This is a genomic window from Limnohabitans sp. TEGF003, from assembly GCF_055395455.1.
The window spans coordinates 717,993-775,663 of the sequence record NZ_AP029225.1; the positions used below are offsets into that span (position 1 = coordinate 717,993).

Genomic DNA, 57,671 nt, shown 5'->3' on the forward strand with positions numbered 1-57,671 from the left:
CCGGTGCCCTTGTCCTTGGCGCCCACGTGCAAGATGCCGTTGGCGTCGATGTCGAACGACACTTCGATCTGAGGCGTGCCGCGGGGTGCGGGTGGGATGCCTTCGAGGTTGAACTCGCCCAGCAATTTATTGCCAGAAGCGATGTCGCGCTCGCCCTGGAACACCTTGATCGTCACCGCAGGCTGGTTGTCTTCGGCGGTCGAGAAAGTCTGTGCAAACTTGGTCGGGATGGTGGTGTTCTTGGTGATCATCTTGGTCATCACACCGCCCATGGTTTCGATGCCCAAAGACAAAGGCGTCACGTCGAGCAGCAGCACGTCGGTGCGGTCGCCGGACAAGACCTGGCCCTGGATCGCAGCGCCCACGGCCACGGCTTCGTCGGGGTTCACGTCCTTGCGGGGCTCTTTGCCGAAGAACTCCTTGACCTTCTCCTGCACCTTGGGCATGCGGCTCATGCCGCCCACCAGGATCACGTCGTGGATGTCGCTCACCGACACGCCAGCGTCCTTGATGGCCATCCGGCAAGGGGCGATGGTGCGCTCGATCAGCTCTTCCACCAGCTGTTCCAGCTTGGCACGGGTCAGCTTGACGTTCAGGTGTTTGGGGCCTGTGGCATCGGCGGTGATGTAGGGCAGGTTGACGTCGGTCGAGGCCGAGCTGGACAGCTCGATCTTGGCCTTTTCAGCGGCTTCTTTCAGGCGTTGCAGGGCCAGCACGTCCTTGGTCAGGTCCACGCCGGATTCTTTCTTGAACTCGGCAATGATGAAGTCGATGATGCGCTGGTCGAAGTCTTCGCCGCCCAGGAACGTGTCACCGTTGGTGGACAGCACTTCGAACTGCTTTTCGCCATCGACATCGGCGATCTCGATGATGGACACGTCGAAGGTGCCGCCACCCAGGTCATACACCGCGATTTTGCGGTCGCCTTTTTCCTGCTTGTCCAGGCCAAAGGCCAGGGCCGCAGCGGTGGGCTCGTTGATGATGCGCTTGACGTCCAGACCGGCGATGCGGCCAGCGTCCTTGGTGGCCTGGCGCTGGGCGTCGTTGAAGTAGGCGGGCACCGTGATGACGGCCTCGGTCACTTCTTCGCCGAGGTAGTCTTCGGCGGTTTTCTTCATCTTGCGCAGGATTTCAGCGCTGATCTGGGGGGGGGCCAGCTTGTTGCCGCGCACCTCCACCCAGGCGTCGCCATTGTCGGCTTTGGTGATGGTGTAGGGCATCAGGTCGATGTCCTTTTGGACTTCCTTCTCGGCAAATTTGCGACCGATCAGGCGCTTGACCGCGTAGAGCGTGTTTTTGGGGTTGGTCACCGCCTGGCGCTTGGCCGAGGCACCGACCAGGATTTCGCCGTCTTCCTGGTACGCAATGATCGACGGGGTGGTGCGAGCGCCTTCGGCGTTCTCGATCACTTTGGTCGTGTTGCCTTCCATGATGGCCACGCACGAGTTGGTGGTGCCCAGGTCAATACCGATGATTCTTCCCATTTTGATGCTCCGAAATTGGTTAAAAGTACAGATGTTTTGCAGTTGGGGCGGGGTGAACGCTTTTCAAGTCCCCTTACGCCCAAAAAGGTCATATTGGCTGTCATCCCGGCCCCCGAGCCGGGATCCATCCATTTGAAGTCATGGACCCCGGATCAAGTCGGGGGTGACAGTTTGGGTAGGAAGTGGGTTTTATTTTGACGCCGTGACCGTGACCAGAGCTGGGCGCAACACCCGGTCGGCGATCTGGTAGCCCTTTTGCAGCACCGTGACCACAGTGTTGGGCTCCTGCTCGGCAGGGACCACGCTGATGGCTTGGTGGTGGTGTGGATCGAACTTGGTGCCCGCTGCGGGTGCAATTTCAACCACTTTGTTGCGTTCCAGCGCGCTTTTGAGCTGGCGCAGGGTGGCTTCCGAGCCTTCGCGGATCTGCTCGATCGTCACGTTGGGGATGGCCAGACCCGCTTCCAGGCTGTCCAGCACGGGCAGCAGGCTGTCGGCAAAACTCTCCACGGCGAATTTGCGGGCTTTGGTGATTTCGTCGTCGGCACGGCGGCGGGCGTTTTGCACATCGGCCTGGGCGCGCAGGTACTGGTCGGCCAGATCGGCGTTTTGGGCCTTCAGGTTCGCCAGCTCGGCCTGGGCATCGGCCAACGGGTCGGCCGGGGTGGTGGCTGCGGCGGCCAGTTCTTCGTCGCTCAGGGGCTTGGGGTTGGGGTTTTGTGTGGCTTCTGACATGAGCAATCTGCGCAAAAAAATGAATACCCCTTTTAAATAGGGGCGTTGTTCAGGGCTTCAAGAGGGCAAGAAAAACCCGCCGAACGGCGGGTCAGGTGGGTGCCAGTCTGGCGCAGGCTCAGTCCAGGGCCAGCAGTTCCACATCGAATTTCAGGGTGGCATTGGGCGGAATCACACCACCCGCGCCGCGGGCACCATAGCCCAGCTCAGGGGGGATGATCAGGGTGCGCTGGCCGCCCACTTTCATGCCGGCCACGCCTTCGTCCCAGCCCTTGATGACCATGCCGGCACCTAGACCGAACACAAAGGGGTCGCGGCGGTCGCGACTCGAATCGAACTTGGCGCCTTGCTCGCCGTCCTTGTAGAGCCAGCCGGTGTAGTGCACGGTGACGTCCTGGCCTGCAGTGGCTGTGGCGCCTTCGCCCACGACGGTGTCTTCGTATTGCAGGCCGGAGGGGGTGGTGTTCATGGGAAGGTCCTGTCAGTCAGTGTCCGGAGCCATCGGTCGGCTTTCCGGGATGTGGAAAACACAAAATTATGCCAGCCCTCAGCGGAGCTGGTCGGTTTCCTGAAGCAAGCGCACCAACTCAGGGGTCCCGGCGATGCCCAGTTTTTCCATGGCCCGTTGACGGTGAAACTTCACAGTACGCAGCGTGATGTTCAGCTCCAGAGAAACGCCCAGGTTGGTCATACCCCGAGCCACCATGCGCGCCACACTCAATTCCCGCTCACTCAGGGTGTTGAGCAATGCGTTCACCTGCTGCTGGCGACGCGCCTGCTCCAGCTGTTGGCGGTTCATGTGCAGCGCTTTATGTAAGGTGCTCATCAGTTGATCGGCTTCAATGGGCTTGATCAAAAAGTCCATCGCACCCGCTCTAAAACCCGCCACCGCATCTTTGGTGCTGCTGCCTCCGCTCATCAACACAAGAGGCACATGGCCTTGTTGCACCAGGCGGGCCTGTAACTGCAAGCCGTCCATATCGGGCATCTTCACATCGCAGAGCACACACACCGGACCCGGGTGCAACGGGCGATTGAACTCCAGTACCTGCAGGTAGGCGCGCGCTGAACTGTAGGTCTCGCAAGCATAGCCATCGAGCTCGATCAGGTTACGAAAAGCTTCCAAAATGCCCTGGTCGTCGTCAATCACCACCACACGGCCGAGCGCGCAGCGCTCAGCCAACTCGGGGTCCAAAGCGTTCTGTTCAAGAGAGGCGGGTGGCTGGTTCATCCGGGGCGACGAGGGGGTGATGGCACGGTAAAACCAGTGTGACCACCGCGCCGCAAGAGCCAGGATTATCTAGCAAAAGAGAGCCATGGTGCTGACGGGCAATGCTTTCGACAACGAAAAGCCCTATACCCTGCAGGCTGTGCGCGTGCTGCGCAGTCTGTGCGAACTCGCGCAGCAGCACCTCCTTGGGCAGCCCCGGGCCACTGTCGCTTACATACAGACGCACCTGCTCAAGCTTGGACTCCAGCGTTACAGACACCCGTCGCTCCGCTGCCCCTTGGACCGCCTCAATGGCGTTGCGCACTAACTGAAGCAGTGCCTGCGACAGCTGCAGCTCATCGCCCAGCACCCATACCGGCGGCATGCGCGCGGGAAACTGCAGTACCGTCCGGCGGTTGATGGCTTCTTGGCGCAGCAGTAAATCCACCTGGCGCAGTACGGCGGTCATATCCACCGGCTTGCCCTGCGTGGGCGTTGACCGCAACAAGTGGCGAATGCGCTCGATTGTCTCGCCCGTCCGGCGCAGCTCGGATACCAGATACTCCAAACCATTTTGAAGCCGAGCCACGTTCAGAGGGGCCTGTCTAAGGGCCCACAACTGCGTCTCGACCTGCAACAAAGCTGCAGTCAAGGGCTGTGTCATGGCATGTCCCAGTGAATCGGTCAACATGCTCAGCAGACGTTCGCGATCCAGGTGCACCAAGGCCCGCCGGCGTTCTTGCCACTGTTGGGTGCGCGCTGCCTGGCGGGCCACACTCAGTTGGCTGCGCTCGACGCGGTCAAGCGCCAAGCCCAGATAGGCCATGCTGGCCACCAGCGCCACAATCAGCGTCAGTAGATTCACCACCACACCAACAGGGCCGCTGGCGGCGATGAGAATGTCCGAAGAGCCCATGGATGCCGAGATCAAATTGGACAGCACACCGCATGCTTGCAGCCCATAAACTACCGCGATCGTGAGGGCATTGCGGCTTTTTTCAGATTGACCCACCTGCCAAGCGGCCCAGATCAAAAGCACCAAAACCCCCAAATTGACCAAACGAATCACCACCCCAATCGTGGGCGCTGAGGCGTACGGCAGCAAAAGCGCTAAGACCGCTGCATAAGCCAATGTTCCCAACCCAATCAACCACCAAGACCAAGCGCGCCCTGTGTCCATGCGCAAGCTTTGCGCTGCCAGCCAAGCTCCTAGCGCCAGCAGGGGGTGACCCACTGCGTAACTCAGCAGGTCGTGGATCTGCCCGCGTGCACCCATCAGCAACAAACCCATGCCTCCCAGCATGCCGCCAACGCACCATATCAGTGGTGCCCGCTCGCGCGGCATGCGCAAGATCAGCCAGATACTCAGTGGCAGCAGCAGGTACAGAGTGCCCGCCACCAGCAGCAAGGTGCGGTTGTCCAAACTCAGGCTCATCCTGCACCTCTGATATCGCACGGCAAACTCAGCCGCGCCTCGGCCCCACCGCCAGGGTGGTTTTGCAAGGTCAAATCGCCATGGTGTTGGCGCATGATGTCGCACGAAATTGCCAGTCCCATGCCCAAACCATGCTCGCGCGTGCTCACAAAGGGCTCGCCCCAACGCGCCAGAACCTGCGCGGCCACCCCTGGGCCGTGGTCGCGAATCAGCACCCGAATTTGCGTCTCGTCGGCTTGCGTAGACACTTGCAACCAGCGCGGAGGGTTTGATTCCATGGCTTGCGCGGCATTGCGAAACAGATTCACCAGCACCTGTGACAGCGCTACTTCATCAGCTTGGCACCAAAGCGGTACATCGCCTAAAGCGCGGTCCACCCGCACGCCTAGACGATGCCATTCCCCATCCAGCAAATCCAAAGCTTCGTCGACTACCTTGCGCACATCGACACGTCGCAGCGTCACACTGTTCTGCAACTTGGCCCGTCGGATGCGACCCAAAATGAGGCTGGCCCGTTCAATGCCGTTCACCACTTTTTGCAGCAAATCCACCAACACCGGCACTTCGGTGCGGCCTGCCACCAGTCGCCGTTGCGCCACCTGGGCCTGTGTCAAGGCGGCCGTCAAAGGCTGGTTCAGTTCGTGCGCCAGTGCGCCCGACACCAGCACCATGCGTTCTTGCCGGTCCAGCTGGCGCAGCTGCGTGTCCAGTCTGGCGGTCTCTTCGGCCGCAGCTTGCGTGGTCGCATCGCGTGCTCGCATTTGCATGGCCTGGTCTAGCACCATGCCGGTATAACAAAAGTGGCCTATTGCCGAGGTCAGCAGCGCCAAGAATGCGATCAGGCTCGCATCCCATGTGTTGCTGAACGGGCTGGGTTGTGTGCCGATGCCAATGCCCATGAGGGCCTGTGCCCACAGTCCCAACCCCAGCAACAAATAGCTCACCCCAATGGCTGCTGCATTGTGGCTGCGCCAACGCAGCGCCAAAGGCCAGGCCAGGCCGGCGGTGTAAATGGCCAATCCTCCCAACGCCCAACGCATGCCCATGCCCCGCACCTGAGGGTCAAAGGCCCGCAGCAACACGCTGTAATAGATGAGGGCGAGTACCGCCCACAGCACCAATTGCAACGCTGACCAAGGCCGCCCGCGTAACACCCGCAAAGACTGCGACCAGCCCACAAAGCTGAGCAGCAAAAGGGTGTTGCCGCCCTGAAAACTCAGCCAAGGTGCGATCCAGGGCCGCAACCCCATCAAGGTAATACCTAATCCCGCCAGCACACTGCCCACACACCACCAAGCCACCGCCTGAGCGTGACGGCGCCCAGTGGTCCACCAGACCAGCAGCGGCAGCATCCAGAACAGCAAAGCTGCCAGGATCAGTGTGGTTTGGCTGTCGAGCATGGAAAAAGATTTTGGTGAATTTAATGGGTTGCGATGGATTTTGGAGGATCTGTAGCCTTTGTGAACTGCCCTCAAGGACAGTGCCGCCCTGACTGCGCCAGGGCATCGGCAATTTCCAAGGACCCACCATGGATCGCTACGTTCCTCGCGATGACCCGAACCCGTCACTGCGAGGAGCGAAGCGACGCGGCAGTCTACCTACTGACGGAAGCGACACGGCAGTCCACCAATTGTGGTTATGCCACTGAAAGTTTTATTGAAGTAATTGTTAAATTTAATATTTAGTAATTCAAATTATTCAAACCAAGGTGCTCCGCCTGTACTTTGGGGCAGTTCACTGAATTTGTTAGTTCTCATAACCTCAGTGCTCGAATTTTAAAAGTGCGACTTGATATGCGCCCAGAAGGGCGTCTCAGTCAGACGTCACCTCAGTCATTTTCTTGGGAGCCCCATTCATGAAGACAGATTTCATCCGCATGCCTCGTTTCGCTGCCCTTATTCAGCCTGAGTGGGGCAACAGTCTGCGTACGTCCTGTCTGGCCGCCTCCTTACTCGTGGCTCAGACCTTGCAAGCCCAAACGTTGGGCGCCGCAGCCCAGCAAGTGCTGCAGGATTACCCCTCCATCAAGGCTGCCCGCGCGGGCGTGAGCGCTGCTCAGGCTGAGCTCGATCGTGCCCGCGGTGGTTACAGTCCGACGCTCTCGCTCAATGCCTCTGCCAACAAAATCCGTGACAGCGACGCGGACCAGGACCTGATGGCCACGCCCATGCTCAACTGGAGCTTGCCGATCAACGGTCGCGTGGCCGCAGAAAACACCCGTGCCAGCCGCGCTCTCGAAGTTGCTCATCACAAAGTGGCCGTGACCGAGCAGGACTTGGCGCTGCAGTTGTCCGAGAGCTGGCTTGCCGTGGTGCGCGGCCATCGCATGTTGCAGCTGGCTCAAGAAAACGTGCAGTCGCACCAGAGCCTTCTGGGTGACATCCGCCGCATGGTTGAAATTGATGCTGGCCGGGCGCTGGACCTCACGCAAGCCCAGGTCCGATTGGACGCTGCCAGCACCAACTTGGCCCAGCGCCAGGCCGAGCTGGACCAGGCCCAGGAAAAGTTGGCCCGTTTCACCCCAGCGCAGCAAGCCGCACATTTTGCTCAGTACCCAAGCCTGCGCAAAGCCGTGCCGACTAATCTGGCTCAGGCCCAAGAACAGCTCAGCAACCCCGCGGTGGCCCAGGCGCGTGCGCAAGTGGCCGAGATGCAGGCCCGTATCGACGCCGCCAAGCGTCTGCATTACCCCACGCTTGACGTCTCGCTCGGTCGTCAGCACTTGGGTGCGGTCACCGGCAACCGCTTGGTCGCGCAGGCCAATTTCAGCCTGCCATTGTGGAGCGGCGGCCAGACCGATGCAGGCATCCGCTCTGCCGCAGCGCAAGCCCTGGCCGCGCAAGACACCCTGACCGAAGTTGACCTGACCGTACAGGAACGCCTGCGTCAGGCCTATGTGGAGCTGGCTGCTGCTCAGACCCGCTTGCAACTGGCCGAGCAGCAACGCGCCAGCGGCGCCAAGCTGGTGCAGGGCTACCGTGAGCAGTTCAAGATGGCCCGACGCACTTTGCTGGACCTGCTCAATATCCAAAGTGAATATGCCGGTTACCAGCAGGCCCACGCACAGGCCGAACACGACATCACCGCAGCCCAATTCCGCATCAGCGCCGTGCTGGGCCAGCTGGCACAGAACTTCACACAACCGTGATAGCGATGAGGCAGTCCATGGATGGCTTCGTGCTTCGCCATGACGGTGCCTTTGTCACTGCGAGGAGCGCAGCGATGCGGCAGTCCATGACAGCCACCACGACCCAATCTGAACAAAACCCCGGCAGCCGTTGAGGCTGCCATCGCATTTCCAGTCACGAACAACATGTCCAAGTACACACTCATCCAGATCCAGGGCAACCAGCAGACCGAAACCGCACTGCCAGGCACTCAGAGCGTTCAGGTGCAGGCCCGCACGGTTTATCGCCTGAAAGACGAACTGGGTGCACAGCCGCACAAACTGGCGCTTTGGCGTCGTGGTCAAGACCTGGTGCTGGAAGTGCAGGGCGTCAAGGTGCTGACGCTGCAGGGCTTTTATGCGCAGGCGCAAGACGCCGCGCAGGGCCCGCACTTCCTGCTCGACACGGGCGTGCCGGGTGACCCGTGGGTGGTGCAGGGCCGCACGCCGCAGCAAAAAATATCGGCCACTGAAGACCTGGTGTGGCGCTTGGACGACGACGTGGTCAACACGACACTTTCGCCAGAGCAGCTGCGTAGCGTATGGGCGCAGTCCGAGCTGACGCAACAACACCTGGGCGACAAGCGCTACATCGGCGATGAAGGCGCACGCCGTGAAATCCAAGACCTGCTCGATCGCTGGAAGCCAGCCAACGCCGCGCAGGACAAAGCTGCAGCCGTGACCATGACCGTCTCGAGAGTCGCTGCCGATGAAATTGGCGACTTGCTTATCACCGGCAGCGTCTCGGCCGGTCCTGTTTTTGCGGGCATCAAGCTGTTGGCCTACGACAGCACCGGTCAACTGTTGGGCAGCACCACCATCAAAGCTGACGGCACCTACAGCATCAGCGTGCCGCAAAAGGGCAACTACCGCGGCAGTGTGCTGCTCAAGGTGGTGGACGACAACGCCAGCGAGGTCAACTACGCCGACGAAGTCACCGCTGCCAGCAAAAGCCTCAACACCGTGCTGCGCGCGCTCGGTGTGGCCCAGGAAGGCCAGACCCTGTTTGAAGTCACCGGCCTGGACAGCCACATCATCATCCACATCACACCGCTCACTGAGCTGGCCGTGCGCCAGGCCGGCGTGAACGGCGATGTGGCTGCCCCCGTGGCCGACGCGCTGGCCGCCAACGCCAACGTGGCCCAAGCCTTTGGCCTGACGGGCATCGAATTGACCGGTCCAGTCACCACCACCAACAGCGGCAACTTTGATGGCCGTGACGGCCTCTCCGACGAAGAAAAATACGGTCTGGCGCTGGCCAAGCTCTCGGGTTTAGACGCTCTCAATGGCGGCAGCGTTGGTACCACGCTCGACATCCTGACTGCCAACCTCAGTGGCAACGCCCTCACAGCCACCGGTGCACGCGTCCTCGACCAAGGCCGTGCCCAGGCGCTCGCTGCCCTCAAGGTCAGCGACAGCACCTTCAACGCCGGCAACGGCGACACCGACCACGACACCCTGCTCAACCGCCAATTGCTGGGCGACATTGTGGTCACCAGCCAAAGCCTGAACAGCGACGGCAAACTCGTCATCACCGGCACCGCTTTGGCTGGCAGCATCGTCACCGTCACGTTGCCCAACGGCGACACACAAACCGTCTCAGTGGACGCCAGCGGTCAGTTCAGCCTGACCTCGGCCAACGCCCAGCCCGCGCTCGACAAGCCGCTGCAGCTTGCCGGCAGCGACGCACTGGCTGCGCCGGTGCAGAGCGCCGCGCCCAAGGCGCCCCTCATCGAACAAAGCAATGGCCGCCTCATCAGCGGCGTGGGCGAACCCGGCACCACCGTCGAAGTCTTTGGCGCAGACGGCACTTCGCTGGGCACCGCCCAAGTCGATGAACTGGGCAACTGGACACTGATTCCTGCCACCGCCGTGCCCGTGGGCACCGCCCTGCGCGCCACCGCCACAGACGCCAACGGCAACGCCTCCGGCCCCGGAGCCGGCACCTCGGCCGACGCACTGATCACCACCATCCCCGAAGCCAGCGACGCCTACATCAACGCCGCAGAAAAAACCTCCGACGGTGGGGTGCCCGTGCTCGTCAGCCTGCCTGCCAGCGCCGCAGATGGCGATACCATTACCACGGTGCTCAAGCGCCCTGATGGCAGCAGCGTCACCCTCAGCGCTGTGCTCAGCGCCGCTGACATCGCGGCTGGCGCCATCACCCAACTCGTGCCAGCCGCCAACCTCAGTGCCGACGGCCTCTACCAAACCAGCACCACGCTCAGCAACACCAGCGGCATCAGTGCGCCCAGCGTGCGTCAGTTCCTGCTCGACGCTACAGCTCCCGCTGCGCCGGTCATCGCGCCTTGCAACGGTCAGGTCATCAACGGCACCGCAGAACCTGGCACCCTGGTTGAGGTGCGTGACGGCAACGGCAGTCTGATCGGCATTGCAGGTCCTGTAGGTCCTGACGGCAATTGGACTCTCGTGCCTGCCCGCCCGCTGGCCGACAACACCCCCCTCACCGCCACTGCCACCGACTTGGCCGGCAACACCAGCGGCCCCGGCAATGGCAGCGTCGACATCGAGGCACTCATCATCACCGGCGCAGTTGACAACGTTGGCCCCAACACTGGCCTGATCTTCGACGGTGCCATCACCAACGACGCAAGCCCCCAACTGGCGGGCAGCCTGGGCACCCCGCTGGCCGATGGCCAGAGTCTGGCCATCTACCGCAAGCTGGGCAATGGCAGCTACGAACTGGTGGGCAGCGCCAGCGTCAATGGCACCAGCTGGACCTTGCAAGACAGTGGCCTGCAAGATGGCAGCTACACCTATGAAGCGCGCGTCATGAACGGCAGCAAGCTAGTGCAAAGTTCGGGCGAGTTCAACCTCACCGTCATCACAGCCGCGCCTGCAGCCCCCAACACCACCGTCCCCGAGGCATCGGGCAACCAGCTGGTCAATGCAGCCGAAAAAGCCTCCGACGGTGGCGTGCCCGTGGTCACCCAATTGCCTGCAACAGCCGGCGTGGGCGACGTGATCACCACCACCGTCACACTGCGTGACGGCAGCACACTCACACTGAGCACCACGGTCAAAGTGGCCGACATCCAGGCCGGTCAGATCAGCCAGCTGATTCCTTCAGACCAGCTCGCCACCGACGGCCTCTATCCCGTCAGCACCACCTACACCTCGTCCGTCACTGGCTTGACCAGCGCGCCCACCGACAGCAGCTTCACGCTCGACACCGTCGGGGGCGGCTCGCTGCCGGGCCTGAACATCCCCGACGCCCCCAAAGGCGTCAATGCCACCGAAGCGGCCAACGGCGTCGAACTCGTCATTGCGCTGCCGTCCGACGCCGCAGCGGGCGACGTGGTCACCACCGTGGTCACCGACCCCAATGGCCGCGTCATCACCCTTTACACCAAACTCACCGACGCGGAAATCAACGCCGGTACCGGTACCATCACCCAGACCGTGCCGCAAACCGACCTGCAATCGGCAGGCGCCTGGCTGGATGGCCGCTGGGCCACCGCCACCACCGTGGGCGACGAAGCCGGCAACGTCAGCCCGGCACAAGCGGGCAGCTTCCAGCTCGCCGCCACCCCGCCAACGCTCAGCCTCAACACCGTGGCCGGCGACGACATCGTCAACGCCGTTGAACAGCAGGGCGACGTGGCCCTGACCGGCACCACCAACGCCGAACCCGGCCAGAGCGTCACCATCACCCTGACCGGCCCCGGCAACACCAGCCTCACCTACTACGCCACCGTCCAGCCCGACGGCTCATTCAGCACCAACGTGCCGGCGTCCGCCATGGCCAGCCTGACCGATGGCAGCTACACCCTCACGGCCAACGTCAGCAACGCCGCTGGCACACCCGCAGTACCCGCCAAAAAAACGCTCGCTGTCGACACCGTCGCGCCCACAGTCACCATCACGGCTGTTGCGGGTGCCGACAATGTCTTCGACGCCGCCGAACGCGGCTTTGACACCAGAAACTACACCCTGAGCGACACGGTCCCCACGCCGCCCACCATCAGCGGCACCACCAACGCCGAAGCGGGCCAGACCGTCACCGTCCTCATCGACGGCCAAAGCTACAACGCCACCGTCATCGCCGGCCCTGGCGGCCCTGGCGGCTTGAACACCTGGTCGGTGCAAGTGAGCCAAGAGACGGCCAAAGCCCTGATCCACGGCACCACCTACCCGGTGAGCGCCAGCGTCAAGGACCTGGCCGGCAACCCCTCGGCCCCCGACACCGAAACCCTGAGCGTCAACATCGCCCCGCCCGACGTGCCCACCGTGGTGCAAAACCTCTCGGGCACCGACACACCCACTGTCACCGGCACCGCGCAAAAGCTGGACGGCAGCAACAACCCGATTGCGCTGTCCAACGGTGATGTCCTCACCTTCACCCTCAATGGGGTGACCGTCACCGCCACCATCGACAGCACCTCCGGTAACGGCACCAGCAACCCCGGTGTCAGCTACGACCCCGTCACCAAAGCCTGGGCACTGAACACCACCACTGCGACCGAAAGCGACGGCGACGTCATCGACTTCGCCCTGCAAGACGGCACTTACAACGTCGGCGTCAGCGTCGCCACCGGTGGCAGCACCAGCGGCCGCAGCGACATCAGCACGGGCGAACTCGTCATCAACACCGTGCCGCCCACCCTCACGCTCAACGCCGTCTCGCCCGATGCAGACGGCGACAGCGTCATCAATGTGTCCGAGCAAAACCAGACCGTCGCCCTGACCGGCACCACCAACGCCGAACCCGGCCAGACCGTCACCCTCACGCTCAATGGCCAGACCTACACCGCCACCGTCGAAGCCGGTGCCAGCGGCGCCGCCAACACCTTCAGCGTGCAAGTGCCAGGCAGCGCCATCGGCCAACTCGCCGACGGCACCGCCATCCTGCAAGCCAGCGTCACCAACCGCTTTGGCCTGACCGGCAACGACACCGAAGCCATCACCGTCGACACCACTGCCCCCAGCGCCCCCGCCGTGGCGTTGCCCGAGGCCCCTGCTGGCGTCAACGTAGCCGAAGCCGCCAGCAGCGGCGGCACCCCCATCGTGCTCACCCTGCCTGCCGACGCGCAGGTGGGTGATGTGGTCACCACCACCGTCACCAAGCCTGACGGCAGCACCCTCACGCTCACCCACACCATCTTGGCCAGCGAACTGCCGGCAGGGCAGGGCGGCACCGCCACCGGCACAGGCCCTTTCACCGTCACACAAACCATCCCCACGGCCGAGCTCAATGTGGACGGCCCCTGGACCACCAGCACCACCCTCACCGACGCAGCGGGCAACACCGGCGCGCCCGGCACCGGCGCCTTCACGCTCGACACCACCGCCCCCGGCCAGCCCGGTGTGGCCCTGCCCGAGGCGAGCGACGGCGTCGTCAACGCCGCAGAGGCCGCCAGCCTGGGCGGCACGCCCGTGGTCACCACCTTGCCCGTCAACGCTGCTGTGGGCGACACCGTTACCACCGTCGTCACTGCGCCCGACGGCACAAAACTCACACTGACCAGCGTGCTCACGGCTGCCGACCTCAGCGCCGGCACCATCAGCCAGCTCATTCCCAGCAGCGCCCTCACCACAGACGGCGACTGGACCACTCGTACCACCGTCACCGACGTGGCCGGCAACACCAGCCCGGCGCGTGCAGGCACCTTCGCGCTCGACACCACCGCACCCGCCGCACCTGCTGCCACTCTGGCTGACGCCAGCGACAGCGGCACCAAGGGCGACAACACCACCAACGACACCACACCCGGCATCAGCGGCAGCGGCGCCACACCAGGCGATACCATCACCGTCACCTTCCCTGGTGGCGAAGTCGAAACCGCCGTTGTTGACGCAGACGGCAACTGGAGCGTCACCCCCGACAACGCCCTGAGCGAAGGCCTCAACAACATCCAGGTCACCGCCACCGATCCGGCCGGCAACGTCAGCGCACCCACCACAGTGCCGGTGCGCATCGACACCACAGGTCCGTCCACGCCCGCCGCCCCCGACCTGCTGGCCAGCAGTGACACCGGCCGCAGCAGCACCGACAACGCCACTGCCGACAACACCCCCACCTTCAGCGGGACCGGCACGCCGGGCGACACCATCACCGTCTACAACGGCAACACCGCCCTGGGCACCGCCGTCGTGGATGGCAACGGCAACTGGAGCCTCACCGCCCCCACCATGGCCGACGGCGTGCACAACATCAGCACCACCGCCACCGACCCGGCTGGCAACACCAGCGCCCGCAGCCCGGCCCTGGCGGTCACTGTCGACACGCAAGCCCCCGCCGCCCCAGCCGCCGACGTGGCCGCTGCCAGCGACACAGGCACCAGCAACACCGACAACATCACCAGCGACAACACGCCCACCATCACCGGCGGCAGCGCCACCCCGGGTGACACCATCACCCTCAAAGATGCTGCGGGCAACACCCTCGGCTCGGCCGTTGTTGCGGCAGACGGCACCTGGGCCATCACCCCCACCAGCCCACTGGCCGACGGCACGCAAAACCTCAGCGTCACTGCCACCGACCCGGCCGGCAACGTCAGCGCACCCGGCACGGTGCCCGTCACCATCGACACCACACCGCCCGCCGCGCCTGCGGCTGCGCTGGCGGTTGGCAGCAACAGCGGCCTGACCACCGACAACGTCACCAACGACAACACGCCCACCATCACTGGCAGCGGCGCCACGCCCGGCGACACCATCACCCTGTACGCGCCCGACGGCACCACCGAGCTTGGCACCGCCGTGGTGGCCAGCAACGGCACCTGGAGCATCACACCCACCACCGCCCTGGCCGACGGCCCGCAAGCCCTGAGCGTCAAGGCCACCGACCCGGCTGGTAACGTCAGCCCCTCCACGCCGCTGCCTCTGGTCATCGACACAGCCGTGGCCGCCCCGGTCATCAGCCCCACCAACGGCGCCGTCATCAGCGGCACCGGCGAGCCCGGCGCTACTGTCACCGTCAAGGACGCAGCAGGCACCACCATCGGCACCGCCACCGTCGCCGCCGACGGCAGCTGGAGCCTCACGCCCACCACGCCGCTGGCCGACGGCACCGCGCTCAGCGCCACCCAGACCGATGTGGCCGGCAACCTCAGCCCCGCTGACAGCGAGACGGTTGACACCTCCATGCCGCAGATCAACCCGACCAACGGCAGCACGATCACTGGCACCGGCGCACCCGGGCACCAGATTGAGCTGAAAGACAACAGCGGTAATGCCATCCTGGGTACCGACGGACAGCCTCTTGTCGTGACCGTCGCACCAGACGGCACCTGGACAGCCACCCCGCAAACGCAGCTGGCCAATGGCACCGTTGTGGTTGCCACAGACCTGACCAGCAACAAGACTGACAGTGAAACCGTTGACCGCACCCCGCCCGCCGTGCCCACGCTCGACCTGGTCGCCAGCAGCGACACCGGCACCAGCAGCACCGACAACCTCACCAGCGACAACACGCCCACCGTCTCGGGCACCGGCACGCCTGGCAGCACCGTCAAGGTTTATGACGGCACCACCTTGGTGGGCACTGCCATCGTGGCTGCTGACGGCACCTGGACGGCCACGCTGTCTACCTTGACGAATGGCACGCACAACCTGACTGCCACCGCCACCGACAAAGCGGGCAACACCAGCGCGGCCAGCAGCGCTCTCCCCGTTGAGATCGACACCACCGCCCCCGCAGCCCCCGCCGCCGACGTGGCCACGCTCAGCGACACCGGCGCAGACAGCGACGACAACATCACCAGCGACAACACACCCACCATCACTGGGGCAGGGGCCACGCCCGGTGACACCATCACCCTCCAGGACGCCAACGGCAAAGTGCTCGGCACCGCCGTGGTCGACAGCAACGGCGACTGGGCCATCACGCCCACCGCCGCGCTGCCCGATGGCGAGCAAGACCTCCGCGTCACCGCCACCGACCCTGCTGGCAACACCAGCGCCCCCACCACCGTGCCCGTGACCATTGACACTCAGGCACCTGCTGCACCGGCTGCCATCCTCGACCCGGCCAGCGACAGCGGCATTGCCGGTGACAGCATCACCCGAGTCACCCGTCCCGTCATCAGCGGCAGCGGCGCCACCCCTGGCGACACCATGACCCTGTACGCGCCCGATGGCACCACCGTGCGGGGTACCGCCCAAGTCGACGAAGAGGGCAACTGGGCCATCACGCCCAATGCCGCCCTGGTAGAGGGCCCGAACGCGCTCAAAGTCACCGCCACCGACCCGGCTGGCAACGAAAGCGCGCCCACCACTGTGCCGGTGACTGTCGACACCACCGTGCCTGCCGCCCCGGCCGCCGACGTGGCCGCCGTCAGCGACACCGGCACCAGCAACACCGACAACAACACCAGCGACAACACCCCCACCATCACCGGTGGTGGCGCCATGCCCGGTGACACCATCACCCTCAAGGACGCGGCTGGCGTCACCCTCGGCACCGCCGTGGTCGCCGCCGACGGCAGCTGGAGCATCACGCCCACCACATCGCTGCCCGACGGCACGCAGAACCTCGCCGTCACCGCCACCGACCCGCAAGGCAACACTGGCCCGGCCACCAGCGTGCCCGTGACCATCGACACCACGGCTGGCACCCCCACTGGCGCCCTGGCCACAGCCAGCGACACCGGCACTTTGGGCGACAACCTGACCCGGGACAACACCCCCGAGATCAGCGGCACGGCCGACGCCAACGCCGCCATCAGCGTCCTCATCAACGGCCTGACCTACACCACCACCGCCGACGCCGACGGAGACTGGTCCATCGACCTGGCCACCGCCATCCCAACAGGCGCCAGCGCAGCCGCACCGGCCCTGGCCGACGGCAGTTACACCCCCGTCATCACCGCCACCGACCCCGCCGGCAACAGCATCACCGCCAACGGCACCGCCTTCACGGTCGATGCCACGCCGCCCGCAGCGCCCGCCATTGCCCCCACCAACGGCACCCTCATCACCGGCAGCGGCGAGCCTGGCGCGGTGGTCACCGTCAAAGACGCGGCCAACAACGTCATCGGCACCGCCACCGTGGCCGCCGACGGCACCTGGAGCCTGGACCCCGCCACCGACGTGCCCAACGACACCGAGCTGACCGCCACCCAGGCCGACCCGGCCGGCAATGTCAGCGCCCCCGGCACCGAAACGGTCGACACCACGCTGCCCGACGCCCCGGTCATCGCGCAGGCCAACGGCTCTGCCGTCAACGGCACCGGCGAGCCCGGCGCCACCATCGCGCTCACCCTGGCCGACGGCACCGTGCTGCGCGACGCCGGCGGCGCACCGCTCACCGTCACCGTGCAACCCGACGGCACCTGGAGCGCCACCCCTGGCGCCGCCCTGGCCGACGGCGCTGTGGTCAAAGCCACGCAAACCGTTACACACAACGGCAACCTCTACACGGCCTACGACACCGAAACCGTCGACGCCATGCCCCCGGCAGCGCCTGCGGCCGACGTGGCCGCAGCCAGCGACACCGGCAGCAGCAACACCGACAACATCACCAGCGACACCACCCCCGAAATCAGCGGGGCAGGGGCCACGCCCGGCGACACCATCACCCTCAAGGCACCCAATGGCGACGTGCTCGGCACCGTCACCGTCGCGCCTGACGGCAGCTGGAGCATCACGCCCAGCCTGCCGCTGGCCGAAGGCCCGCAAAACCTGACCGTCACCGCCACCGACCCGGCCGGCAACGTCAGCGCACCCACCACCGTGCCCGTCACCATCGACACCGGTATCGTCAACCCCACCGGGGGCCTGGCCAGCGCCAGCGACACAGGCACCCTGGGCGACAACAAAACCAAGGACACCACCCCCGCACTCAGCGGCACGGCCGAGCCCGGTGCAGCGGTTGAAGTGACTGTGGGCGGCGTCACTTACGCCACCACAGCAGGCAGCGACGGTGCCTGGAGCATTCCGGCCACCAACACCCTGGCCGACGGCAGCTACACCCCCAGCATCAAGGTCACCGACGCGGCAGGCAACACCGTCACCACCAACGGCACGCCCTTCACGGTAGACGCCACAGCACCGAGCACGCCAACGCTCACCAGTGCCTACGACAACGTCAGCGGCGGCGCTTACAACGCCGCGTTGACCAACAACCTCACCAACGGCGGCGTCACCAACGACGCCCAGCCCACGCTCACCTTCACGGCCGAGGCGGGCAGCACCGTCAAGGTCTACGACGGCACCCAACTGCTGGGCACCGCCACCGAAGGCCCCGCAGGCACCTTCAGCTTCACGCCCACCACGGCACTGAGCCAAGGCGCGCACAGCTTCACCGCCACCGCCACCGACGCGGCAGGCAACACCAGCGGCGCGACCGCGCCCTTCACCACCACCATCGACACGCAGGCCCCCGCCGCCCCCGGCGCGCTGGCCGTGCCTGAAGACAGCAACGGCGGCGTCAACGCAGCCGAAGTCGTCTCAGGCGGCGGCGTGCCGGTCTCTGTGCCGCTCACCACCACCGGCGCCAACGCCGTGCAAGCCGGCGACGTCATCACCCTCACGGTGGACGACCCGAGCACCAACGCGCCCATCGCCATCAGCTACACCGTCACCGCTGCCGACATCACCGCCGGCACCGCCAGCGTGCTCGTGCCCACGGCCAGCATACCGGTGGACGGCACCTACAACCTCAGCGCCACCATCACCGACCCGGCCGGCAACACCAGCCCGGCCAGCACCGGCAGCTTCACGGTCGACATGACCGCGCCGGCTGCTGGCACCGGTGCGCTGGCCAGCGTCAGCGACACCGGCACCGTGGGTGACAACACCACCAACGACAGCACACCCGTGCTCTCGGGCACAGCCGAGGCCGGCAGCACGGTCGAAGTCACCGTCAACGGCAACGCCTACGCCGTCACGCCCGATGGCAGCGGCAACTGGACGCTCGACCTGCAAACCGCCATCCCGGTGGGCGCCACGGCCCCGGCCACAGCGCTGCCCGACGGCAACCACACCCCCACCATCAAGGTCACCGATGCCGCTGGCAACAGCACCACCAGCACCGGCACGGCTTTCACGGTCGATGCCTCTGCGCCGGCCGTGTTGGGCGACCTGGCCACCGCCAGCGACAGCAGCGGTACGCTGGCTGGCGTGACTGTGGGTAACAGCACCGACAACATCACCAACGACACCACGCCCGCCTTCACCGGCACGGGCGAGGCCGGCAACGTCATCACCCTGGTACTGGCCAACGGCACCTACCAAACCACGGTGCAAAGCAACGGCAGCTGGACCATCGACACCGGTAACGTTACCGCCGGTGCATTCACAGCCGGCAACGCCAACACCTACGCCACCTTCACCACCGGTGAAACCGGCCTGACCAACGCGCTCGACCTGCACCTCACCAGCGCCAATGCCTTCACGGACAACGCCAAAGCCTTCAATGTCAGCGTTACCGCCACCGATGCCGCCGGCAACAGCGCCAGCGTCACTATCCCGGTCACCATCGACACCATCGTCACCGACCCCACCATCAACATCACCAATGGCATCAGCCCGGTGACGGGCACGGGCGAGGCGGGCGCGAGCGTGGTGCTCTACCAGAGCGTGCAGTTGGCCACCAGCAGCAGCGGCATCACGTTCGATCTGGCCAACGGCACCTGGACCGCGATCGTGGACCCGCTTACCAGCGGCCACGTCTTCACCACCAGCAAGCCGCGCGACTACGTCATCACCAGTGAAACTGCGGGCACTGGAGCCGACGAGGGCAAGGTAATCGTCAGCGGGACGATCAGCAGTGCAGGAATCACCGCCCTCAGTGATGGCCAAAGCTTCGCGCTGTACGACAGCGTACAGACCGGAAACGTCGTGACGGTGGACGCCAACGGCAACTGGAGCGTGAGCTTCTCCGACCCGCTGCCCGACGGCACCTTCCTCACCGTCAACTCGGTGGACCTGGCCGGCAACATCGACCCGCCGGGCGTCGCTATTGTTCAGACCAACAACAGCATTCCGTTGATCAACCCGACCAACGGCCAGTTGATCACCGGCACGGGCAAACCGGGTGACGAAATCGAAGTCAGCTTCCAGCTGGACGGGCAAACCATCACCCTGGGTCCCGTTACCGTCATGGATGACGGTACCTGGACCATTGACCCGCCGGCAGGCCAGGAGCCGCCGCACGGCACCGTGCTCACCGCCAAAGACCTCGACACCAACGGCACCAGCAACGCCACGGTGGACGCACTGCCGCCTGCCAAGCCCACCATCGACCTGGCCCCGGCCAGCGACAGCGGCGTCAGCAACAGCGATGACCTGACCAACGACACCACGCCCACGCTCACTGGCACTGGCGAGGCGGGCAGCACCATCACGATTTTCGACGGCGCCACCCCGGTGGGCACCGCCATCGTTGACGCTAACGGCAAATGGACAGCCACGCTGACCACGCCCTTGACCGAAGTCCTGCACAACCTCACGGCCACGGCCACCGACAAGGCCGGTAATGAAAGCGCTCCGGCAGAGCTGCCCATCACCATCGACACCACAGGTCCGTCTGCACCGGCCACCGCGCCCGACATGACCGCTGGCACCGACACCGGCAGCAGCAACACCGACAACAACACCGCCAACCCCAAACCCGCGTTCACCATCGGTGCCTTGCCCGAAGGCACGGTGTCGGCCGTGCTGTTTGTGGGCGGCGTGCAAGTGCCCGCCACCTACGACCCGGCCACCGGCACCCTCACGCCCAACACCCCGCTGGCGGATGGCCCGCACGCCATCACCTACGCCTTTACCGATGCTGCCGGCAACCCTGGGGCGCAAAGCACGTCGCTGCCCATCACCATCGACACCACAGCCCCGGCCAAACCCGCCACGCCCGACCTGCAAGCCGCCAGCGATACCGGATCAAGCCCGACGGACGACACCACCAGCGACACGACGCCCACATTCACCGTGCCCACCGGGCAGGCCAACGTCATCCTGCTGGTCAATGGCGCACCCGTTGCCGCCACCTACGACCCGGCCACGGGCGCCATCACGCCCAACGCACCGCTGCCCGAAGGCGAGCACGACATCGCCATCCAGGTGGTCGATGTGGCGGGCAACACCAGCCCGGCCAGCGACCCGCTGCCGGTGACCATCGACACCACCGCTCCGGCCGCGCCCACCAGCGCGCCCGACATGACGGCGGGCACCGACAAGGGCAATAGCCCCACCGACAACCTGACCAGCGACGCCACGCCCGACTTCAACATCGGCATCGTGCCCACAGGCAGCACCCCGGTACTGCTGGTCGACGGCGTGCAAGTGCCCGCCACCGTCACCACCGACGCCAACGGCAACACCATCCTCACGCCCACCGCAACGCTGGCCGACGGCCCGCACAGCATCACTTACGCCTACACCGACCTGGCAGGCAACACCAGCGCCGCCAGCCCGGCGCTGGCCGTCAACATCGACGCCGCCGCTCCTGCTGCGCCTGCCGCCGTGCTGGCCGACGCCAGCAACAGCGGCTCGCTGGCCGACAACATCACCAGCGACAACACGCCCACCATTCAAGGAAGCGGCGCCACGCCCGGCGACACCATCACCCTGTACGCCGCCAACGGCACCACCTTGCTGGGCACCGCCGTCGTGGCAAGTAATGGCAGCTGGAGCATCACGCCGACCAGTACCCTGGCCGACGGCACCCAAGCCCTCAGTGTTACCGCCACCGACCCGGCCGGTAACGAAAGCACCAAGACCCCCGTGCCTGTCGTCATCGACACCACGGCCCCCAGTGCCCCCACCGTCGCCAGCCTCCTGACGGACGACGAAACCCCCACCCTCACCGGCACCGCCACTCTGGCCGCCGGAGAAAAACTCACGGTCACCGTAAACGGCGCTACCTACACCATCGACCCGGCCGCCACCACTCAGCCCGCTGGCATCAGCTACAACAGCGGCACCGGCGCCTGGAGCGTGGACACCGCCACCGCCGTGCCCACCAGCGGCACGCTCGGCACCTTCCCGGACGGCCGTTACCCAGTCACCGCCACCACCACCGACGCGGCGGGCAACGCCACCAGTGACGCCAGCACCAACGAACTGCGCATCGACACCACCAGCCTGACCGTGGCGCTGACCAGCCCCAACGGCACCACCTACACCAACGACACCACCCCGGTCATCACCGGGCAGGTGGCCGGTGTGGGCGACCTGGCCAACACGCCGGTCACCGTCACCGTGGGCGGCGCCACCTACAAGGTGCTGCCCGACAGCAGCGGCAACTTCAGCATCGACACCGCCACGGCCGTGCCCACCAGCGGCACCTTCGGCAGCTCTGGCGCACTGCCCGACGGCAGCTACACCGTCACCGCCAGCGTCACCACCCCGGCGGGCGTGGTCAACTCCGACACCGACACCCTGGCCGTCGACACCACCCCGCCCGTTATCACCATCACCAGCGTGGCGGGCAACAGCGTGGGCGCAACGGGCAACGGCATTTTTGACCTGACCGAACGCGGTTTTGACAACGCCACCTATCTGCCTGCCAGCTCGGTGACCACATTGCCCGTCATCAGCGGCACCACCGACGCGGCCGATGGCCGCACCGTCACCGTCACCCTCAACGGTGCGACCTACACCACCACCGCCAGCGGCGGCACCTGGTCGGTCACCGCCACCGAGGCCGATGCCAAACTGCTCAACCACGGCAGCACCTACAACCTCACCGCCAGCGTCTCTGACCTGGCCAGCAACACCGGCACCGACGTGAACAACGGCCTCACCGTCAACATCGCACCGCCCGACGTGCCTACTGTGGTCAGCCAGACCACCGGCAGCGTCACGCCCACCATCACCGGTGTGGCTGAAAAGAAGGTAGTGTTGAGTGCTATCGAAGCCACTGCCGGTTCAGATGAAACCTCACCGGGTGCAAATGACGCTGTGGCCGAAATCCAATCGCTCACGCCCGTCTTGGTCGCCAACCGTGCTGTGACTTTAAAAGTGGGTAGCACAGTCATCACCACAGCTGCGCTTGACGCCACGCCCACAGTGGCTGAATTGGTCGCCCTGATCACGGCTGACGGACTTTATGCCGCAGCACCGTTTACCGTGGCTGTGGACGGCACAGACTCGACCAAGCTGAACATTACTTGGAAAACCGCAGGTGCTGTTACCGATGCCGCTACCCTCACTCAATACAGCCCACTCGCCACGGGTGATCAACTTGAAGTGACCCTCAAAGACGACACAACCGCGCTCACGGGTGGCACCTACACTCTTACAGTGGGTGGCACCAGCAGCCCGACGGGCCTGACTTACAACACCACCACCGGTGCCTGGAGCCTGGTCGTGCCCGCCGGCTCTGGCCTGGCAGCGCCCACCAACGGCATCCCCAAGGTCTACAACGTCGACGTCAGCAGCACCGCCGGCAGCTTGACCCGCAGCGACATCAGCAGCGGCGAACTCGTCATCGTCGCGCCGCCATCCATTGTCACCGCCCCCACGGGCCAAAGCTGGACCAACGAAGTCTGGGGAAGCACCAGCTCCGGTGGTGCCGTGCTCAACGTGGGCGAGGCCAGCGACGGCACCACCGTGCGGGTCAACATTAACGGCACCGGCGCTCAGGCCGGGCAAGTGGTCAGCTTGCAGTGGGATACCCAAACCGCCATCCAGTCGCCGTTGCTGACAGCCGCCCACATCGCGGCCGGCTACATCGACATCGTGGTGCCCAAAGCCACCTTGCAGGCGGCCACCGCCGCTGGCACGCGCGAGACGCTCAACGTCACGCCCAAGCTGCTCAGCGGGCCTGGCGGCAGCACCATCTCGACCGGCACCGCCGTGGCGGCCACGGTGGACTTCATCGTGCCCGCTGCGCCGGCCATTAACGCCGCCACCGGTGCCACCACCAGCGCCATCAACGGCATTCCCGAGGCCGTGTTCGACAAGAACACCTCCACCTTCATCACCACAGCGCCTGCCAACGACAACGTGCTGTACTACTCCGAGTTCTGGAACGGTGGCACCGGCACCACGCCCGGCACGGTAGTGCGCATTCAGCTGCCCACCCAGAGCACGGTGCCCGTGGCCGAACGCGCCAAGGCCGGGGACAAGCTCACCGTCAACTGGGGCAGTCAAGACTATGTCGTGCCAGGCACCCTCACAGCGGCCCACATCACTGCGGGCTACATCGACGTCACGGTGCCTTTCGAGACGATTGCCGCTGCCAAATACGGCAACATTTCGGTCAGCGCCGAAATCACCAGCGCCATCAGCGGCAACACCTCCAGCGTCAAGCCGGTCACGGTCAACGTGGTTTACGACCTGCCGCTCTACAACATCAACGCGCAGTCCGACGGCTTCCAGATCAACGGCCGCAGTGCCGGCGAAAACACCGGCACCCGGCTTGTGGCGCTGGGTGACGTCAACGGCGACGGCTACGACGACATCGGCGTCATGGGGCAGCTCGAAGCGGGCACCCAGGCCGCCTACGTGGTCTTTGGCAAGGCCGGCGTGGGCGTGGTGGACCTGAGCAACTTCACCAACGCCGCCAACGGCCAGGGCTTCATGATCACGGCCCCCGGTACGGTCTGGGCCACCTACCAAAAACTGCAAAACTACTACGGCTACTACTTCTCCGAGCCCTACATGAACGTCGGCGTGCAGATCGACGGCGGTGGCGACATCAATGGTGACGGCCTGGACGACTTCGTGGTCTCCAGCCCCGACAGCCTGCAGTCGCAGACCTTTGTGGTCTTTGGCCGCACCGACAGCGCACCTCTGAACCTCACGGCCATTGCCGCCGCCGGCGCCACCAGCCAGGGCTTCACCATTGCCCGTGGCAAGCAACAGGCCGAGGCCATCTACATCGTGGGTGATCAGAACGGCGATGGCATCGACGACATCGTCATCGACAACCTCGAGCCCTATTGGTACGACACCAACCAAAGCACGACCAACCCCGACTTCTTCAACGGGGGGGCCGTGCTGCCCATCGCCGGTGGCGCCTGGAACACCGGCACGCCCAGCGTGCTGGTGTACGGCCGCACCAACTGGAGCACGGTGGACACGGTGCAGCTGACCGCTTTGGCCACATCGGATGGCCGAGTGGCCAACAGCATTGTTCAGTCCACGGGCGACGTCAACGGTGACGGCATTGAAGACCAGGTGTACCTGACGGTTGCCCCCGGCTACGCCAAAGCGTCCAACTGGTGGCTCAACGACGCCTATGTGGTCTATGGCAGCAGCACCGGCCTGGTCAGTCTGGCCAGCGTGCAGGCCAGCCTGGATGCCGGCGATCAGACCAAAGGCATCCACATCCGTCCCAACGAAAACGCCGCTGGCGAAAACGGCGCCTTGAGCAGCATCTCGATTGCGGGCGACATCAACGGCGACGGCTATGACGATATCCTGGTGTCCATCACCAGTGGCACAGGCACCTCGATCGACGGCGTGCAGCGCGGAGAAACCTATCTCATCTATGGCCGCCCCGCCGGTCAATACCAGTACGCTCCGCAGGTCATCGGCCCGGCGCCTTATTTCCAGCTGATCAAAGCCTACGCCCCCAGCGAAGGCTTCCGCATCAATGGCGCCTGCAGTGGCGACGCCTCGGGCGCCTCGGTCACCGCCGCTGGCGACATCAACGGCGACGGCTTTGACGACCTGCTGATCTCCTCGACCGGTGCCGACCCCTACGGCGTCAGTGGCGCCGGCATCAGCTACGTGGTCTATGGTGGCCGCGATGACTACACCGTGCCCATCGTCTTCCAGGCCAGCAACGGCGATGTGATTGGCGGCACGGGCAACGACGTCCTCACCGGCACCAGCGGCAGCAACCAGCTGGTGGCTGGCGATGGTGATGACGTCCTGATTGGCAACGGTGGCGCCGACGTCATGTACGGTGGCCGGGGCGACGACGCATTTGTCATCAACGCCGACAACATCGTCAAACTCGCGCGCAACACCGGCAACACGCTGCAAAACATTGCCCGCATCGATGGCGGTCACGGCATAGACACCATCAAGCTCGACGGTGCCGGCCTGACGCTCGACATGAGCACCATTGGCAATCTGTCGCTCGAGAAAATCGAAGTCTTCGACCTCTCGGGCACCGGCTCCAACACCTTCAAGGTCAAACTCGAAGACGTGCTGGGCCTGGACGAGCTCAACAACTTCAGCACGGCCAACGGCTATGTGCCGGTCACGGGCGCTGCGCCACCGCAATGGTCGGACAACAACCACTTCCACCAGATCAAGGTGGACGGCGACGGCGACGATTTCATCCAAATCCTCGACGGCCAGTTCAGCGTGGTGGGCAAAGTCACCGACACCGCCACCGGCACGGTTTACCGCGTTTACCAAAGTGCGATTGCACAGGCGCAGATTCTGGTTTCTGCCAAAGTGGGCGAGCCCCCGGTGGTCAGCGCGACCGCTTGGGAGGCCAGTAACGGCCTCACCCTCACCGAGGCGCAAGACATCGACTCGCCCTCCACGGTGGGTGGCACCTACATCCGCGTTAGCACTGCTAACTCGCTGCCCGCTCTGGGCGACACTCTCCGCCTCAACTACGGTGGTCAGACCCTCACGGCCACCATCGGTCAGTACGCCCTCAACGTGGGCTATGTGGATGTCTTCATCCCCACCGCCACGCTGACCGCCGAGACGCCGCTGGGCACGGCCGAAACCGTGGCCATCACCGCCAGCATCGTGCGCGGCGGCACCACGGTGACCACCTCGCCCACGGCCAACCTGGCGGTCAACTTCATCGTTCCCACAGCGCCCACCATCAACAACACGGCTTGGGCGGCCACGGGCGCTGGCAACACCAGCGCTGTCTCGGGCGTGGGCGAGGCGGTCTACGCCACCAACAGCACCACCCACGCCACCACCGGCACCGCCGACAACGCGCTGTATGTGTCTGAAACGTGGGACAACGGCACCGTGGTGCGTGTGCAGCTGCCGGCCACCGGCAGTGTGCCGCCCGCAGCGGGCGATACAGTGTTGGTCAACTGGGGCAGCGCCACTGGTGCGGCCAACAAGATACTCACTGCCGCCGACATCACCAACCGGTATGTGGACATCACCGTCCCCTACAGCAAGCTCGAAACCCAGGCCTTTGGCAACGTCACCGTCACCGCGCAAATCAAAAACGCGGCGGGTAACCTGTCGGCCACGTCCCCCGTGGCCACGGTCAACTGGGCCTACGACGTGGCCGCGGGCCAGCTGGCCGCCAGCCCGGAATACGGCTTTGCCATCAACGGCCAGTTGGCCAGTGACTCTTCCGGGTGGGACATCTCCGAAGCCGGTGATGTCAACGGCGACGGCTACGAAGACTTGGTCATTGGTGCAATGCAGAACGACGCTTCGGGCAGCAACGCCGGCCGCGCCTACGTGCTGTTTGGCAACTCCACCGGGGCTTACAGCAACTTTGACCTGTCCAGCCTCACGGTCGCGGGCAACAGCAACGGCTTTGTCATCAACGCACCGGCCATTGCCAACGCCTGGTATGGCTGGTCGGTCTCGGGTGGTGGCGACATCAACGGCGACGGCCTGGCCGATGTGGTGATCGGCAACAACACCAACTACGCATCCACCGCCACATCGATCCGTCCTCTGGATGTGAACGCTTCAGGAGCCGGTGGCCCCAGCTATGTGGTGTTTGGCCGCTCGGCCACCACCACGGTCCAGCTCAGCAGCCTGAGCGTGGCCAGCAACACCGACGGCTTCATGGTCTCGTCTCCGTTCGCCAACGGTTATTCGGTCACCGATGCCGGTGACGTGAACGGCGACGGCCTGAGTGACCTGGCCGTCACCGCCCCCAGCTACAACGGCCGCGCCGGCGTGGCCTATGTGGTCTACGGCAAAACCTCGGGTGCGCCGGTGGTCACCGCCTCGTCCAACTTCGTCAACAGCACCGAAGGCTTCGTCATCAACGGCGGCACGGTGGACGGCACCGTGGCCGCGCTCACCAGCGTCAGCAGTGGCGACATCAACGGCGACGGCCTGAGCGACCTGGTACTGGGCGGCTGGTACACCGGCACCTCCACGGGCAGTGTGTACGTGGTGTACGGCAGCTCTGCCATCGGGGCACGACCCATGGTGGACCTGAGCAGCCTGACCAGCGCCTCCAACACCCTGGGCTTCCGCATCATTGGCGAGAGCTCCACCGGTGTCAGTGTGGCCGGTGCAGCTGACATCAACGGCGACGGCCTGGACGACGTGCTGCTGCAAAGCACCGCCGGTTACGCCGGCACCAACACCAACCAAGGCGTGGCCTGGGTGGCCTTTGGCAAGAAAGATGGCGCAGCCGTCAACGTCTCGGCCATCGAGGCGGGCAGCAACGGTTTTGCCATCAACCTGGGCATCACCTCGGGCGTCCACGGCGCCTTCTGGGTCGACAGCGCCGGTGACATCAACGGCGACGGCCTGGGCGACATCATCGTCAGCCATGCCTATGGCAACCTGAGCCCCACCGCCGCAGGCGCTGCCTACGTGGTGTTTGGCAAAACCGGCACCGGCATGGTCAACGTGGCCAGCCTGGCCGCGTCAGACGGCTTCCGCATTCTGGGTGCGTGCGCCAACGATTACCTGGGCATGCGCGTGACCGGGGCGGGCGACGTCAACGGCGACGGCTTTGACGACATCGCCGTCAGCGCCCCCTATGCCGACCCGGCGGGCCGCACCGATGCCGGCATGACCTACATCGTCTATGGTGGTGCCAGCGCTTACCGCAGCAGCGTGTTCCAGGCCAGCAATGGCGACATGATCGGCACCAGCGGCAACGACACCCTGACCGGCACCAGCGGCAACAACCAGCTGGTGGGCGGTGACGGCAACGACACCCTCACCGGGGCAGGCGGTGCCGACGTGATGTACGGCGGCCGGGGTGACGACGTGTTCGTCCTCGACAGCGACAACCTGGCCAAGCTGGCACTGACTGGCACATCGCAGAACATCTTGCGGGTTGATGGTGGCACCGGCATCGATACGCTGAAGTTGTCTGGTTCAGGAATTACTACCAACTTGGCGACTATGCCAGCTGGCTTCCAGGCCCCGGACCCGAGCGTTGTCAATGTCGCTCTGCCCACTTCTGCTGCGAATGTCTCGCCCAGCGTTATGACACCGATTCGAGGTTATCAGTGGAGCACAACCAACCCATCAGGCGTCACTGAATTCAATACGCTCGGGGTATTTGCATCTGTAATTGGTCGAACGGTTCCTGCGCAATATCAGAACGTCATGGCATTGGAACTTGCCGCTTTACCGGGTGATAACAACGTCTACATTACTTTCCCAAAGCGCGCAAATGAAAAGATTCAAGTTTCGTTCATGGGCTTCCCAAGGGTGGCAACCAATGACAATGTGATGCTTTACTGGGGGGATGATCTGATTCAGACGTTCTATGGTTCTCAGTATTGGGGTGGGTTCGTCAATGTCACGATTGATTTGCCTGTCAGCAACTCCTTGGAGTTGAGAGATCTGAAGTTTGTGTCGCAGCTTAGTGCGGGGGGCAGCTTTGTTCTTGGTGGTTTCAAGATTGCTTCCAACATGATCGATTTACCGCCGATCACTACGGCCGTTGGGGCAACGGTGGTACTCGATAACCTACCCGAAGGTGCCTCACTGACCGATGGCGTGAACAGTGTCTTTATCGGTAAAACAAGCATTAGCGGTGTTGCTTCAACTGGTTTGGTGTCTGAGCAGGTGCAGACTAATGCACAAGGCCAAGCACTGTATAGGGACTCTGACGGCAACCAGTACACAAGTGTTTCGGCTGTGATGATCCAAAAGAGTGTCTCGGGTCAGTTGTATTACCTGAACGCACAAGCTCAGGAGGTTTCGGCTCCCACGACTGTGATCAACAACACAGTGGCGACCGATGGCAGTGGAAATGCTCTTTTCGATACTGACGGCACAACGCCTCTGTATTGGACGGACAGTACCCATACGACCACTACAACCAGTGCCACGACGACGATTAGTAATACACCCGTTATGGTGCAAAAAGTTAATGCAAGCGGTAAGCTCGTCTTCAGCACCGGTACGGTAGAAGTGACTGCCGTGGACTTCTTCGACACCATTGATGTGACCAATTGGGATCAGAAGAAATTGGCGCTCATGGTGGCCACAGTCGGTGACACGCCCAACTACATTAACGGTAGCAAATCGGTTGTTTACCAAGTGACCGATGTGCTGGCAGACGGCAGCACTGTGACCAATAACGTCAACTACACCGTTGGTAGTACAACGGTGCCAGGACTGCCTTCCGTAGGTGTGCCGCTGGACCTGATCACCGATGTGGAACGCATCGACTTAGGCAACCACAATTCGGGCACCGGGAATACCTTGTCGATCGGCCTGAAGAACGTGCTGCAGATGAGCAACGACGATGTGTTCAACACCAGCAACGGCTGGACCCAGTCCAGCACTGGCTGGACGCAGGTGAGCGCCACTGCTCCTGCCGCTTGGGGTGCTGTTAACCGTGGCAATCAGGTGGTGGTGGATGGCGGCAGCGCCGACAGCGTGGTGGTGGACGGCGCCTTCATCCAGGCCGGCACCGTCACCAACGGCGGCAACACCTACAAGGTGCTGCAAAGCACGTCTGCCCAGGCGCAGATCCTGGTGAACAGCGATATCCAGCTCAAACTGCAGCCCACCATTTACGCCGGGCGGGGCGAGTTGGCCGGCAACCTCACCGAGGGCGAGGCCATCAGCGGCGGCGGCACCGTGGTGCGCGTGGCCATCGCCGACATTGGCGCCGCAGCGGGCAACAAAATCCAGCTGGCCTTTGGCAAGTCCAATGTGTTCAGTGCCGCGCTGACCAGCACCGACTTGTCCAACGGGTATGTGGAGATTCTGGTCCCGACCAATGTTTTGTACGTCAACGTGCAGGACCAGGTGGCGGGCGCCCCAGTGCCCATATACGCCTCGCTGGTCTCGTTCAACGGCAATGGCGCCATGTCGGTCTTAAACGAAGGTCCTACCGAGCAGCAGTTGGTGGACTTCGTGAGCCCGACAGCGCCAATCATCGACGCCACAGCCTGGGCGACCACCAACATCAGCAGCGACACCACGGGCATTCCCGAGGCCATGTATGAAACCAACTGGGCCATGGCAACCAGCGCCACCGGCACACCGCCCACCACGGGATCTGCTGACGGCGGCATCTATGTGAGTGAAGCGCTTTCAGGTGGCTCGACGGTACATGTGAAGCTGCCTAACGGCACGACACCGAGTTCGCTGCGTCCGCCGGTTGCGGGTGACAAGGTGCTGGTGGCCTGGGGGAATGCGACGCCCATCGAAGTAGCGCTGTCTGCCACGGACATCAGCAACAAGTACCTCAACGTGAACGTGCCTTTCAGCACCATCGACGCGCAAGGTTTTGGCAGCGTCACCGTCACAGCGCAAATCGTGTCGGCCGCGACGGGCAACCTGAGCGACGCCGCCAAGGTGGGTGTGAACTACCTGTACGAATTGCCGTTGGCCTTGATCTCGGGCGGCACGCAGGGCTTTGTCATCAACGGCAGCACCAGCGCTGGAGAGACCGGCTTCTCGGTGGCCAGTGCCGGCGACGTGAACGGCGACGGGCTGGAGGATGTGATCATCGGCGCGCGCCGGGAGGACAACAACAAAGGCCGCGCTTATGTGGTCTTTGGCAAGACCGACACCACGGCGATCGATTTGACGGCTGTATTGGCCGGCTCGGGTGGTTTTGTCATCAGCAGCTTGAGCAAAAGCGACTCCTACACGGGCTACGACGTGTATGGCGCGGGCGACATCAACGGCGATGGCTTGGCCGACTTGCTGGTGAGCGTGCCCGATTTCAACTCGTCGGCTTCTGGCCCGGGCGATGTGTTTGTGGTGTACGGTAAGGCCGACACGGCTGCGGTGCAGCTGAGCACCATCACAGGCGGCCAGAGCACTGGTTTCCGCATTTCGGGCGTGAGTGCTGGCAACCAGGGTCAACTGGGCCAGTCTCTGGCGACAGCGGGCGACATGAACGGTGACGGTATTGGCGACTTCATCATCGGACAGCCTGGCCAGGGCAAGGCTTATGTGGTGTACGGTCGTCAGGACAATGCCACCATCAACATCACGGCTGTGGCCAATGGCGACGGTGGTTATGCCATCACGGGGCTGACTGGCGGCTCGAACTACTGGGATGCCAACGTAGGCGCCGGTGGCGATGTCAACGGCGACGGCCTGGCCGATGTGGTGATTGGCGACGGCAACACCAACAACAGCAACAACCGCGCTTTTGTGGTGTTTGGCAGCACCAACAACCCGGGCAGCTTTGTCGGCACCGCCGTGGGTTCACGCGGGTTCATCATCCAGGGGGCCACCGCCACCGGCAGCAAGCTGGGCGACCACGTCACCATCGTTGACGACTTCAACGGCGACGGCCTGGCCGATGTGGTCGTCTCGGACGAGGCACGCCGCGTGTATGTGGTGTATGGCAAGGCCAGCAACACGACGGTGGCACTGGGCGCCACCAGCGTGGATGCCACGGGTGCCGCAGGCTTCACCATCCTCACCAACGATGCGGCCGACACGGTGGGTTCGCTCATGGCTAAGAACGTGCTGGTGTCTTCTGCCGGCGACTTCAACGGCGACGGTTTGACCGACTTGCTGATTGGCGTGCCCACGGGCGACCCGTATGGCCGCGCCGATGCGGGCCGCAGCTATCTGGTCTATGGCCGCACCGGCGGTGTGTCGGTCAGCACCGGAAGCATGGCCTTCAGCGATGGCTTCCGCATCATTGGCGAGAGCGCCGGCGACTACAGTGGCTTTGCCATCTCGGCGGCAGGTGACGTCAACGGCGACGGCTTTGCCGACCTGGTGATGGGCGCTTATGGCACCGACTATGGCAGCCAGACCTTTGCCGGCAAGAGCTATGTGATCTTTGGTGGCATTGACCGCGTGACCAAGACGGCGGCGATCGACTTTTTGGGCGACGCCACTGCCAACGCGTTGTCTGGCACAACGGCCAACGAGCAGTTCATTGCCGGTGCGGGCAACGACACCCTCACGGGTGGCGGTGGCGCCGACGTGATGTACGGCGGCGCGGGCAATGACACCTTGGTGCTCAACGCCAGCAACGTGGCCGCCTTGGCGCGCAACACCGGCAACGACAGCCAGAACGTGGCCCGCATCGACGGCGGCACGGGGCTGGACAAGATCGTGCTGAGCGGCAGCGGCATGTCGCTGGACCTGACGGCCATCCGCTCCGAGGTGATCCACAACGTGGAATGGCTGGACGTTACCGGTTCGGGCAACAACAGCGTCACGCTCAACCTGAACAACGTGGTGCAGATGAGCAACTTCAACGTCTACAACACGGCTAACGGCTACGCCCCAGTGTCGGCCAAGGAGCCTGCTGGCTGGGGTGCGGTCAATACCGATGAGCAGTTGCTGATCGATGGCAACACCGGCGATGCGGTTACCCTCAAAGGCGCCTGGTACGTCAGCGGCCAGGTGGCCAAGGCGGGTGTTGTCTACAACGTGGTGCAGCACGTCAGTGCCACGGCTCAGGTGCTGGTCCACGGTGACCTTGATTTGCATCTGCAGCCCGCCGTGGATGTCGGCTTTGGCGAAATCGTTGGCAAGCTCAACCTGATCGAAGCCCAAAGCGATGGCAAAACGGTGGTGCGTGTCTACATCGCCTACACCGGCGCTGTGGATGGCAATGCCTTGAGCTTGGACTGGGATGGTCAGACTGTGGTGCAAGCCATCACGGCCACTGACATCAGCAAGGGTTATGTGGATGTGGCGGTGTCCACCGCCACCTTGCTGGCAGCCACGGCCGACGGCACGAGCGAGTCGATCGCGGTCAGGGCTGACCTGCTGAGCGCGCCGACCAGTGGCAGCTTGGTGGTGTCTGGTGCCTCTGCGCAGGTGACGGTGGACTTTGTCCGCCCCACGGCGCCGATCATCGACGCCACAGTCTGGTCGTCCACCAATCTCACGAGCGACTCCACGGGTATTCCTGAGGCGCGTTACGAGCTGTTGACATCAGCAACGGGCGCGTCTTTCCCCACCAGCGGCACCGCCGACGGGCAATTGACAACGTCTGAGGTGACCAACGGCACTGTGGTGCGCGTGCAGCTGCCCATCGGCACGGGCTCCGCGCAGCCCCCTGTGGCGGGCGATACTTTGGTGGTTGGCTGGGGCGCGTTCAGCAAGATCATTGAGTTGACCCCTGCGCACATCACCAGCAAATACGTGGACGTGAGCCTGACGGCGACAGAGGTGCAGTCGCAGCCTTATGGCACGGTGGCTGTCACGGCCAAGCTGCGTTCAGCTGCGACCGGCAACGAAAGCAATGTGGCCGAGGTGCTGGTGAACTATGCATTTGAGTTGCCGCTGGGACTGGTGGGCAATTCGGTTGCTGGCTATGCAATCTTGGGACAGACAAGTCTGGAGTCCGGCTACCACGTCGCGATGCTGGGCGATGTCAACGGAGACGGCCTGGATGATCTCCTCATCGGTGCCCCCGAAAGCACTGCGCCTGGTGGTACCGGTCGTTCGGGTCAGGCTTATGTGGTGTTTGGCAAGACCGATAACGCAGCCATCAATTTGACGGCTGTAGCGCAGGGCAGTGGTGGCTTTGCCATATACGGCAAGTCGACTGGGGAGTTTGTTGGCTGGGACGTTTCGTCAGTGGGCGATATGAACGGTGACGGCTTGGCCGACCTGTTGGTGGGGGCCACCTGGAACAATGGCAGTGGCACCTATTACGCCGGCAGAGGCTACCTGATCTATGGCAAGAGCTCGGGCGATGCGGTCTACACCAGTGCGCTGGGCTCGCAGGGCTTCACCATCTATGGTCCGGCAGGCCCAACCAGCGCAACACGCGACAACTTTGCCAATTCGGTGGACATGCTGGGCGACGTCAACGGTGACGGCATCAACGACCTGGGCTTCTTTGCCTCCAACGCGGGCAAGGCCTATGTGGTGTACGGCAAGACCGACAACAGCAACATCCTGGCCTCGGCAGTAGAGGGCGGCACGGGTGGTTTTGCCATGTCGGGCCTGGCCAGCGGGATTGGTTTCTGGGGTCGCATTGGCGGCGGTGGTGACATCAACGGCGATGGCTATGACGATGTTGTCATTGGCGATGCTATTTTTGGCTCCAACAACGGACGTGCTTTTGTGGTCTATGGCAGCAGCACCGGTGTCAATCTGGCTGCATCCAGCAGTCTGGGTACAAGCGGCTTTGTCATCACTGGCCCCACGGGGCAAAACTTTGTGATGGGCATGGACGTTGAAATTCTGGGCGACGTCAATGGCGATGGTCTGGCTGATGTCGGCGTGACAGCTGCCAACCGCACGGCCTTTGTCATTTATGGGGGCAACAGCACCAATCTGACCGTGTCTGCCAGCGCTGTCGATCCAAGCCGTGGTTTTGCCTTCAGTTTCAATGATCCAGACAACAGCGCGGCCACTTACGCGACCAACTATTACGGCCAGCAACTGCGTCTCGCCTCGATTGGCGATTTCAACGGAGATGGCCTCGCGGACTTCCTGGTGGGTTATGACAAGGGGGATGTGTATGGCACCCTGGACGCGGGCCGCGGCTATGTGGTGTATGGCCGCACATCGGGGCAGTCGATTTCAACCTCGACCATGACCGCCAGCGATGGCTTCCGCATCTTGGGTGAGTCCGCAAGCGGCTATGCAGGCTATGGTGTGGCCGGTGGTGGTGACGTCAATGGCGACGGTTTCAGCGATCTCGTGATCTCGGCATATGGCCAGTTTGGCACTGGCACGAGTGGCGGCAAGACCTATGTGGTGTTTGGCGGCTTGTCCGGTGGCACCGATCCGTCGCAAATCGATTTCATGGGCACGTCGGGCAGCAACACGCTCAACGGCACTGCGGCCAACGAGCAGTTCATTGGCGGCGCCGGCGACGACACCCTGGTGGGCGGCGGCGGTGCTGACGCCATGTTCGGCGGTACCGGCAACGACACTTTCAAGCTCGGTGCGGATAATGTGGCCAAGCTCGACGACGCAGGCACCTCGCAAAGCATCGCCCGCATCGACGGCGGCACAGGTCTGGACAAGATCGTGCTTGACGGCAGCAGCATCACCATGGACCTGACCGCCATCAAGGCCGATGTGATCCGCGATGTCGAAGAGATCGACATCACCGGCGGTGGCGCCAACACGCTCAAGCTGAACCTGTTCGATGTGCTGGACATGGGTTCCAGCAATGTGTTTGACGTGAACACCGCTGCTGTGGACACGCGCAAACAGTTGATGGTGACGGGAAGTCAGGATGTTGTTCGAACAGTCGAGAGCGTTGCCAAGGGCGACGACACGCTGGTTCTGAGCGATCTGGTGAATTGGTCGAAAAGCGGCACATTCAGCAGCGCCGGTCACACCTACGACGTCTACAACCACAACAGCGCCCAGGTGCAGTTGCTGGTGGACCAGAAGGTGGTGGTGTCTGCTTCCTGATGGATTGCTTCGTCGCTTCGCTCCTCGCAATGACAAAACACCGTCATTGCGAGGAGCCCTTCCCGTCATTGCGAGGGCCACAGGCCCGTGGCAATCCACAAATGCGCCCTGTCCTGCGACAAGGTGCGAATGCTTGGCCGTATGCCGAGTCAGGACGGCGGCAGCGTAGGGCGGCGGTTGCCCTTGGGCGCGAGCAGGGGCGATTCGCCAATGCGTGCCGGTGCGTATTTCTGGGCGGGTACCGGTCGAGGCAGGCCGCTGGCTTGCGCCTCGTCCACCCAGTCAGGCAGTGCAAATGTGCGGCGCTCAGTGAGCCGCTTCATGCCTTCGTTCCATTCCCAAAGCATGCGCAGGCCCACCGGTTCAAAACCCGGTGTGTGGCGGATGTGATGCAGCAATTCGGGCACAGTGCCCGCCACCGCGGTGCACACGCGGTCAGCCAGTTGCCGTTGCCGGGGTGGGTCGATGCCCAGATTCACCTGCAGATAGCGCCACAGGGCTTTGCCTGGCGTCCAGCTTTTGCGTCCGTCCACGTACATGCCGGGTGGGTTGTTGGCATAGCGGTCGTAGGCCAAGATGGTCAGCATGTCATAAATGGGCGCGACTTCGACGCTGTTGAAGTCGTCGTAGATGAAGGCCAGGTTTTTGGTGTGACAGTCGGCGTTGCCCAGCGCATAGGTCAGCAGCAAGGTGATGGCCAGCTGTTCGTTGGCCGCCAGCAGCCGGTCTTTGGGCACATGTTCGCGGGTCAGCCGCGCCACACGCTCCCAGGTGGATTCGTATTTGTCATCAGGGGTGAGACCGAGCAGGCTGCAAAAGTCCTCGAAGCCTTTTCGGTGGCCTGTGACCGGGTCGATGTCAAAGCGTTCGACCACCAGTACCTGGCCGTCATCGGACACGAGGGTTTTCGCGACTTTGACCCCAGTCGCTGCAGCCGCTTTCATGCACAGGTGCTCGTTGAGAGCGACGAAAGGCTGATGGGCCGAGCTGCCCTTGATGATGTGGCGTTCAGTGGCCACCGTGCCTTTGCGAAACAGGGCGGCAGTTTCGGCGCTCAGGAATTTGGGAACGACGCCCGAAACGCCAGAGGCGGCGTGGCTGGCCATGAGGTCCAGGAACACTTGTGCAGAGGCCTCGCCGTGCAGCAATGGCGCCAGATCGTCTATGGCGGTAGAGGCCTGCACTTGTTGCGCGGCGCTGACTTGGACGCGGCCAATGAGGTTGTGCCCGACCACCGACAACAGGTCCAGCCCGCTCGCGCCCAGATGGGGGCCCAGCTGCTCCTTGAGCACCGACAGCAAAAAGCCCTCGGGCAGGCTCACCTGAAAGAAGGGATGCAGCGTCGGCCACACCCAGCTGGTGGTCTGCACCGGCATGGTCAGCGAGACGAATTCATGGGCGTGGGCGCTAGGCAAGTAGGTGAGAGCGTGTTCAAAACCGTCGGTGCTTTCCAGCACGGCGACACGCTGGCCGTGGACAAAGACGTTGAGCTTCATCGTGATTCCGGACCCACATTGGCGTTCTGGCGGCGCTCGTTCAGCAGGGTGGACAGCGTGGGGCGCTGTGCGGCGCTGACGAAGTTCATCTCGGCGTCCAGTGCGTGCAGCAAGCGCAGCAGTTTTGCCAACGAGAAGTCCGCGCCACGCCCGGACTCGAAGCGCGAGAGCATCTCCTGTCGCATGCCCACTGCACCCGCCAACTCGGATTGCGTTTTGCCTGCCTGCTTTCGCAACGCCCGAAACCGGGCACCTACTTCAGGCAATGTTTCCATTGCGCAATATGTTTCTGGTGGCATATTTGACCTGAAAAAATTGAAATTATGCTCCTTGAAGCATATTTCGGTCAATTCCGATCATGACACCCCAACCGGTCATTGTGAGGTTCCTCTCGCCATTGCGAGGCACCCCTCCAGTCATTGCGAGGAAGCTCCTTTCTGTCATTGCGAGCGCAACGTGGCAATCCATCTCACACACAACACCATGACCCACACCTGGCTCAACATCGGTAGCGGTCCCAAAGGCAGCGGCCTGGACCCTCCCGGTCTCAGCGGCCGCCCGGACTGGAAGGAGATTCGCCTCGATGCGGACCCGGCGGTGCAGCCCGATGTGGTGGCGCCCGCGCATGACCTCTGGGGGGTGCAGAGCGCTTCGGTCGATGCCGTGTTTTCTTCGCACTGCATTGAGCACCTGTACCTCGATCAAGCGGTGCCGGCTTTGCAGGAATGGCGCCGTGTGCTCAAGCCCGATGGCTGGCTGTTGCTGGTGTGCCCCGACCTGCAGGCCGCAGCCGAGATGGTGGCGCAGGACCGCTTGTTTGACGTCGCCTACGCCGGTATCCGGCCCTACGACATCATCTTCAGCCACCAGGGGCTGGTGGCGCAGGGCAGGGCGCTTCATGGAGCACAAGAGCGGCTACACGCTCAGCACGCTGCGCGCTCTGGTCAACGAGGCCGGTTTTCCGGTGCATGCCGGCATGCGCCTGCGTCAGCGTTTTGAATTGTGGCTGCTGGCCTCCAATGTGGAGCGCACCGAGGATGAAATGCGTGCGCTGGCGCGGCAGCATTTTTTACGAGTGGTAGGCTAATGAACACCATGGATCGCTACGCCGCTGCGCGACTCGCGATGACAGCCGGTTTGTCGTTGCGAGCTCACCCTATCCAGTCACTGCAAGGCTACCTTGTTCAGTCATTGCGAGTCCACCTTGTTCAGTCATTGCGAGGCCTGAAGGGCCGTGGCAATCCACCCTCCCCAACACCCCATGCTGACCCTTGTCTCCGCCACTCGCCTCTCTGAGCAGGCGTTTTACCGTGTGTCCCTGCTGGGTCCCTGCCTGCCCCGTCTGGGCGAGTTTGGCCCGGTGGCTTTGCGCCTGGCGCATGGCAACACCCGCCCTCTGGCCGAGGTGTACAACGAGGCCATAGAAGCAGCTGCGCCCGATGATGTGCTGGTGTTCGTGCACGACGATGTGCGCGTGGACGACTGGATGCTGTCGCAGCGTTTGCAAGAGGCGCTGCAGCACTTTGATGTGGTGGGCGTGGCGGGCAACACGCGGGTTCAGCACCGGCAGGTGACGTGGTACCTGCAGCCCGAGCAGCCGGGTGTCCCCAGCCCTTGGGATCATGAGTATTTAACGGGAGCGATTGGCCATGGTTCGCCCCGGTCCCGCATCACGATGTATGGCCCCAGCCCGCAGCCAGCGCGCTTGCTCGACGGCGTTTTTTTGGCCGCTCGTGCCAGTGTGCTCAAGCAAAGCGGCGTCCGCTTTGACCCGGCTTTGGCATTCCACTTCTACGATCTGGATTTCTGTCTGCAAGCCCATGCCGCCGGCCTGCGTCTGGGCACCTGGCCCATCGCCTTGACCCACGCCAGCGGCGGTGAGTCCATTTCTTCTGAGTTGTGGGCGGATGCGCGTGTCTTGTTTCTGGAGAAGTGGTTCGGTGGATTGCCACGGCCTTCGGCCTCGCAATGACGTAACCCTGTCACTGCGACTGCCGCGCTGCGCTCGCAGTGACAGAAGCGCGGCAGTCCATGGATTGCTTCGTGCCTCGCAATGACATGAGATTGCCTTGTGCCTCGCAATCACGTAAGCCTTCTACTGCGAGGGTCGCCGCCTTGCGACTGCCATGTCTTGCAGGCCTTTCTTGTCCGTAAATTGAATTCTTTGTAGTTCAATTGATTGTTTGGGTTCGTTGTTTACGGCAGTGAATCTGTACTTTGGGACAGTTCATCAAATTTATCAATTCACATAAGCTCAAGAGTCTTTGGGGGCCGCAGGGTGTGGGCATTCCTCGCCCGGGTACTGGCCAAGAGCTGCCGCCAGGTTTTTATATTTCAAGTGATTCCAGACATGACAGACAAGTTGACGCCGCATGCGGCACAGATGCCCCAGGCCGATGTGATGGACGGCGAAGGCGCACAGTGGCTGCAAAAGGGCGTTGACCTGCGCAAGCAAGGGGATGTCGAGGGGGCGTTGGCCTGTTATCGCGCTGCAAGCAAATTTCCTGAGCAGCAGGCAGTGGCATTTTTCAACATCGGCAATGTGTTGCATGACCGGGGGCAGTGGGCGGAGGCCATCACCGAGTTCAAAAAGTCCTTGGCCGTGCAAGCGCAGTCGCCTGCGGCTTGGTTGCAGACGGCGCGTTGCGAAGTCAAGCTGGGCCAGTTTGCGCAGGCGCGTGAGGCCTTTGCCTCGGTCTTGCGCCTGGACCCGAAGAACTTCAGTGCCTGGCTGGAGGCGGGCAACCTTTGTCGCACCATGGGCCTGACCGAGCAGGCACTGGCCAGCTACCGGCAGGCGGTGGTCAGTGCCCCCGAGCGTTGGGAGGGCCTGCTGACGCTGGCGCGCACGCTCGAAGACCTGGGGCGCTGGGACGAAGCGGCGGCCAATTACCATGCCGCGCTGGTCACTGCAGGCAAGCAGCCGGCTGGCGCACGCAAGGTGCACACCATGATGGCGCGTTATCGCCTGGAGCGCGGTGACGCGGCGCGGGCCTTGGAGTCGTTGCGTCAAGCGCTGGGCCTGCTGCGCGTGGAGCAGCCCGAGCCCGATGCCAATGAGCGCGCCGAGCTGCAGATTGACCTGGGCCAGGTGCTGATGCGCGTGGGCCTGACCGAGCTGGCGCACCGAGCGTTCGAGCGGGCATCGATTGCCACCGCCGAGCACGTGCTGGCGCGGCTCGCCCAGGTGTCCTTCCAGAACAACCTGTGGCAAGAGGCGCAGGATGTGCTGAAGCGTTGTGTTGAGTTGCACCCCGAAAGTCCGACGGCTTTGTGGAACCTGGCGCATTCGTATGCCGAGAGTTGGCAGATGGAGGAGGCCGAGGCCACGCTGCAAAAGGCCGAGGCGCTGGCGCCGCAATCGGGTGCGCGGTCTATGCGTGCCTCCATTGCAGGGCGCATTGGTGATGTGGATAAGGCGCGGGCCATCTACCAGACGCTGGGTGAGGAGGAGGGGCCGGATTCACCCATGCGCTCCAGCGCGGCGATGTCTTCGCTTTACAGCGACACCCTGACGGCGCAGCAGGTGGTGGATTTCCACCGTGAGTTGTTCACTCCGATGGGGCAGGGCGCCCGCGCTTTGGATTCATTCAAGAACAAGTGCGACGCCAAGCGGCGCATCCGACTGGGCTTGATCAGCGCCGACTTTCATCACCAGCACCCCGTCAACATTTTCATGCAGCCGGTGCTGGCGAGGCTGGATCGCAAGCAGTTCGAGGTGTTCATGTACCACACCGGCATTGCGCACGACGAGCAGACGCAGCTGGCGCGCCGGCGCTGCGAGCACTGGATTGAAGCGACCACACTCACCAATCTCCAGCTGTCGCGCCGCATCGAGGCCGATGGCATCGACATGGTGATGGACCTGTCGGGCCACACCTCCATGAACCGCATGGCCATGCTGGCCAAACGCGTGGCGCCGGTGCAGGTCAGCTTCCTGGGCTATCCAGGCACGACGGGCGTACCTAACATCGACTGGATGCTGACCGATGCGGTGGTCGCGCCGCCAGGCAGCGAGCCTTTGTTCACCGAACAGATCAGCCGCCTGCCGAACACGGTGTTTTGCCACGCACCCGAGGTGGATTACCCCTTCCCGGCGTATGGTGCCGAGCATGCGCAAAGGCCGCTGACTTTTGGCTCGTTCAACAACGTGCCCAAGCTGACGCCTCACACCATCAAGCTGTGGTCGGCCGTTCTCCAGGAAGTGCCCGAATCACGACTGGTGCTCAAGGCGCCGAGCTTCAAGGACGAGTCGGCCATTCGCGCCTTCCGTGAGCGTTTCGAAAAAGAAGGCGTCTCGTCGGATCGCATTGACTTCCGTGGGCCGGTGGGTCTGACCGAGATGATGGCCGAGTACGCCGACATCGACATTGCGCTGGACACCGTGCCTTACAACGGCGGCACCACCACACTGCAGGCCATGTGGATGGGCGTGCCGGTGGTGGTCAAGGCGGGCAACAACTTTGTCTCGCGCATGGGCGCGAGCTTCATGAGCGCCGCCGGTCTGGGCGACTGGGTGGCGGGCAACGATGCCGAATACGTGCAGGTGGCCGTGCGCATGGCCGCCGACCGCCAGGCCCTGTTGGCCCTTAAAAAAGGCATGCGCGAACGCCTGCTGGGCTTGCCAGGCTGGGATATCGACCAGTACGTGCGCGACTTCGAAGCTGCGCTGCGGCAGATGTGGGCTGCGCATTGCAAAAGGTCTGGCAAGTGATGGATCGCTTCGTTCCTCGCGATGACTTTAGTCCCCGTCATTGCGTGGAGCGCAGCGACGAAGCAATCCACTCTGTCATGGCAATCCACAGAATAAGGAACATTGAATGAACAACAAGCCGGAAGAACGGGCCATTGAAGACCCGCTTCTGCATTGCTTGGCGCTGACCTCGCACCTGCTGGGCAAGCCGGCGCATTTGTCGGCTTTGCGTGCGGGTTTTGCAGTCGACGACAAAGGGCATGTGCCTGCAGCGTCGATGCCCGATGTGGCGCGCCAGCACGGGATGATGGCGATCTGGTCGCGCACGCGGCCGGCGGCGGTACCCAGTTATGTGCTGCCGGTCATCGTGCCGCTGCAGGACGGACGGGCCTGTGTGCTGCGTTCGGTCACGCAGGGACAGGCGCAAGTGCTGTCGCCCGAGACGGGTCAGCAGGAGTTGTTGATGCCGCTGGCCGAGCTGGACGCGTTGTCCACTGGCGAGGTGATGGTGGTCAAGTTGCCGCCGCAGCGCTCGGACCAGACGCTGGCGCCGCTCAAGGGCGCAGCCTTTGCGTGGTTTTGGGGCACGCTGTGGCGCTTCCGGCATTTTTATGTGGAGTCGATGCTGGCCACGGTGGTGGCCAACATTCTGGCGTTGGCCGCGGTGTTTTTCACGATGAACGTGTACGACCGGGTGGTACCCACACAGGCCTATGCCTCGCTGTGGACGCTGGCCATTGGCACACTGGTTGCAGCGTTGTTTGAATACGGCATGCGCTGGCTCAAGGCACGGCTGGTGGATTTGGGCGGTAAGCGCGCCGACCTGGCCATCAACGCCACGCTGCTGCGCGAGATCATGGCCATCCGGCTGGAGCACCGGCCGCAATCGATCGGCATTTTTGCCAACTCGATGAAGGACTTTGAGTCGTTGCGCGATTTCTTTTCTTCGGCATCGCTGGTGGTGCTGGCCGACTTGCCCTTTGTGCTGATGTTTGTGGCGCTGGTGGCTGTGGTGGGTGGCCCGCTGGTGTGGGTGCTGGTGGTGGCTGTGGCGCTGGTGTTGGCCATGTCGCTGCTGGTGCAAAAGCCGCTGATGGGCTCGATGCGCGAGAACATGAAAGAGTCCGGCGACAAGCAAAGCGTGCTGGTCGAGACGGTGCTGAACCTGGAGCTGCTCAAGGCGCACAACGCCGAGGGCTATCTGCAGCGGCGCTGGGAGCAGTCGAACCTGGCCGCGGCCGATTCGTACCGCAAGATGCGCTCGATCACCAACGCCGTGACAGGTGCCATCAGCCTGCTGTCACAGGCTGTGACGGTGTTCATGGTGGTGTGGGGCGTGTACCTGATCCACGCCAACCAGCTCACGCTGGGCGGTCTGATTGCCTGTGTGATCCTGGCGGGCCGCGCAATCTCGCCGCTGGGCAGTGTGATGGGGCTGGCCGCCCGCTACCAGCAGGCCAAGGCCTCGCTGGAAATTTTGGATGGTCTGATGAAGCGCCCCCGCGACCGCGATCCGGACAAGCGCTATGTGGTGCCCAAGAGCCTGAATGGCCAGCTCGAAGCGGTGGACCTGGAGTTTGCCTACCCCGGTGAATCCAAAGTGCCGGTGATTCGCCGCATCAATCTGCAGATCCCGGCCGGTGCGCACATCGGTCTGCTGGGGCGGCTGGGCAGTGGCAAGAGCACGCTGATCCGCCTGCTGGCGGGCCTGTACGAGCCACTGGGCGGCAGTGTGCGCGTCGATGGCGTTGACCTGCGCCAGATGGACCCAGCCGAGCTGCGCACACGCTTGGGCTATGTGTCGCAGGATGCGCAATTGTTCATGGGCACGTTGCGTGAGAACCTGATTTTGGCGGACAGCTGGATTTCGGATGCGCGCATTGTGCAGGTGCTGCAAGAGCTGGACATGTACGAGTTTGTGGCGCGCCACCCCAAGGGGCTGGACATGCCATTGACCGAGGGCGGCGGTGGTCTTTCAGGCGGGCAGCGCCAGATGGTGAGCCTGGCGCGCCTGATGCTGCGTGACCCGGCCGTTGTGTTCATGGATGAGCCGACGTCCAGCATGGACCAGAACAGCGAGAACCATGTCATTGAAGTGCTGGGCAGGTGGCTCAGGGGTCGCACGCTGGTGCTGTCAACCCACAGACCGCAGTTGCTGGAATGGGTGGAGTCGTTGGCGGTGATGGACAACGGTCAGTGTCTGGCCGTGGGGCCGAAAGACGAGATCATTCAAAAGCTCAGCCGGGGCGTGTCGCGCAGCACGGCCGCAGCGCCTGCACAAGGAGGTGCTGCATGAGCAGCAAAGAGTTTGGTCTGATGTCCGTCGAGGACGAGGAGCGCCGCACTAGCCGCTGGCTGCTGTGGCTGACGGTGGGCGCACTGGTGGCATCGCTGACCTGGGCGGCCTTGTTCCACCTGGACGAGGTGACACGAGGCCAAGGCAAGGTGATACCGGCCAGCCGCGAGCAGGTGGTGCAAAGTCTGGACGCCGGTGTGGTGACCGAGATCCTGGTGCGCGAGGGCGCACACGTCAAACGCGACGATGTGCTGATCCGCCTGGACGATGGCCGATCGGGGCCGGTGTTTCGCGAGGCCAGCGAGAAGAAAAAAGCCCTGCAAGCCATGGCGGCGCGGCTGCGCGCCGAGGCTTATGGCCGGGCGCTGGAGTTTGACAAGGACACGCCTGCAGCCATTGCAGGGCGCGAGCGCCAGGCTTACGCTGCACGCCGCCAATCCATGGACGAAGCCGTGTCCAGCATCAAACGCTCGCTGGAAGCGCTGAACCGCGAAATCGCCATGACCGAGCCCATGACCCGCCAGGGTCTGATGTCCGAGGTGGAGTTGCTGCGCCTGCGGCGTCAGCAGTCCGAGCTGATGGGGCAGATGGACGAACGCAAAAATCGCTATGCGACCGAAGCCGCCAATGAGCTGGTGCGGGTCGAATCCGAACTGGCACAGTCGCGCGAAAACGCGTCGGCCCGCGAAGACGCTTTCATTCGCACCGTCATCAAGGCGCCGATGGACGGCGTGGTCAAGAACGTGCAGGTGACGACGATTGGCGGCGTGGTGCAGGCGGGCATGCCGATTCTGGAGATCGTGCCCACGCAAGACCAGATGCTGGTCGAGGCCTATGTGAAGCCGGCCGAGGTGGCCTTCCTCAAGTCGGGCCAGAAAGCCATGGTCAAGCTCACGGCCTATGACTTCAACCGTTTTGGCGGGTTGGATGGCGTGCTTGAACACATCAGCCCCGACACCATGCGCGACGAAAAACAGCGCCGTCCCGGTGTGCCGGTGGAGCTCGAAGAGGGCTACTACCGCCTGCTGGTGCGTATCACCGATACAAATCTGGAGCGCAACGGTCTGCGCATGCAGCCACTGCCGGGCATGACGGCCACGGTCGAGATCAAAACCGGTCAGAAGACTGTGCTGGAGTACCTCTTCCGGCCACTGCAAAGCGTGACTCAGGCGTTGCGCGAGCGTTGAAGCGCCCGCGCATCCAAGGACAGTCATCTGTGGATTTACAAGGGTTTTGCTGTGCTAGTCTGTGCCCGTTTGAAAGGCTTGACGATGTCCAATTTAAGCAATAACTTTGACTTGCGTTTGCACGCGCCCGGTGTCGTTGCCGTGGTGGACGATGATGAAGGCATCGCGCAGGCGCTGGAAGGCTGGTTGGAGCTGATGCAGATGCAGGCGCGAACCTTCAAAGACGGTCAAGATTTTTTATCTGCGCTGGAATCGACCTCGAAAGGGTGGTGCTTTCAAAGCGACGGCCAAGTTCTAGCCGCTTTGGTAATCGATTTGAATTTGCCTGGTCTCAGTGGTTTTGAGGTCGCACGAAGGCTGCAGGCCCTGACTCCTAATTTGTGCATTGTGGTCATCACGGCGGCCAGTCATATCAATATCGATATGCTGGGCGGTGTTCCGCCGGGCGTCGCTTGTGTGACTAAACCTTTCAAGCTGGAGGATCTGGAGTGCTGGCTCAAAGCCTCCAGTGTTTGAACACGCTTAGACTTTGAGACCGCGCCGCGCCAGATCGCGCATCAGCGCACCCACGCCATAGGTCCACGCGGGTGCCTGGTCCGAGGTGGTGACCTGGTTGGTCAGGGTGCCCAGCTGCGGGGTGGAAATGCTCACCACATCGCCCACCACATGGGTGAAGCCCTGGCCAGGGCCGTGGCGGTCTTGAGTGGGGGCGAACATGGTGCCCAGGAACAGCATCATGCCGTCCGGGTACTGGTGGTATTTGCCCATGGCCTGGCCCGCCAGGTCCAGCGGGTCGCGGCTGATCTGGCTCAAGGCGCTGCTGCCTTGCATCACAAAACCTTCGGGGCCCTGTACTTTCAGGCTCAGCTCGCATTGGCGCACATCGTCAATGCCGAAGTGCTCGTCAAACAGGCGGATGAAGGGGCCGATGGCGCAGCTGGCGTTGTTGTCTTTGGCTTTGCCCAGCAGCAGCGCGCTGCGGCCTTCGAAGTCGCGCAGGTTCACGTCGTTGCCCAAGGTGGCACCCACCACTTCACCGCGTGAGTTGGCGGCCAGCACGATCTCGGGCTCCGGGTTGTTCCACTGGCTGCCCGGGTGAAGCCCTACTTTTGCGCCAGGGCCCACCGCGCTCATGGGTTGTGCTTTGGTGAAGATTTCGGCGTCGGGCCCGATGCCCACTTCCAGGTATTGCGACCACATGCCTTGGGCCAGCAGCACTTCCTTGAGTTTGGCCGATTCGGGCGAGCCGGGCACCACGCTGCGCAGGTTGTCGCCAATGACCGCCACCACCGCCTGGCGCACGGCTTCGGCGCGGCTGGCGTCGCCACGGGCTTGTTCTTCGATCACACGCTCGAGCATGCTGGCCACAAAGGTCACGCCCGCTGCCTTGACGGCTTGCAGGTCGCAGGGGGCCAAAAACCAGGGCTTGGACGGGTCACGCGCAGCTTCGTCGCTGTTGGCCAGCACGGCCGCTGTTGGGGCCAGGGGGGAGGCCTGGCCTGTGCGGATGCATTGCCTGACACGTTGAGCCACTTGCTCCAGTTCGAGCAACTCGCTGCATGTGAGCGCCAGGCGCGACAGGTCCAGCACCTGGTCGGGCGTCACCGCGACCAGAACCGGGCCGGTGTTCGGTTGCCAGATGCGGCCGATCAAGAGGGCGTTGTCAGACAGTGAGGGCAGGGCGGAGGTGTTCATGGCGGGTGTCCAAATGGGTGCGGTCTATCTTGCCAGAAGCGGGCAGCGGCCAGCTGTCACTTAGGGGCCTGGGGTGGTTTGGGCGCCGGACTGGCGCGGGCCTGCCGTGTTGGCCAGTTGGGGGCTCAGATGCAATGCGTTACAAGCTTGTGCGTTGCAACACCGAAATGTCCGGCCTTTGATCTTAGAGTGGCGTGTCTCGGTTGAAAGGAGCTTTCAAATGAACACGATGACTGCATTCAAATCCGCGGGTGCCTTGACCTGTGCCTTGGCCATTTTGCTCACAGGGTGTGCAACGGCCACACCCGAGCAAAAGGGGGCCGGAACCGGTGCGGTGATCGGTGCCGTGGCTGGGCAAATTCTGGGGCGTGACAGCAAATCCACAGTCATTGGTGCGGGTCTGGGTGCTTTGGGCGGCTATGTCTGGTCGAAAAGCATGGAGGACAAGAAGCGGGCCATGGAGCAAGCCACGGCCGGTACCGGCACGGTGGTCACGCAGACCGCAGACAACCAGCTCAGGCTCAGCATCCCCAGCGATATTTCATTTGATTCGGGCCGTTCCGAAATCCGGCCCAACTTGCGACCGATCCTGGACCAGTTTGCCCAGGGCTTGAGCCAGCAGCCCAGCATGGAAGTGCGCATCGTGGGGCACACCGACAACACCGGCAGTGACGCCGTCAACAACCCCTTGTCGGTCAACCGCGCCCAGAGCGCCCGCGATTACCTGGTGTCGCGCGGGGTGAACAGCAGCCGCATCAGCATCGACGGACGCGGTTCTCGCGAGCCGATCGCTGACAACAACACCGAATCAGGCCGTGCCCGCAATCGTCGCATCGAGATTTTCCTGGCAGAGCGTGCTACAGGACGTTGAGGCTGGGCCGTTTTCGTTGCCGTAATGGTCTTTTTCACTCACGTATTGACTTTTGTCACCCCTGACCAGATCGGGGGTCTATGCCTTCGCCTTCTATGGATACCCGCATGCGCGGGTATGACAGTGGGTGTGCGGGCATGACATGAGGGCTGTCACCCCCGACCTGATCGGGGGTCTGTGCCTTCGGCTGTTCTGGATGCCTGCATGCGCGGGCATGGCACATGAATGGTCATACCCGACTTGATCGGGTATCCATGCTTGCTCAGCGCTCAGCCTGAGAACGTCACAGGTAAATCTTTTGCAGCAGCGTCAGCAGTGTTGTGCGCTGCGCAGGGGTGAGCCGTGCGGTTTTCTCGATTTCGAGTTCGGTGGCGGTCTGCTCGGCTTGCACCATCAGCGCCTGGCCTTTGGGGGTGGCGTGCAGTCCGACGGCGCGCCCATCGTGCGGGTGCGGTTTGCGCTCGATCAGGCCACGTGACTCCAGCGACTGGATCAGACCCACCAGGTTGGGGGGCAGCAGGTCGAGCGTGGCGCACAACTGGCGCGAGGTCACGCCGGCGTTGTGGCAGATGATGGACATGACCGAAAAATCCACGGGCTTGAGACCGTAAGGGGCCAGCCGTTCCAGAAACAAGCCGATGATGCTGAGCGCTGCACGCCGTGCGTTGTAACCCATCAGGGATTGCAGGTAAGTGCTGTCCACTTTGTCGATGGCCGATCCCGAAGCGGGATCCGTTTTTTTGGATCGCGCTTTGTTGGGGGCGGGCTGGGTGGCTTTGCTCATGCTGCCGCCGTGCATTGCTGCACGATGATGAAAGTGCGCATCTGGAATTCGGGCAGTACCCAGCTGCGCAGGGCCTTGGCCGGAGCACGCCATCGGGTATCGGCCTGGGGTGTCTGCTCGTCCAGGCCGGCTTCGATGCGCAGCCAAGCCCAGTCCATCAGCACCAGGGCCACGGCACGCAGGTAGTCGTCGGCCACACGGAAGGGCAAAGCGGCGTCTTGCGGCGCCGCTTTCAAGATCTGTTCGGTCACGGCACGCAGGGTCTGAATGCGGGCTTGCGCGGCAGTGCTGGTTTTGGCTGACTTGGGCAAGTCGGCAGCGATGGTGTCGAGCAGGGCGTTCATGCCCTGACCGCCATCGGCCATCACTTTGCGCACCAGCAGGTCAATCGCCTGGATTTCGTTGGTGCCTTCGTAGATCATGGCCACACGGGCGTCGCGCACGATTTGCTCGATGCCCCATTCGCGCACATAGCCGTGGCCGCCAAACACCTGCAGGCAGTCGCTGCCGCCGTGGAAGGCCTGGTGGGTGAACACCGATTTCATGACCGGCGTGACCAGGGCGCACCAGCGCTGGGCGGCGGCTTGGGTGTCGGCGTCGGGGCTGTGCTTGATCAGGTCGAGCTCCAGCGCGGTGCGGTAGGCCAGCACGCGACCGGCATCAACCCAGGCGCGTTGCGTGTCCAGGATGCGGCGCATGGCGGGGTGCTCGGCAATGAAATCCGCTTCTGCAGCCGATTTGCCTTTGCCCGGGGCCCGCATTTGGCGGCGCTCTTGCGCGTAGGCATCGGCTTTTTGCCAGGCGGCGTCCAGCAGGCCAATGCCTTGCAGGGCCACGTGCAGGCGAGCGGCGTTCATCATCACGAACATCGCGTTCAAGCCCTTGCCGGGCTCGCCCACGATCGAACACACCGCTTCGTCAAAACGCATCACGCAGGTGGGGCTGCCATGCAGGCCCATTTTTTCTTCGATGCGGTCGCAGTGCACGCGGCTGCGCGTGCCATCCGGGTAGAACTTGGGCACCAAAAACAGCGACAGGCCCTTGGGGCCAGGGGGCGCGTCGGGCAGGCGGGCCAGCACCAGGTGCACGATGTTGTCGGTCAGGTCGTGTTCGCCGCCCGAGATGAAAATCTTGGTGCCGCTGACGGCGTAGGTGCCATCGGGCAAGGGCACGGCCTTGGTGCGGGCCAGGCCCAAATCAGAGCCTGCATGCGGCTCGGTCAGGCACATGGTGGCCAGCCATTCGCCAGTCGCCACTTTTTGCAGGTACTGCGCCTTGAGTTCGCCGCTGGCGTGGTGTTTGATGCATTCGTACGCGCCGTGCAGCAGGCCGGGGGCCATGGTCCAGCCGTGGTTGGCCGCGCTCAGCATTTCGTACAGCATGGCTTCGAGCACGCTGGGCAGGCCCTGGCCGCCGTCTTCAGCGCTGGCGGCCAGCGCAGGCCAGCCCGACTGCCAGAACGATTGGTAGGCGTCCTTGAAGCCAGGCGGCATCGTGACCGCGCCGTCCTTCCACTGCGCACCGATTTCGTCGCCATCGCGGTTGAGCGGGGCGATCACCTCGCCCACGAACTTACCCGCTTCATCGAGCACCTGCTGCATCAACTCCGGGTCCACCTCGGCAAAGGCGGGCAGGGCTTGCAGTTGGGCGGGTGCGTTCAGGACTCGGGACAACACAAACTGCATGTCGTCGGTGCGGGGTTGGTAGACGTTCATGGGGCGAATGGTGAATGAAGAGAAGTCCGGGCCACCCACGGGACAGGCCGGACCAGGTTCAAGTAACAGATCAGGAGTCGACGCTGAAGCCGATGCGCTTGATCAGGGGACCCCAGCGCTCGAGTTCCACTTGCGAGCTCTTGAGCTGGTCAGCGGCAGTGCCACCAAACGGAATCAAGCCCACCACGGTCAAGGCGTCTTGCACGCCTTTGTCTTTGAGGGCGGCATTGATCGCTGCATTGGCTGCTTGCACCACGTTGGCCGGGGTTTTGGCGGGGGCGTAAAAACCAAACCACTCTTCCACCGTCAACTCAGGGAAGCCTTGCTCGGCAAAGGTGGCCACATCGGGCACAAAAGGCGAACGGGTTTTGCCCGAAGTGGCGATGATGCGCATCTTGCCGGCTTTGTGGTTGGCAATGAAGTCGCCGTGTGGGGTGAACATGCAGGCGATCTGGCCGCCCACCACATCGGTCACGCCGGGCACGGAGCCACGGTAAGGCACATGCTTGAACTCGAAGTTCTGGTTCAAGCCCAGCAAGGCACCAATGAAGTGGGGCGTTGAGCCTGCGGCAGGTGAGCCATAGCTGGCTTGTGCGGGGTTGGCCTTGGCCCAGGCGATGAAGTCTTTCACGTTCTTCACGCTGGCGGGCACCATGGGGCCAACGGCAAAGCCATGGTGGATCATGGAGGCGGTGCCCACGGGGGTGAATTCTTCAAAAGGCTTGTACTGCAGGTTTTTGAAGATGTGGGGGTAGAGCGAGATGGCCGAGAAGGGTGTCATGGCCAGAACCGAACCGTCGGCAGGAGCACTCTTGAGCAAATTCAGCGCAATTTGGCCGCCCGCGCCTGGGCGGCTGTCGATGATGCCCGCGTTCTTGCTGTAAGGGGTGCCGCCAAATTTCTCGGCCACGCGGCGGGCGCAGATGTCACCAGAGCTGCCCGGCGGAAAGCCGTACAGAACCTTGACTTGCTCAATGGGCAAGCCACTTTGCGCCCAGGCCTGCTGGAAAGCCGTACTGCCCAGAACGGCAGCGCCGATGGCAGATTGGATGAATTCACGTCGGTTGCTCATGCTTGTCTCCTCTTTGGGTGGTTAAAAAACGTGGGGATCTGTTCAGCTACAGAGCGCTTTGATGTCTTCGGGCACCGGGATGGCCTTGATGCGGTCCGGATCATCGGGGTGCTTGATGCAGAAAGCACGCACTTCGGTGCCTTCGCACAACACGGTATCGCCACGCATGACCACATGCTTGTGCACGATGACCTTTTCACGCCACTCCTGCACGCTGGTGTGCACCTGCAGGGTTTCGCCATAGGTGGCGGGGCGGATGAATTTCGTGTTGATCTCCAAGAGGGGCGTACCGATGATGCCGCGCGTCTTGACCAGCTCACGCCAGGGCGGTACGCCGCATTTCACAAAGAAGTTCAGGGACGAGGCGTCCATCCATTTGGAAAAGTTGGGAAAGAAGACGATGCCTGCGGGATCGCAGTCACCGAACATCACTTGCACTTCGTAAACAACGGTTTTACTCATGGGAGGTACTTGGTTGGCGTGAACAAATTTTCAGTTGTTATGCCCGACTCGATCGGGCATCCATGCGCATCGAAGGCATGAATACCGGCTTGCGCGGGTATGACAAATGTGTGAGGTGCACGCATGTTGTGGTGGTTTTAGCGGGGGGCCATGCGCAAAGCGCCGTCCAGGCGGATGGTTTCGCCGTTCAGGTGGTTGTTGGTCACGATGTGGCAGGCCAGCTCGGCGAACTCGCTGGGTTTTCCCAGGCGCGAGGGGAAAGGGATGCTGGCTGCCAGCGACTGCTGAACTGGCTCGGGCAGTTCCTTGAGCAAGGGCGTGGCAAACAGGCCGGGTGCAATGGTGCACACACGGATGCCATGTTGCGCCAGGTCACGCGCCATGGGCAGCGTCATGCCCGCCACGCCAGCCTTGGAGGCGCTGTAGGCCTGCTGGCCAACCTGGCCGTCAAACGCAGCCACCGAGGCGGTGAACACCATCACGCCACGGGCATTGTCTTCCATGGGTTCGAGCTTGGCGCAAGCGGCAGCGAACAGGCGTGCCGCGTTGTAGGTGCCGATCAGGTTGACGTTGATCACCCTGGCGAAATCGGCCAGCGGGGCGGCGTTGCCGTCCTTGCCTACCACGCGCTTGGCCGAACCGATGCCGGCAATTTGCATCAGGATGCGAGCCGGGCCATGGGCGGCTGCGGCGGTTTCGATGGCATGCTGCATGCTGGCTTCGTCGGCCACGTTGCAAGATACCGCAATGCCGCCAATGTCCTTGGCTACGCGCTCGGCGTTGTCCATGTTGAGGTCGAGCACGGCGACCTTGGCGCCCAGACGGGCCAGTTCGCGAGCGGTGGCTTCGCCCAAACCGGAACCACCACCGGTCACCAGTGCTGCTTGTCCTTGGATGTTCATGTCAGTGCCTTTGTGTTGTCGTTGAATTCGGTTTTGTCATGCCCGTCTGGATCGGGAATCCATGCGCAGCGAAGGCATGGATTCCCGCGTTCGCGGAATGACAAAGGTTCGGGATGTCGAAGTCAGGCGCATCAAACGGTGCCGTCCGGGTTTTCGATCAAGAGCGCAATGCCCTGACCACCACCCACACAGGCACTGGAGATGCCGTAGCGCAAGCCGCTGCGTTTCAATTCGCGCGCCAGTGTGATGGTCAGGCGCACGCCCGTCGCGGCCAGCGGGTGGCCCAGGGCAATCGCGCCGCCGTTGACGTTGAGCTTGGACAAGTCCAGGCCCAGTTCGCGGCCCACGGCCAGGGTTTGTGCGCCTTGGGCTTCGTTGATTTCGAAGCGGCCAATGTCGGACAGCTTGAGGCCCGTGCGCTCCAGCAGCAAACGGATGGCGGGCGCAGGACCAATGCCCATGATCTCGGGCGGCACGCCCACGGCGGCGGCAGCCACCACGCGGGCCAAGGGCTTTTTGTTGTTCGCTTTGGCATAAGCACTGGAGGTGACCACGCAGGCCGCAGCGGCATCGACCAGGGCCGAGCTGTTGCCGCCGGTCTGCACGCCGCCTTCGTACACGGGCTTGAGCTTGGCCAGCACTTCGGGCGGTGAGATGCGGGGGTGGGTGTCGGCGTTGACCTCGGTCACTTTGCCTTGCAGCTTGATGCCCCGGGCCTTGTAGCCTTCGAGTTCAAATTTTTCGGTGACCACCGGCACGATCTCGCCCGCGTGGAATCCAGCCTCTTGGGCCGCCACCGCTTTGGCGAAAGAGTCCGATGCGAACTGGTCCACCTCTTCACGGGTGATGTTGTACTTTTTGGCCAGGTTCTCGGCAGTCTGGATCATGTTGATGCCAGCGGCCGGGTCTTTCAGCGCTTCCCACATGTAGTCCTTGAAGCCCACGGGCGCGCCCAGCTTGAAGCCGTTGCGGTGGTCAAAGGCGGCAATCGGGTTGCGCGTCATGCTCTCGGTGCCGACCACCAGCGCCGCGTCGCACACGCCCGCTTCGATCTGCTCACCCGCCTGGCGGAAGAGTTCAAAGCCGGTGCCGCAGATGCGCTGGGTCATGATCGCGGGCACTTCCTGCGGTACACCCGCGTACAGCCCGATGTGGCGTGGCAGGAAGAACTGGTCAAAGTCACCCGGGGCCATGTTGCCGGTGATGACCGAGCCGATCTCGGTGGCGGCGATGCCTGCGCGCTTGAGTGCTTCGCGTGCGGCCTTGATGCCGAGGTCGGTGGGCGAGATGTGTCCCAATGCGCCGCAGTAATCGACCATGGGCGTGCGCACGCCCTCGTGCATCCACACATCGGCAAACGCGTTGAAAAATCCTTTGGCTGTCATCATTTTTCCTTGAGGTTTGTCATGCCCGACTTGATCGGGCATCCATGTTCATCGAAGGCATGGATTCCCGCGTTCGCGGGTATGACAAGTGAGTGGTTTACGTTTGGGGTTTGACGATGTAGTGCAGCGTGTCGGCATGCAACGCTGCCACGGTGTCGGCGCGGTGGGTGAGCACCGAGCGTTGGTTGATCGAGCCTTTGTCGGTGATCTCGCCCTTGTCGATGGTGGGCGGTTCGCTCAGCAGGCACAGGCGGGCAATGCGGTTGGCGCTGCCGGTGCTGGTTTTGGCCAATTCGTTGACGATTTCCTGAAATTTAGCCAGCACTGGGGCCGAGGCCAGCACGTCCGACATGGGAGCGTCGGCGCCCAGGCCGCTGAGCGCCCGCACAGCAGGTGTCGGGAAAATCATGGCGCCGACTTCCTTCATGTTCAGGCCGGTGAGCACCGCGTCCTGGATGTAGGGGGCGCCTGCGGCGATGATCTTGCCGCGCAACGGACCCACGCTCACAAAGGTGCCTGTGGCCAGCTTGAAGTCTTCGGCAATGCGACCGTCGAACTTCAGGCCCAGGTGCACATCGGTCTCGTCGATCCACTTGACCGCGTCGCCGGTGCAAAAGAAGCCTTCCTCGTCAAAGGCCTCGGCAGTTTCCTTGGGGGCACGCCAGTAGCCGGGCGTGATGTTGGGGCCGCGGTAGCGCACCTCGGTCTTGCCTTGCATGTCCACCAGCTTGAGTTCCAGACCGGGGGTGGGCACGCCCAGGTCGCCCGCGCGCACGTTGGGGTTGGTCACGAAGATGCCGAACGGGCCGGACTCGGTCATCCCGAGGCCCGTGGTCATGACGATGCGCTCGCCGATCTCGCGCTCCTGCGATTCGTAGAGGCTGTCCCACACGGGTTGGGCCAGGGCGGCGCCAGCGTAGAAGAACATCTGCACGCGCGACAGCAGGGTCTTGCGCAGCGCGTCATCGGTTTTCATGGCGTTGGCAATGGCTTCGAAGCCGGTGGGCACATTGAAGTAGACCGTGGGGGCGATCTCGCGCAGGTTCCGCAGGGTCTCGCCGATCAGCGCAGGCGTGGGCTTGCCGTCGTCGATGTACAGCGTGCCACCATGGAAGACGACCATGCCGAAGTTGTGGTTGCCCCCGAAGGTGTGGTTCCAGGGCAGCCAGTCGACCAGCACCAGGTCTTGCTCGGCCAGCACGGGCATGGACTGGGCCATTTGCTGCTGGTTGGCACACCACAGGCGCTGGGTGTTGATGACGGCCTTGGGCAACTTGGTCGAGCCGCTGGTGAACAGGAACTTGACGATGGTGTCAGGCCCGGTGGCGGCCATGGCCGCATCGACCGCAGGGGTGGCTGCTGTGGCGCACAGGCTGTCGAACGAGGTCACTTGACGGCCATCCACACTGCCCTCGCACATCACCACTTCCATGTCGTTGCTCACCGTCGCCGCAATGGCTTTGGCATAGCGCGCGTCTGATGCGAACACCATGCCCGGCGTGACAGTCTTGAGCACGTGCTTGAGCTTGTCGTAGTCCACGCTCACCAGCGAGTAGGGTGGCGAGGTGGGCACAAAGGGCACACCGGCCACCATGGCGCCCAGGGCCAGCAGCGCGTGCTCCAGGCTGTTTTCACTCAGGATGACCACGGGGCGTTCGGCGTTCAGGCCCCGATCGATCAGGCCTTGTGCAATGTTGCGTGCAGTTTGCCAGGCTTGGGCGTAAGTGATGTGCTGCCAGTCACCCAAGGTGCCGTCGGCTTGCTTCATGCGGCGTGCCATGAAGCTGTGCTGGGGTTTGACGCGCGCCCAGTGTTGCAGGCGGTCGGTCAGGCGGTCCGGAAAGGCCTGCAGTTCCTGGTCGGCTTTGAGGTAATGGGTGCCGGGCACACCATCGCGCAGGCTCACGCGGGTGACACCGAACTTCAGGGGACGGAATTTGGGGGCGGTCATGGTTTGTCTCCGTTCGAACTCTGTTTTGTCGTCCCCGTGAAAACGGGGAGCCATTTGGGGCATGGATTCCCGCGTGTGCGGAAACGACATCTGGCATTCAGCTTTTTTGTACTTTGGCGGCTTTGCCCTCGAGGAAAGCACGCACCCGCGCTTTGGCCTCGGGCGCAGACTGGGCTATCGAGGAAATCAGCGCTTCGGTGAAGAAACCGTGGTCAGCGGGCTGCTCGGCGATGCGCGGCAGCGCGTGCATCAGGGCAAAGTTGGTCAGGGGCGCGTTGGTGGCGATGCGGGTGGCCAGCTCGATGGCCTTGGCTAACGCCGTACCGGTGGGCACCAGGTACTGGGCAAAGCCCACGCGCTCACCATCCACCGCGTTGTACACGCGGCCGGTCAGCATCATGTCGGTCATGCGGGCCGCACCAATCAGTTTGGGCACACGCACCGAGCCACCGCCACCCACGAAGATGCCGCGTGTGCCTTCTGGCAGGGCGTAGAAGGTGCTCTCGTCGGCCACGCGGACGTGGCTGGCACTGGCCAGCTCCAGACCACCGCCGACGACTGCGCCGTGCAATGCGGCGACCACAGGCACGCGGCCTTGTTCGATGGCGTTCAGGGCCACGTGCCAGCTGCGTGAGTGGTGGATGCCTTCACCGGCATCGCGTTCCTTGAGTTCGGACAGGTCCAGGCCTGCGCAGAAGTGCTCGCCTTCGCCATGGATCACGGCCGCACCCGCTTCGGCAGGCAGGTTC

General features: G+C 63.4%; 26 protein-coding genes (2 of these 26 cut by a window edge). 9 read left to right on the plus strand and 17 right to left on the minus strand.

Annotated features, from left to right (window positions below):
• The 6 genes from dnaK to ACZ5RT_RS03630 all read right to left on the minus strand — a co-directional run.
• A protein-coding gene (gene dnaK / locus ACZ5RT_RS03605; protein ID WP_291929423.1) for a molecular chaperone DnaK crosses the window boundary here: on the minus strand, nt 1-1,484 show its 5' portion. Its footprint begins 436 nt before the window's first position; the window shows 1,484 of its 1,920 coding nt (coding positions 1-1,484); its start codon is at nt 1,482-1,484; the stop codon falls past the left edge of the window.
• Between the two features lie 189 nt (nt 1,485-1,673).
• Entirely contained in the window at nt 1,674-2,219 is a 546-nt protein-coding gene (gene grpE, locus ACZ5RT_RS03610; protein WP_291929424.1) for a nucleotide exchange factor GrpE, read from the minus strand.
• A 118-nt stretch (nt 2,220-2,337) separates the two neighbouring features.
• Nucleotides 2,338-2,688 carry an FKBP-type peptidyl-prolyl cis-trans isomerase gene (locus ACZ5RT_RS03615; protein ID WP_291929425.1) on the minus strand — a complete coding sequence of 117 codons (351 nt, stop codon included), beginning with the start codon at nt 2,686-2,688 and terminating at the stop codon, nt 2,338-2,340.
• Nucleotides 2,689-2,766: 78 nt separating this feature from the next.
• Nucleotides 2,767-3,450: a response regulator transcription factor gene (locus ACZ5RT_RS03620; protein WP_464453530.1), complete on the minus strand. Its 684-nt coding sequence runs from the start codon at nt 3,448-3,450 to the stop codon at nt 2,767-2,769.
• Nucleotides 3,425-4,828, minus strand: coding sequence for a sensor histidine kinase (locus ACZ5RT_RS03625; RefSeq protein ID WP_464454187.1), 1,404 nt, complete (start codon nt 4,826-4,828; stop codon nt 3,425-3,427). The genes ACZ5RT_RS03620 and ACZ5RT_RS03625 overlap by 26 nt, the downstream gene beginning before the upstream one ends.
• A gap of 32 nt (nt 4,829-4,860) precedes the next feature.
• Nucleotides 4,861-6,264, minus strand: coding sequence for a sensor histidine kinase (locus ACZ5RT_RS03630; RefSeq protein WP_464453531.1), 1,404 nt, complete (start codon nt 6,262-6,264; stop codon nt 4,861-4,863).
• 455 nt (nt 6,265-6,719) lie between these two features.
• Here ACZ5RT_RS03630 and ACZ5RT_RS03635 point away from each other — a divergent pair, with 455 nt between their 5' ends.
• The gene (locus ACZ5RT_RS03635) at nt 6,720-8,012 is read left to right on the plus strand and encodes a TolC family protein (protein WP_464453532.1); all 1,293 of its coding nucleotides are present in this window, start codon (nt 6,720-6,722) and stop codon (nt 8,010-8,012) included.
• 165 nt (nt 8,013-8,177) lie between these two features.
• On the plus strand, nt 8,178-36,413 hold the full coding sequence (locus tag ACZ5RT_RS03640) for an Ig-like domain-containing protein (RefSeq protein ID WP_464453533.1): 28,236 nt from the start codon (nt 8,178-8,180) through the stop codon (nt 36,411-36,413).
• A gap of 149 nt (nt 36,414-36,562) precedes the next feature.
• Here ACZ5RT_RS03640 and ACZ5RT_RS03645 read toward each other — a convergent pair whose 3' ends face one another.
• On the minus strand, nt 36,563-37,909 hold the full coding sequence (locus ACZ5RT_RS03645; protein WP_464453534.1) for a type II toxin-antitoxin system HipA family toxin: 1,347 nt from the start codon (nt 37,907-37,909) through the stop codon (nt 36,563-36,565).
• On the minus strand, nt 37,906-38,184 hold the full coding sequence (locus ACZ5RT_RS03650; RefSeq protein WP_464453535.1) for a helix-turn-helix domain-containing protein: 279 nt from the start codon (nt 38,182-38,184) through the stop codon (nt 37,906-37,908). The genes ACZ5RT_RS03645 and ACZ5RT_RS03650 overlap by 4 nt, the downstream gene beginning before the upstream one ends.
• 208 nt (nt 38,185-38,392) lie before the next feature.
• On the opposite strand from ACZ5RT_RS03650, the gene ACZ5RT_RS03655 reads away from it, so the two are divergent.
• From ACZ5RT_RS03655 to ACZ5RT_RS03680, 6 genes are all read left to right on the plus strand, one after another.
• On the plus strand, nt 38,393-38,908 hold the full coding sequence (locus ACZ5RT_RS03655) for a class I SAM-dependent methyltransferase (RefSeq protein ID WP_464453536.1): 516 nt from the start codon (nt 38,393-38,395) through the stop codon (nt 38,906-38,908).
• A gap of 262 nt (nt 38,909-39,170) precedes the next feature.
• A complete protein-coding gene (locus ACZ5RT_RS03660) occupies nt 39,171-39,881 on the plus strand; it encodes a glycosyltransferase (protein ID WP_464453537.1) in 711 nt (236 codons plus the stop codon).
• A 378-nt stretch (nt 39,882-40,259) separates the two neighbouring features.
• Nucleotides 40,260-42,623: a tetratricopeptide repeat protein gene (locus tag ACZ5RT_RS03665; RefSeq protein WP_464453538.1), complete on the plus strand. Its 2,364-nt coding sequence runs from the start codon at nt 40,260-40,262 to the stop codon at nt 42,621-42,623.
• Nucleotides 42,624-42,729: 106 nt separating this feature from the next.
• Nucleotides 42,730-44,898, plus strand: a complete 2,169-nt coding sequence (locus tag ACZ5RT_RS03670) for a type I secretion system permease/ATPase (RefSeq protein WP_464453539.1) — start codon at nt 42,730-42,732, stop codon at nt 44,896-44,898.
• Entirely contained in the window at nt 44,895-46,085 is a 1,191-nt protein-coding gene (locus ACZ5RT_RS03675) for an HlyD family type I secretion periplasmic adaptor subunit (protein ID WP_464453540.1), read from the plus strand. The genes ACZ5RT_RS03670 and ACZ5RT_RS03675 overlap by 4 nt, the downstream gene beginning before the upstream one ends.
• An 84-nt stretch (nt 46,086-46,169) precedes the next feature.
• Nucleotides 46,170-46,601, plus strand: coding sequence for a response regulator transcription factor (locus ACZ5RT_RS03680; protein WP_464453541.1), 432 nt, complete (start codon nt 46,170-46,172; stop codon nt 46,599-46,601).
• A 6-nt stretch (nt 46,602-46,607) separates the two neighbouring features.
• Here the strand turns inward: ACZ5RT_RS03680 and ACZ5RT_RS03685 are convergent, their stop codons facing one another.
• Nucleotides 46,608-47,780: a fumarylacetoacetate hydrolase family protein gene (locus ACZ5RT_RS03685; protein WP_464453542.1), complete on the minus strand. Its 1,173-nt coding sequence runs from the start codon at nt 47,778-47,780 to the stop codon at nt 46,608-46,610.
• Between the two features lie 220 nt (nt 47,781-48,000).
• Here ACZ5RT_RS03685 and ACZ5RT_RS03690 point away from each other — a divergent pair, with 220 nt between their 5' ends.
• A complete protein-coding gene (locus ACZ5RT_RS03690; protein ID WP_422171072.1) occupies nt 48,001-48,651 on the plus strand; it encodes a YiaD family glycine zipper/OmpA-like lipoprotein in 651 nt (216 codons plus the stop codon).
• A 283-nt stretch (nt 48,652-48,934) separates the two neighbouring features.
• Here ACZ5RT_RS03690 and ACZ5RT_RS03695 read toward each other — a convergent pair whose 3' ends face one another.
• From ACZ5RT_RS03695 to ACZ5RT_RS03730, 8 genes are all read right to left on the minus strand, one after another.
• Nucleotides 48,935-49,435, minus strand: coding sequence for a MarR family winged helix-turn-helix transcriptional regulator (locus tag ACZ5RT_RS03695; RefSeq protein ID WP_464453543.1), 501 nt, complete (start codon nt 49,433-49,435; stop codon nt 48,935-48,937).
• A complete protein-coding gene (locus tag ACZ5RT_RS03700; RefSeq protein ID WP_464453544.1) occupies nt 49,432-51,150 on the minus strand; it encodes an acyl-CoA dehydrogenase family protein in 1,719 nt (572 codons plus the stop codon). Before ACZ5RT_RS03700 ends, ACZ5RT_RS03695 begins: the two co-directional genes overlap by 4 nt.
• Nucleotides 51,151-51,220: 70 nt before the next feature.
• The gene (locus tag ACZ5RT_RS03705) at nt 51,221-52,222 is read right to left on the minus strand and encodes a tripartite tricarboxylate transporter substrate-binding protein (protein ID WP_422170778.1); all 1,002 of its coding nucleotides are present in this window, start codon (nt 52,220-52,222) and stop codon (nt 51,221-51,223) included.
• Nucleotides 52,223-52,264: 42 nt separating this feature from the next.
• Nucleotides 52,265-52,684 (minus strand): acyl-CoA thioesterase, encoded by a 420-nt coding sequence (locus ACZ5RT_RS03710; protein WP_108426808.1) that lies wholly within the window; start codon nt 52,682-52,684, stop codon nt 52,265-52,267.
• 137 nt (nt 52,685-52,821) lie between these two features.
• The gene (locus ACZ5RT_RS03715; RefSeq protein WP_464453545.1) at nt 52,822-53,586 is read right to left on the minus strand and encodes an SDR family NAD(P)-dependent oxidoreductase; all 765 of its coding nucleotides are present in this window, start codon (nt 53,584-53,586) and stop codon (nt 52,822-52,824) included.
• A 131-nt stretch (nt 53,587-53,717) separates the two neighbouring features.
• On the minus strand, nt 53,718-54,971 hold the full coding sequence (locus ACZ5RT_RS03720; protein ID WP_464453546.1) for a thiolase family protein: 1,254 nt from the start codon (nt 54,969-54,971) through the stop codon (nt 53,718-53,720).
• A 97-nt stretch (nt 54,972-55,068) separates the two neighbouring features.
• Nucleotides 55,069-56,922, minus strand: coding sequence for a feruloyl-CoA synthase (locus tag ACZ5RT_RS03725; protein ID WP_464453547.1), 1,854 nt, complete (start codon nt 56,920-56,922; stop codon nt 55,069-55,071).
• Nucleotides 56,923-57,019: 97 nt separating this feature from the next.
• Nucleotides 57,020-57,671: the 3' portion of a crotonase/enoyl-CoA hydratase family protein gene (locus ACZ5RT_RS03730; RefSeq protein WP_291929466.1), read on the minus strand. It continues 95 nt past the right edge of the window; 652 of the gene's 747 nt are visible here — the last part of the coding sequence; its start codon lies beyond the right edge, outside the window; it ends in the stop codon at nt 57,020-57,022.

Excerpts from the sequence above, each read along its gene's own strand:
- grpE (WP_291929424.1), bottom strand. The coding sequence starts at position 2,219 with ATGTCAGAAGCCACACAAAACCCCAACCCCAAGCCCCTGAGCGACGAA.
- ACZ5RT_RS03615 (WP_291929425.1), bottom strand. The coding sequence starts at position 2,688 with ATGAACACCACCCCCTCCGGCCTGCAATACGAAGACACCGTCGTGGGC.
- ACZ5RT_RS03620 (WP_464453530.1), bottom strand. The coding sequence starts at position 3,450 with ATGAACCAGCCACCCGCCTCTCTTGAACAGAACGCTTTGGACCCCGAG.
- ACZ5RT_RS03630 (WP_464453531.1), bottom strand. The coding sequence starts at position 6,264 with ATGCTCGACAGCCAAACCACACTGATCCTGGCAGCTTTGCTGTTCTGG.
- ACZ5RT_RS03635 (WP_464453532.1), top strand. The coding sequence starts at position 6,720 with ATGAAGACAGATTTCATCCGCATGCCTCGTTTCGCTGCCCTTATTCAG.
- ACZ5RT_RS03640 (WP_464453533.1), top strand. The coding sequence starts at position 8,178 with ATGTCCAAGTACACACTCATCCAGATCCAGGGCAACCAGCAGACCGAA.
- ACZ5RT_RS03645 (WP_464453534.1), bottom strand. The coding sequence starts at position 37,909 with ATGAAGCTCAACGTCTTTGTCCACGGCCAGCGTGTCGCCGTGCTGGAA.
- ACZ5RT_RS03650 (WP_464453535.1), bottom strand. The coding sequence starts at position 38,184 with ATGGAAACATTGCCTGAAGTAGGTGCCCGGTTTCGGGCGTTGCGAAAG.
- ACZ5RT_RS03655 (WP_464453536.1), top strand. The coding sequence starts at position 38,393 with ATGACCCACACCTGGCTCAACATCGGTAGCGGTCCCAAAGGCAGCGGC.
- ACZ5RT_RS03660 (WP_464453537.1), top strand. The coding sequence starts at position 39,171 with ATGCTGACCCTTGTCTCCGCCACTCGCCTCTCTGAGCAGGCGTTTTAC.
- ACZ5RT_RS03665 (WP_464453538.1), top strand. The coding sequence starts at position 40,260 with ATGACAGACAAGTTGACGCCGCATGCGGCACAGATGCCCCAGGCCGAT.
- ACZ5RT_RS03670 (WP_464453539.1), top strand. The coding sequence starts at position 42,730 with ATGAACAACAAGCCGGAAGAACGGGCCATTGAAGACCCGCTTCTGCAT.
- ACZ5RT_RS03675 (WP_464453540.1), top strand. The coding sequence starts at position 44,895 with ATGAGCAGCAAAGAGTTTGGTCTGATGTCCGTCGAGGACGAGGAGCGC.
- ACZ5RT_RS03680 (WP_464453541.1), top strand. The coding sequence starts at position 46,170 with ATGTCCAATTTAAGCAATAACTTTGACTTGCGTTTGCACGCGCCCGGT.
- ACZ5RT_RS03685 (WP_464453542.1), bottom strand. The coding sequence starts at position 47,780 with ATGAACACCTCCGCCCTGCCCTCACTGTCTGACAACGCCCTCTTGATC.
- ACZ5RT_RS03690 (WP_422171072.1), top strand. The coding sequence starts at position 48,001 with ATGAACACGATGACTGCATTCAAATCCGCGGGTGCCTTGACCTGTGCC.
- ACZ5RT_RS03695 (WP_464453543.1), bottom strand. The coding sequence starts at position 49,435 with ATGAGCAAAGCCACCCAGCCCGCCCCCAACAAAGCGCGATCCAAAAAA.
- ACZ5RT_RS03700 (WP_464453544.1), bottom strand. The coding sequence starts at position 51,150 with ATGAACGTCTACCAACCCCGCACCGACGACATGCAGTTTGTGTTGTCC.
- ACZ5RT_RS03705 (WP_422170778.1), bottom strand. The coding sequence starts at position 52,222 with ATGAGCAACCGACGTGAATTCATCCAATCTGCCATCGGCGCTGCCGTT.
- ACZ5RT_RS03710 (WP_108426808.1), bottom strand. The coding sequence starts at position 52,684 with ATGAGTAAAACCGTTGTTTACGAAGTGCAAGTGATGTTCGGTGACTGC.
- ACZ5RT_RS03715 (WP_464453545.1), bottom strand. The coding sequence starts at position 53,586 with ATGAACATCCAAGGACAAGCAGCACTGGTGACCGGTGGTGGTTCCGGT.
- ACZ5RT_RS03720 (WP_464453546.1), bottom strand. The coding sequence starts at position 54,971 with ATGACAGCCAAAGGATTTTTCAACGCGTTTGCCGATGTGTGGATGCAC.
- ACZ5RT_RS03725 (WP_464453547.1), bottom strand. The coding sequence starts at position 56,922 with ATGACCGCCCCCAAATTCCGTCCCCTGAAGTTCGGTGTCACCCGCGTG.